We start from the raw sequence: 57,671 nt of genomic DNA, 5'->3' as shown, positions 1-57,671 counted from the left end.
TATAATTCAGTTCATGGCCGTTGCCGCTGAGTACAACCAATGCTTCTGCCGTGGAAGAGTGAGTCCGTCCGCGGTTACTGGGCTCGTAAACCACAAGTTTGGGTTTTTTTTCACCAAGCCCCAGAACATCGTCAATGGCACTGAATACTGCATTGATAGGGCCGTTTTTGCCCATGAAGGCCTCGCCGATCTTTTTTTCACCATCAATGACCAGGACCACCTGGGCCTGGCGGACACTGGAATTGGCAAATTTGTTGAACGCGTAATCCACAAACTCGATATGCGCTTCCCCTGTGTACCTGAAATCATCCCCGATCATCCGCAGCTCCTTGTCCCCATATGTGATGTCCCTGGATTTTATTACGGGCATGATATGTTCCCGGACAAAGGCTTTTTCAAATTCATATCCCAGCTCTTCAAGCCTGGCCGTAACGCCGGTGACGCCGGTCAGCTTGGTGATCTGGTGGGTGTTGCCTGTCCAGCCGATATCTTCGGGTGAGCAGGGCAGGTAAATATTTTCCCCAATGTCCTTGCCCTTTTTGTCTCCGTCGGAATGGACCCCTGATCCGTGGCGCAGGGCATTGGGACCGACTCCCGGCGCATTGTAGGGAATGGGAATGCAGCTTTCCCTTTCAATGAACCTTGCCACGGCATTGGTTTTTTCAAGTTTAAAGGACGTAAAAAATTTCCGGTTGTAGGAAGGTTTCAATGAAAGATTCATGATCACCTGTTCCAGCGGTGTATTGCCTGCTCTTTCTCCGAGGGAATACCAGGTGCCTTCCACCTGCCTGACGCCCTGTTTAATGGCGGCCAGGGTATCTGCGACACTAACGCCGAAATCATTGTGGGCGTGAAAACTAAGCATCACGTCATCCGTGCCTTCCACAAGCATTTTAAAATACTGGATGGCTTCCTGGATTTCAATTTCAATTCCCTTGGCCACGGTATGGGGAATGTTGATCACGTCTGCGCCTGCTTTAATCGCATGACCATAAATTTTAGAAATATACGCCTGCAGAAAACTATGTTCCGGGTTCAGGGACTGGGACAAGGCCAGGATGGTGTTCTGGGCCGAGAATTCCACCCGGCCTTTACCGCCTGTCAACTCCTTTGCATAGGCGACCGCCCGGGAGGCTTTTTCAATTTGTTCATTGGGATCTGCCTTGTATGCCCGGATGGAGGCTTCGTCAATATTAAGGGTGAATACATGGATGGTGGGGTTGGGATTATTTTCCAGGGCCTGCCAGGTCCGCTTGATATTTTCAAGATCCATGGTGGTCAGTCCGCAGATATGGGGCCCTTCCACGGTATCGGCAATCTGTTTGACGGTATCAAATTCCAAGGGGGTTGAACTGGGAAACCCAACCTCTATGGTACTGACCCCCGTATCCGCAAGGAACCGGGCAATTCTAAACTTTGAATCCCCTTTAAAGGTTACCCCGCCCTGTTCACCATCCCGCAGGGTGGTATCAAAAATTTCGACTTCCTGTCTGGCCTCGTCGGGAATTTGCGCCCGGTCCAGTACCCATGTGCCGGTTTCATTTTTTTTGATCGCCATGTTCTTCCTCTTTTTTTATGTTGGATAAAAATAAAAAAAGCCGCTATCTGCCCGGCAGGGGCTGATAACGGCTTTTGTTTTTATTTATGAAGATTATGCCACTAAGCGCCCCATCGCCCGGAGGTGTTAAGAACCACCTCCTCGATAAGAAGAAGGACTATTAGTAGGCTGGTAAAATTTATCATTAATTATTCACTTTAATTAAAGTTAATTTATTATATATAAATTAAAGAAGTCAACAAAAAAATGACGATCTCTCAAAGGCTTGAGCTAACAGCCCTTATCCCATATGCCTGCTTTGATTTTTTTTATAAGAAAGTCAGTGACTTTCCAATTCAAATTTTATTATTATGGCAGATTGGCCGTTCGCGGTCCAGGATTGGATTTTTTATATCTAATTGGGAACGGGTAATTATAATTAAATTTTAGGTGTAAATACGAATGGGTATAGCTGCTGATATTGCAATTATTGTTGTGGCCGGTTTAATTGGCGGGCTTGCGGCCCAGCGATTAAAACAGCCGTTAATTCTGGGATACATTCTGGTCGGTGTCATGGTGGGACCGTTCACGGGGGGCGTCACAATTTCCAATATCCACGATATTGAGTTACTCGCTGAGATTGGTGTTGCGCTGTTACTTTTTGCTCTGGGACTGGAATTTTCACTAAAGGAATTAAAACCTGTGGCCCGGATTGCCTTGATCGGCACCCCGATACAGATGCTGCTGTCAATTCTCCTTGGCTTCGGCATCGGCAAGATGTTTAACTGGTCTTTTACCGATGCGCTTTGGTTTGGGGGACTCATTGCCTTATCCAGTACCATGGTGATTCTTAAAACACTGATGAGCCAGGGAAGAATGGGCACCCTTTCAAGCCGGGTCATGATCGGCATGTTAATTGTTCAGGATCTGGCCGTTGTTCCTTTGATGATTATTCTGCCTAAGTTGAATCAACTGGAAGCAGGGATACCCGCGCTTGGCTGGGCAGCACTCAAGGCGGCGACATTCCTGTTTTTGATGATTTTTATAGGCACACGACTGATTCCGAAATTACTGGCATATATTGCCAGACACAATTCAAGGGAGCTGTTTCTGCTGGCAATCACGGCAATTGGTCTGGGCGTGGGATACGGCACCTATCTATTTGGATTGTCCTTTGCCTTTGGTGCGTTTATTGCCGGCATGGTACTCAGCGAATCTGATTATGGTCACCAGGCACTGAGCGATATTATTCCGTTAAGGGATATTTTTGGGTTGCTTTTCTTTGTATCGGTAGGCATGCTCCTGGATCCGGTCTTTTTGATTAGAAACTGGCAGATAATCCTGATTGTGGTTTTATTCGTATCGTTAGGCAAGGGAATTATTTTCAGTGCATTAAGTCGTATATTCGGATATGGCAACGTCATTCCGCTGGCTTTGGGGTTGGGCATGTTTCAAGTGGGAGAATTTTCATTTGTGCTGGCCCGGGTTGGTATCGCCACCCATTCAATCTCCAATGATCTTTATTGTCTGATACTGGCAACTGCAATTGTCACCATGGTATTGACGCCGCTTGTTTCGGGACTGACCACACCATTGTACAGACTGCGACAGCGTATGTTTAAAAAAGAGCCTGTGCAAACCATTAATTTGCCTGATACGGATTTGCACAACCATGTGATTATTGCCGGCGGCGGGCGGATTGGGTTTTATGTCGGTCAGGTTCTCCAGCGCCTGGATCTGGCCTTTATCATTATTGAAATTGATTATCGGCGCGTGACCCACGTCAAAAGTATGGGGTTTCCCGTGATTTACGGGGATGTCACCCGGGATGTTGTACTGGAGGCCGCCAAGGTCAAAGAGGCCAATCTTGTACTCATCACGACCCCCAGACTTGATGTTACCGGAACGGTTTGTGATCAGGTGCGCCATTCAAATCCGCATGTGAATATTGTGGCAAGGGCCGAAGGGATCGAGCAGATGCAGGCCCTCCATGACCAGGGCATACAGGAAGTGATTCAGCCGGAATTTGAGGCCGGCCTGCAATTCACCCGTCAGGCCCTGCTGTATTTAAATATTCCGGCCACGGATATCCAGGAATATACCGAAGCGTTTCGCAGGGAGCTGTATGCCCCGTTTTTTAATATGCCCCGGGGGGATCAGACCCTGTTTCAACTGCAGAAAGTCTGTGATCTGCTGGAGCTTAACTGGATAAAGCTGATGGCCGACAGCCCTGTGATTGGCCGGACAATCAAAGAGTTGAATCTTCGCACCAAGATCGGGATATCCGTGGTTGGCGTGATGCATGACGGGGAGCTGCATCCCAATCCCAATGCGGATTTTCAATTCAACCCAGGGGATTTAGTTGCTGTTATGGGCAACGCCCGCCAACTGGCGGAGTTCCACACATTGATTTCCCCGCCACAGTAACATATATACTCTTGTCACAACGAAGAAGACGGATGAAAAGGCAAAGCATATGGGAGCGTTTATTTTGATTATTTTGATTATGGGCCTAACGACCGGATCCGCACCTTCCAGAAAAATTCTGCGAAAAACAGGGTGGGAGGCAGGTCTTGGAAAATAAGTTTTATTTTGATATATAAGCATCATTCTTTGAAGTTATTGATTCTACACTTTCAAAGAATTTTTTTATAAGAGCCTGTTTGATAATTAGGGGATCGAAGTGAAATTTCATGAAAATGAGAATCAATTATCAAACAGGCTCTAAGGGGGCAGCATGAATTTTTTTTTTAATACGGACAGACGCCTAATCCTTCCCTTTATCTTTATCATCTTTGTTTTTGTTATCTGCATGTATCTGGTGGTTGATGTCTACCATACCGCACCGGCAGGTTTTGAAAAATTGAAAACAGTTCGGGCGCAGCTGAATCAGATCCAGACACTGTTGACTCCGACGGGTGTAAAAGCAGAAGCGTCATTTCAACTGGCCGAGGCCGGCGGTAAAAACCTGCAGGCCTTTATCAATGCCTATGAAAAACGCAATCGGGCAAACCATACATTTGTTCTGACCGTTATGCTGGTATGCCTGGGTGTTACACTGCTTTGTTTTTTATTTATTTGTTTCAGGCTTCCAAGGGCCACGGCACAAATCATCGGGCAACAAACGGATTCTGCAGGGTTGCGGACATCGCTGGACAGAGAAATCATATCCCGGTTGCACTTGCTGGAAAATAATATTGTTCAGATGCCGGAAAAACTGACGGAAATCCAAAGTATTTCCAGGGAAAATAAGGATCAAGCCAGAAGTATTTTTGATTCGGCCGGGATCGTCCATGGTAATATTAAACGGGTGGCGAATGCCATGAAACAGGCGTCCGGGAATCTCATGCTCATCTCATCGGCTGCAGAAGGCATTACCGGCAGCATCAACGAAATTGTTAAGAACAGTGAAAATGCCAAAGCCGTCACCCAGGAGGCTGTAGCGGAAACCCGGAATACAACCGCAAAAGTGGGGGAACTGAAAAAGGCGGCCAACAGCATCGATTCTGTTTCTAATACGATCAATGAAATTTCGGAACAGACCAACCTGCTGGCGCTGAATGCCAGAATTGAAGCCGCCCGGGCCGGGGAGGCGGGTAAAGGGTTTGCCGTGGTGGCCAACGAAGTCAAGGTACTGGCCCGACAGACAGCTGATGCCACAGAGGACATCCGTCGAAAGGTGGAACATATCAACACCATCACCAAAGAAATGGTGACGCAGATCGAACAGATATCCGATACCATTCACAATAGCAATGAAATGGTAACCTCCATTGCCTTGGCTGTTGAGAATCAGTCGGTCTCAACCCGGGAAATTGCCGATAATGTGGCCCAGGCATCCCAAGGGATATCAGCGGTCAGCGGAAAGGTGAGTGCCAATCTTGAATTCGTATCCGGAATTTTGAATAATATCAAAACAGTGGAGGAACGGTCTGAAACATTATCTGTCGAAGCTGACGGCACCATACAGTCCAGCCGGGAGCAGGTAGCGTTATCAAAGGCACTGGGCCGCTTGATGGCCGATCCGTCAGCAGCCGGTCAGGAAAAAAAAGGGCTGCAGCAGACGCCTTGACGGAAGTACACGATTTAAAATGAGCAAATGGGTTAATTATTTTTAAAATAGGAGGAGACTGTATGAAAAAATCTCTTTTGTCAGCCACCACAATCTTTTTTATTTTCTTTCTCGCCGCCGGGTTGTCTTATGCCCAGGACAAAAAACTCAACTTTGGCACGTTAAACTGGCCGCCCTATTTTGGAGAAACGCTTGAAAACGGCGGGTTTATGACAGAAATATCCACTGAGGCCTTTAAACGGACCGGTTGGGACTATAATCTTAAATTCATGAACTGGAACCGGGCAATGGGGCTTGCCAAAAAAGGCAAACTGACCGGTGTTCAGGGGGCATACTACACTGATGAAAGAGCCAAAATCTTCTTTTACACCAATGAAATCACCGCAGCCAACGTGGTCATCTTCCAGAAAAAGGGGGCCGGCATTTCATACAACAGCCTCAAGGATCTTGAAGGGTATACTTTCGGAATCCTCAGAGGGTTTGGATACCCTGATGAATTTGTCCAGGCGGACTTCCTGAAAAAAGAATTCACTGACAAGCCTGAGGCGAACATTCTCAAACTTTTAAAGGACAGGGTGGATTTAATTGTGGGCAGTAAACTTGTCACCATAGATATCGCCAATTCACACTATCCTGACCAGGCGGGCCAACTTGACGTACTTGACCCTCCCCTGGAAAAAAAGCCGCTTTACAACATTATATCCAAGAAGATCGACAATCATCAGAAAATTCTGGACGACTTCAACAAAGGGCTTGAAATGCTCAAAGAGGACGGCACTTATCAGGCAATAATGAAAAAGCACGGATTCTGACTTTGCGGTGCCTTTTCGTTAACGATTTTCCCCGGAGGATATATGAAGACGCATTTTAACAGTGTGGGGGTTTCAGTTAAGACTGCAATGTTGTGCAGCATAATCGTATTCATACTGCTGTCGGTAAGTAGTTTCATATCCATAAAGTTGGAGTCGAACCTTGTTGAATTTCTGATGGATAGAAGCACCATCCATATTAATAAAATCTTTGAAGAAAATTCAACGCTCCAGAAAAAAGCGCTTACCAGCCGAACTGAAATCAACTCTGAAATCTGCTCTGCCCTCTCATCCTATTATTTATATAATTTTGCTCCCGACCAGTTGAAAAAACTGCTGAAAAGTTTTTTGAAATTTCCAGGTGTTCAGGCCATCAAGGTCAACGATGAAGACGACCTGGCGTTTGCCGCCGTATGGAAAGCAGTTGATGAAACCATCAAAGCCGCAGACCGGATTCCCGAAGATATCCAATTGAATGAGAACCTGTCATTCAAGGCCGATGTCACAAAAGACGAGGAGACCATCGGTCAGGTCCGGATTTACTACACCACCAAATTTTTGGATAAAAAACTTGAGGGCGACAAAGCCGATTTAGAGGGCACCGTTAACCATTTCCGGGAAACGACCACAAATAAAATCAACAATTCAATAAAAACGCTTATCGGCGTGACAATATTTATTATTATTGCCCTGGTTCTCTGCATTCTGCTCAGCCTGAAATTTCTTGTGACCGGGCCGATCAACGCCCTGAAAGAGATGGTGGTCGACCTGACCAAAGGAGATGGGGATTTGACCAAGCGGCTTGAGGTCAAACGACAGGACGAAATCGGGGCCCTAGCCGGATGGTTCAACCAGTTCATCGAACAGATTTATAAAATTATCAAAGATATTATCAGCAGAACCGAACACCTGAACAACTGTTCCACACAAATGTTCAACGTGGCAGCCCAAATGAGCGAGAACACTGATATAACTTTAAGAAAATCCAAAGATGTGGCATCCGTCGCCGAGACCATGGCCTCTAATATCGAAGCCGTAAACACCGCAAGTGACGAATCATCCAACAGCTTGAAAATTGTAGCTGCCGCCACCGAAGAAATGACCTCTACTATCAATGAGATTGCACAGAACACCAATCATACAAATTCAATGACCAATGAAGCTGCCGAAGAAGCTGCCAAGGCCTCAAAACTGGTTGATGAGCTTGGCGAAGCCTCAAAAGATATTGGGAATGTCACAAGCGTCATATCTGATATTTCCGAGCAGACCAGTCTTCTTGCCCTGAACGCTACCATCGAGGCTGCGCGGGCGGGCGAAGCCGGAAAAGGATTTGCTGTTGTGGCCAATGAAATCAAAGAACTTGCCCAGAAAACCGCGCAATCCGCTTCGGAAATAAAGGAAAAAATTAAAAACATGCAGAAAACCACGGACTCTGCAGTTTTCGGTATTAAAAAGATTACAGAAATCAACACCATCGTCAATGAAACCGTTACCGCAATCGCTTCCGCAGTTGAAGAACAGACCGCAACGACCAAGGAAATTTCCTCGAAAATCGAGCATGCCTCTTCAGGCACCAGCGAGATCAGCGAAAGCATCAATAACAGTGCAGAAATGGTTGCACGCATTACCAGTGATATTGGTGAAATTACCACCTCGCTTGATGACGTTGCCACCGGCGGCAGTCGAGTCAATGATGAGGCCCAGGAACTGTCACAGCTTGCGGAAAAAATTAACGAGCTTGTCAGGCAGTTCAAGGTATAAGGCCCATGATCAAAATAAAATCGCCCATTTGCTTGTCTTTTAAGCCGCCTTCGGCGTTACGCCAACGAATACATATGCCAATTGCTTCCTTTGGCGTGCCTTGCCGGCGACTTAAAATCCGGCGCATATGTGGGGCAGATTTAATTCCGATCATGGGTCTTATTTCGTACGCATTCCTATAGAAAAAACCGGGCAGGTTCCTGTTTATATGCAAGACCCAGTTCGATGCGGTCCAGGACCGTCTGTTTTTCATCCGGGAACTGATATCCTTCATACGCATGGTGGAGGACCAGATCCCCCGAGGCTGTGCGCCAGTAATTGCCCATGTGGTCAAAGCAGACCCTGGATGTTACCTCAAGGTTTTGGATCATGCGGCGCAGTTCCAGCAGCTGCTCCCGGGGATCAAGCAGGGAGATCCGCCCCTGGTTGACCTGATCGGACATCGGGGTACCGGGGGCGGGCCGGAAGGGCCGGGACCGGATATAATGGGGATTGACCGCACTGAGTACCCGGGCCGTATTTTCGGCGTGGCGGTCTGTCATTTCCTTGCCGCCAAGGCCGGGCATCCAGTATTCCGATACCTGAAAGCCGGCAGCCATGGCCTTTTTGCCCCCCTCAATATGGCCGTCAGCCGTTACGCCTTTTTTGATCTGCTTGAGCAAGGCATCATCCCCGGTTTCAAGGCCCAGGTGGAGCCGGTTAAGACCGGCTGCCCGTATGGCCTTCAGGTCTTCAAGGGAGCGCTGGGCCAGGGTCCGGGCCCTGGCATAGGTGGTGATCCTTTCAATGGAAGGAAAGGTTTCCCTGAGATGGGTCAATGCTGCAATCAGGTTCCGGGGCGGCATGATCATGGAGTTGCCGTCCTGTATAAATGCGGTTTTTCCGCCCACCGCCATCCATTGAATCAGCATATCCGCACCCGGATGGTGATTTAAGCCGGGCGCTTTTTCAAGCAATGCCAGAATAGCCTCCCGGGTGACCCGGCCGCCGTGCCCCAGGGCTTTTGATTCGGCCTGGAGGTCAACCACAAGGTTTGCCATGGCATTGATGTCGGCTTTAATTTCCGCCAGGGGTCTCAAGCTGAATTTTTTTCCCTTATACATGGAACAGAAGGCGCAGTGGTTCCAGGGACAGTTACGGGTAAAGCGAACCAGCAGAGAGGCGCTGCCCCCTTCACTGGGCGGACGGTATACACCGGTTTCAAACGAGTAGTCTCGGCTCATCATTATATCCTAATTTTGATTGTCGGTTATTATCTGAATTCTTGAACCCGGCCCGGGTTTTATGGTAAAGCTTAAAGGTTTTTAACTTTTAACAGCCATGGGTTGGCCGGGTCTATCAACACCTAGGTTTAACCCATAACAAATAATGAAACTAAAGACACCAACAATGCAAGCTAAAATACGCGCCGCATGCGCTTCACCCTCTTGTATCTTGTCTCTAGTTTCTTGTAAAAGGTACCCCCATGAAAAAAGACCATATCACCACCACCACCAAAGCTGCCGAAACAATTAAAACCGACCTGCTGGTTTATTTTGCCGTGGAGAAAAAGGATAAAATGCCTGCATGCGATGCCGCTGTAAAGCCCCAGGTTGAAAAGGCGTTTGAGCTGAATGATTTTTCCGGCAAGGCTGCAGAACAGATATTGTTTTACCCGCCGGACCCGTCAAACATTTCTGCCGCCCGGATTCTGGTGTTGGGCACAGGCCCTGTGAATAAGGAAAAGGATAAAGGGGCCGCCCTGGATATGCTGCGGGAGGCCGGCGGACAGGTTGCCAAGGTGTGTGCATCGGTCAAGGCTAAGGATGTGGTTATCTGCCTGCCACCCCCAAAGCACCTCTCCCCGGCCCTGGCTGATCCGGACGTGTCTGCGGGGGCTCTGGCCGAAGGGGTCATCCTTGGCGATTACCGGTTTGAAAAATATAAAGAAAGCACCAAGAAGAAAACCGATTACCTGGGGCTTGATGCAATAAAATTTGTATGCAGCGATAATCTTGAAAGCATACGCCAGGGGGTTGAAAAGGCAAAGAACTCAGCCTTTGCCGCCTGTACGGCACGGGATATGGCCAATGAGCCGGGCAATCACTGGACCTCTGCCGATTTTGCGGCATATGCCGAACAGCTTGCCGCAGACACGGGGCTGGGCTACCGGTGTCTGGAAAAAAAGGAGATGGAACAGATGGGCATGGGGGGGATTCTTGCCGTCAACCAGGGTTCCGATGTCCCGGCACGCATGGTGATCCTGGAATATTTGCCGGAAGAGAGATCCGAAACCATCCTCCTGGTGGGCAAGGGGCTGACCTTTGATTCCGGGGGCATCAGCATCAAGCCGTCCGCGGGTATGGCGGATATGAAATATGATATGTGCGGCGGTGCGGCGGTGATGTGCGCCATGCAGGCCGTGGCACTGGAGAAGCCGGATGTGGGGGTTGTGGCCATCGTTCCTGCCACGGATAATATGTCCGGGTCCAAGGCGATTCATCCCGGCGACATTATCCGCCATTACAACGGGGTGACAAGTGAAGTGATCAACACCGATGCCGAAGGCCGCCTGATCCTGGCTGACGCCCTGGCCTGGGGCATTGAATATTTCAAACCCACCTGCGTGCTTGACACGGCCACCCTGACGGGCGCGGTCATCATGGGCCTTGGCCATCACTATACCGGGCTTGTGTCCAACAATGACGCCTTGGTCAAGGCGGTTGAGACTGCCGGGAATCTTGCCGGAGAGCCTGTCTGGCGCCTGCCCCTGAATAAACATTATGAAAAACAGATCGAATCCAAGGTGGCGGATATCAAAAACACCGGGGGAAAACCGGCCGGCACCATCACCGCGGCCGCGTATCTGTTAAAATTTGTGGGTAAAACCCCCTGGGCCCATCTGGATATTGCAGGTACGGCCTGGGATTTTACCGAAAAAGCGTATATCCCCAAGGGGCCTTCGGGAACGGCCACCAGAACATTCATTAATCTGGTGCGAAACTGGAAAAAAGGCAACGTAAAATAGTGCAGACCGTCTTAATGGGCTGGTACCGGGACAATTGCCGGCAACTTCCCTGGCGCAGGGATACCGCTTTGTACCCGGTATGGGTCTCCGAGGTGATGCTCCAGCAGACCCAGGTTAAAACCGTGATCCCCTACTATCTCAAGTTCATGGAAACCTGGCCTGATCTTGAAGACCTTGCCGCCGCAGACCTTGAAACCGTGCTTAAGGCCTGGGAGGGCCTTGGGTATTATGCCAGGGCCAGAAATTTCCACAAGGCTGCCCGTATTGTGGTCCGTAATCTGGGTGGTATCATTCCGGATGATTACAAGGGGTTTAAAAATCTTCCAGGGGTGGGGGACTATATTGCTTCGGCGGTACTCTCCATTGCCGCGGCAAAGCCCCATGCCGTGGTGGACGGCAATGTCAAGCGTGTCCTGTCACGGCTTTTGTGCGTTGAAACGCCTGTGAATCACAGCGCTGCCCATAAAGCATATAAGGCCATTGCCGAAACGTTTTTGTATGAAAAGGACCCGGGCACATACAACCAGGCTCTTATGGAGCTTGGGGCCCTGGTTTGTACCCCGAAACGTCCGGACTGCGCCGCATGCCCCCTGGCCGAGGCGTGTTGCGCCCGTGAAAAACAGGTCACCGATCTTTTTCCCCGGCGTATGGCGAAAAAAAAGGTGCCCACGGTTCATATTGCCGCAGGCATTGTCAGGAAAAACGGAAAAGTGCTGATCACCAGAAGAAAACTTGACGGGCTGTTGGGCGGATTATGGGAATTTCCCGGTGGCAAGGTGGAACCCAAAGAGTCCCCTGAACAGGCCTGCATCCGTGAGATCCGGGAAGAAACCGGCATTAAAACCGGTAATCTGCAATTTTTAACCCGGGTGTTTCATGCGTACACCCATTTTAAAATTGAAATGGATGTGTTCTTCTGTGATTATATTTCCGGCCGGGTGACTCTCAATGGTCCCATTGACCATAAATGGGTCCATGTAGATCAGCTTTACCAGTATCCTTTTCCCCGGGCCAATCTTAAATTTATGGAATTAATTACTATAGTGGTTTGCAAATGAATTGATAAACTTATAAAATTTATGTGGTATAATAGAAGGTTGTCAAAAAAATTGGAGGATGCATGTATCATAATCTATAAGCAAGTCCCTAAGTCATAGGGAAAGCAGCTAGTTGTGCTGGATTCGGGTCACTGATTCTGATGCCTAAGTAACTGCTGGTGTTTTAGGATAGGATTAGCAATGGTAAATCGAGGTATGGCAAGTTAAAGAAAAGGCGAAATCAGATAAAAGCCCCCAATTTTTTATTATAACATGAAAATTTTAGATATTTATCAATTCATTTGCAAACCACTATAAGTAGAAAGGTTTTGAACCCCATGGGTTATAAAATAATACTCCAGGACGCCCCGAAAAATTATACCTTTGACCAGGATAAGATCATCTCTCCTGCCGACACTGTCCGGCGGTTCCGGGAAAAGGCAGCGGCCCTGGACCTTGACATTTTAAGCCGGACCCGGCGCATCGACAACGGCCGCCTGGATATCCCGGTGTTTTACAGTGAGTGTGGTGCGGATGCACGGCGGGTGACCGGCACCAATAAACAGATGGGTAAGGGCGGAACCCCGGAACAGTCCGAGGCCAGTGCGGTCATGGAACTGGTGGAGCGGTTCAGCTTTTTTTCCTTTGCCGAAGATGAAAAAAACTTTATCCATGCCACGCCTGGACAGGTTGGGGAAAAAGCCCTGGATTATGCCCTGATCACCCAGTCTGTCCATGACGATGAGGCTGAGGCACTAAAAGTTAAACCCATATTTGATTCGTTGTCCCTGCAATGGACCAAGGGGTATGATCTGACCCATAAAAAAGAGGTGAATATCCCCTTTAACTGGTTTTATATGATCAACGAATTTAACGGACCCAGTGCGGGCAACTGCACGGAAGAAGCCTTGATCCAGGGCATTTGCGAGCTTGTGGAGCGCCATGTCAGCTCCCGGGTCTCCCGGGAACGATTAAAGGTGCCCGGCATCCGTCCGGACTCATTTAAAGATCCCCTTATCCGGGAACTTCTTGCCAAGTATGAATCCCAGGGCATCAGGGTCCATGCAAGTGATTTCTCCCTTGACACGGGCATTCCCACCATTGCGGTGCTGGCCTGGGACCCGTCTACGTTTCCGGATACAAGCGAGATCGTATGGACCGCCGGCACGGCCCCGTCCCCGGAAAAGGCCATGGGCCGGGCCCTGACCGAAGTGGCCCAGCTTGCCGGGGATTTTAACACCGGGTCCAATTACGCGGCATCCGGTCTGCCCAAATTTACGGATATAGACGCGGCCAGGTATATCACCCACCCTGAAACCATGGTGGATGCCGCTGATTTGCCGGACCTGTCTTCCGACAACATGAAGCTGGAAGTGGAAAGCCTGATCCGGATTCTGGGGGATAAAGGGTTTCATCTGCTCTCCATTTGCACCACCCATCCCGGCCTTGATATCCCGGCCTTTTACACCATCATGCCGGGGGCCCATTTCAGGGAGCGGGCCGATGAGGCCAGTGTGGGCATGTTTGCCGCCCGGCTGATTACGGAAAATACCCATCCCATATTGGCCATTGACCAGCTGGATGACCTGGAAGCGCTCATCCCGGGGAAATACTACACCAGTTTTTACAAAGGATTGATGCTCAACAGCCTGGAAGCGGGAGAAGATGCCATCGCACAGTTCCAGGCCGCCCTTGACCGCGGTCCTGCCAGGCGCAACCTGCCTGATATCTGTTCCCACATGGCAGCGGCCCAGAAAGATTCAGGGCTGTTGGACCCGGCCCTTGAAACATGTCAAACCGGTCTTGATGCCGATCCCCAGCGCCCGGATATTTTGAACACCGCCGGGGCCTGCTGTTTTATGAAAAAGGATTTCAAGACCGCGATTAGCTATTTTGAAAAAGCCCTGGATGTGGACCCAAGCCAGGCCATCAATTATGCCAATATGGGGTCCTGTTACCGGGAACTTAAAGAACCGGTGCTTGCGATTAAATTTTATGAAATGGCTTTAAGCATAGACCCAACCATTGAGTTTGCACGGGATAATATTAAGAAATTAACAAAAACTTGATCATCGTTGCGTCTAGTAAGCCCGAAGCATTGGGAAAGAAGGAGGAAGTAAAGCCAGGAAATTTTGCTATTGTTACCCAATGGGTGAAAGTCCTATCTGAATAAAGCATAACCAGCAGTTCAGCTCACGATAGTTTTCCCGGCGTTTGTCTGAATCCGCTCCAAGGTTCAAATATTCAGGGTGGGGGGTACATAAATCAGAAACATTTTCCAGTGCATTGCTCCGATAGCTCGACCAGCGATAGTCCTCAGGATTTGAAACAATCCCGGCTCGGACAGGGTTAAGTTCAATATACCTGTAAACGTCAAGCAAATACCTGTCGGATTGTATCAGACAGGATTTATAACGCTCCCTTATGGCAAATATATAGACTCTTCGTTTTTTTATTGACAAAGCTTATTTCGTATTCTAAAAATGACTTTATAGAACTGACTCAACTGTTGCGCTCAGATAAAGATTTCCGGAACTCACTTTTCGATATTCGCTTAGAGCTCATCTGAATCACATACCCAATCCGTAAATGACAGTTTGATTAAAGTCGACGATTTATGGGTGTAATCTAGTAAGTTATTGTGACTTTCATATATAAAAAAATATTTCCATGGAGGGGCTTGGGTGACTAAAGCTGTTTTTGCCCAATTTATTTCATCTGCGGTCCTAATGTATGAAGCATGCTTGGTTGGCAGCAGTCAGCCTATCTATTTTCATCCTGGCAGCCGGTACCATCCATGCCGGTCATATCACTTGATACTAATTTTGAGCTTTTTGTCATATCTTTACAATAAGTTAAGGTTTCTTTTCGGTATCAAGTCATATGGCCGGCACTATAACTCTACTTTGTTACATTAGATCATAACACATTGATATTATTGGAAATATATAAAATAGCTTAAAATGTTATTTGTAATAAATTCAATTAGATAGCGTCCCAGCCGCCCAAGGCGGCACCAGACTTCTAAGTAACAAAAACAGTAGGATACCGTTTTAGTTACTTAGAAGACCTAAGGTAACAACGTAGAGATAACTATCCGGCAAAAAATGTGTGGCGGAAAAATACGACCTGTTTCCGGTTACTGTTTGCCTATCACTACAGCGACACTTGTGTTTTTTCACACAAAAAGGAGTGGGAAATTGCCAGTTATGCTACAGAACATCAAATCCATTTTTATGAAGCTGTCCCACAGGATAGGGAGACGGTCCATAATTTTAACCCCATCCAAGGGTCATATGGACGAAACACCCCTGCGGTCTGAGCTGTTCAGTTCTTCCCAGATGAAAGAACACGGTAAAACTCTGGCGGGTTTGCACACATTGACCCAAAAGCATTTTCCGGAACGTTTGCTTGCAAGACTTGCCAATAACGAGAGCGCTCTTCTTGAGGTCCACAACCATTTGATTAAGGATGTCAAGGAGAACAAGGGGATTGTTCCGGCAGGGGAATGGCTGCTCGACAACTTTTATCTTATCCAGGAGCAGATTCAGGCGGCAAAGCAGCTTTTGCCCAAAGGATATGCCAAGGATCTTCCCTTACTTGGAACGACTCCTTCAACAGGACTTCCCCGGGTGTATGACATTGCCCTTGAGACCATTTCCCATGGCGATGGCCGGGTGGATATAAAGAGCCTTGGCAATTTTGTAACCGCCTACCAGTCGATTGCCTTGCTGCAGCTGGGTGAACTGTGGGCGATTCCCATCATGCTGCGCCTGGCCCTGATTGAAAACCTCAGGAGGGTAGGAATCCGTATTGTCGCTGATTCAATTGCCCGGAATCAAGCCGTTTACTGGGCGGACAAGATTACAGAGACAGCGGAAAAGAACCCCGGAAACCTTATTCTCACTGTTGCCGAAATGGCCCGGTCAAATCCGCCCCTGGTCGGCGCCTTTGTAGCGGAGGTGGCCCGCCGCCTTCAGGGTCAGGACGCTACCCGTACATTGCTTTTTAGCTGGATCGAGCAGAAGCTTTCGGAGTCGAGTCTGACCATTGCACAGTTGCTTCATTTGGAAAATCAGAAGCAGGCGGCTGATCAGCTTTCCATAAGCAACAGTCTGGGCAGTCTCCGCTTCCTTGGCGCAGCAGACTGGAATCAATTTGTGGAATCCATGAGCGTTGTTGAACAAACCCTGCAGGGGGACCCTGCCGGAATCTATGGCTTAATGGATTTTGCCACACGGGATCGATACCGTCACACAGTTGAGGATCTGGCAAAAAAAAGCGGGCTTTCCGAAAAAGAAGTGGCCCGGAAAGCCATCGAACTGGCCCGGGAAAACGCAGTTGGACAACAGGAAGACAGCCGGGTAGCCCACGTGGGTTTTTTTCTTCTGGACAAGGGTCTTACCCAGCTCCAGGAACGTGCAGGGGTCAGCAAAAATATTGTTGACAGACTGGGAAAGGCTGGTCGCCGTTTTTCATTATCCTTATATCTTGGAACAATTTTTATCATTACAGCAATTATTTCCTTAGGTATAGTGGCAGCACTTCATCCCCAGGGTAAGCACGGCCTCTTGATATGGATTACATCCGGTCTTGTCCTTGTCTGTGTAAGTCAGCTTTCCATTGCCCTGGTAAATCTGATTTCCACATGGTTTACCAAACCGCATCTTCTGCCACGTATGGATTATTCCAAAGGAATTCCCCCTGAATCTTCAACCCTGGTTGTGGTCCCCACACTGCTTAGGAGCCCTGGCAACATCAAAAAGCTCATGGAAGCCCTGGAAGTCCGGTTCCTGGCTAACCAGGATGTCAATCTGCGATTCGGTCTGCTTAGCGATTTTGAGGATGCCTCTGGGGAGACGCTTGTCACGGACGATTCACTGCTGTACAAGGTCAGGCAGGAAATAGAAGCGTTGAACATCAAATACAAGAAGAACCAGGCACCTTTTTTCCTGTTTCACCGCCCCCGCCTATGGAATGAACGGGAGAAGATCTGGATGGGTTATGAAAGGAAACGAGGAAAGCTCGGGGAACTTAATCAACTTATCCAGGGCGGCTCCGGGAAAGGCTTTTCTCTCATTGTCGGGGATATCAAGGCATTGGAAAAAGTAACCTATGTCGTTACCCTGGACACGGACACAGAGCTGCCCCGGGATTCGGTGCAGCAGCTGGCAGGAGCAATGGCACATCCCCTTAACCGTCCGGTTTATGATCCGATCAAAGGCCGTATTGTATCTGGATACGGTATTCTTCAGCCCCGGGTGGCCATCAGCCTGCCGGGGACGAACCTGTCACGGTATGCCCGCATGTGGGGAAATGACGCCGGAGTTGACCCCTACACCCGTGTCGTATCCGATGTCTACCAGGATCTGTTCGGAGAAGGTTCGTTCATCGGCAAGGGTATTTATGACGTCAAGGCCTTTGAGCTTGTTCTTAAAGATCGTTTTCCGGAAAACCTGATCCTGAGCCATGATCTTATTGAAGGGTGTTACGCACGATCCGGACTCATCAGCGATGTACAGCTTTACGAGGCATATCCATCGGGCTACATTACGGATGTGAGCCGCCGCCGTCGCTGGATCCGAGGAGACTGGCAACTGCTCAGATGGCTCTTTCCCGGTGTACCAGGGGTCAATGTTCGTTTTCAAAAAAATCCGATTTCCATCCTGTCCCGCTGGAAGATTTTGGATAACCTTCGGCGCAGCCTTGTGCCTTTGGCATTAATTCTCCTCCTCCTGCTCGGCTGGACCATGCTGCCGTCTCCCTGGATCTCTACGACGGCAGTCATGGGTATTGCCGTAATTCCTTCCCTGGTCACCGCCCTTATAAGCCTTTTCAGGAAACCCGGCGATGTGCGGATGCGACAGCACCTGTCCGGCTCAGGTAACTCCTTTATGGAAAGCCTTTCACAGGCCATGTTTGTATTCATCTGCCTGCCCCATGAAGCCTGGTTCAGCACTACTGCCATCCTGCGCACCCTGTGGCTCATGCTTATTTCAGGCAAGGGACTTCTTGAATGGAATTGCCAGGATATGACAGGTCATAAGAACGGCTCCGGCCTTGGTGCCACCCTCCGGAGCATGTGGGCTTCACCAGTCATGGCCACAGCCGCAGCAGGCTATCTTGTTTTTGCACGCCCGACGGTCCTGCCAGTTGCAATGCCGGTCCTGATCCTCTGGTTTGCTGCTCCGTTTATTGCCTGGAGGATAAGTTGTCCCCTGAGTCCTCCCAAGACCGGGTTGAGTGAGAATCAGATCCTTTTTTTGAGAAAACTGTCCCGGCGTACCTGGACTTTTTTTGAAACCTTTGTGGGCCCCGAGGATCACTGGCTGCCTCCGGATAATTACCAGGAAGCCCCCCTGGATGTTGTGGCCCACCGTACGTCACCCACCAACATAGGGCTTTCTCTCCTCTCGGATTTATCAGCCTGTGACTTTGGCTACATCTCTGTCCGGGAGTTCATGACCCGCACGGAAAGAACCCTGGGGACTCTGGATAAACTTGATCGCTACCGAGGCCATTTCTACAACTGGTACGACACCCAGTCCCTTAAACCCCTGCTGCCCATGTATATTTCGTCTGTGGACAGCGGAAATCTTGCTGCGAGCCTCCTGACCCTGCGGGCAGGACTGCTTGCGCTCCCCGATGAGAAGTTTTTGGGAAAACGATTGTTTGGCGGCCTGTCTGACACCGCCATGGTTCTGGCGGATGTTGCGGGCCCCCTGCTGTCCGACCTTTTATCCAGGGAACTGGTAGAATTCACACCGGATATGACGGCTCTGAAATCATCACCCATGGACGAATCGCCAAGGGACGTATGGCGTCACCTTGATCGCCTCGCAGCCTCTTCAAAGGAGATGGTCAGCCGCACTGAAGCTTCTCCTGACACGGAAATTTTATGGTGGACACACGCCCTGTCCAGACAGTGTGAGGCCGCCATGGATGAAATGACACTGTTTTCTCCATGGGTTCAATCAATGATCCTGAAGCAATCCCCTGACAGATTTCCCGATCTTGAAACCATACCCAGTCTGCGCCAGTTGGCCAGGTTTGATATAAATCTGCTGCCTGAAATCGCCAAAGAGCGAAAGGCATGCGTGACAGCCGAAAGCAAACATCAGCTTGACGAGCTTAGCAGGCTCGTCATTGCAGCAAGCCTTCACGCCAGGGAAAGGATCATCGCTCTTGAGAACCTGGCACGCCACGTCGGGGAACTTGCCAATGCCATGGAGCATGGGTTCCTGTACGACAGGACGCGCCGCCTTTTGTCCATTGGTTACAATGTCAGTGAAGGTCGGCTGGACAGGAGTTACTATGACCTTTTGGCATCGGAAGCCAGGCTGACCAGCTTTGTTGCCATTGCCCAGGGTCAGATTCCCCAGGAGAGCTGGTTCTCATTGGGACGTCTTCTCACCGTGGCTTCTGGAAAGCCGGTTCTCATTTCCTGGAGCGGCTCCATGTTTGAATATCTCATGCCTCTTCTGGTGATGCCGACCTACGAACAGACCCTCCTTGACCAGACCTGCAGGACAGCTGTGGCAGGCCAGATTAGGTATGGGGGGAAAAACGGTGTTCCCTGGGGGATTTCAGAATCGGGCTATAACATGGTTGACAGTCAATTCAACTACCAGTACAAAGCCTTTGGCGTGCCTGGCCTTGGTCTCAAGCGAGGACTTGAGGAAGATATGGTCGTTGCACCCTACGCCTCGGCACTGGCGCTCATGGTGGCTCCCGAGGAGGCCTGCCGCAACCTTGAAGAATTAACTTCCCAGGGCTTTCAAGGCAGGTACGGTTTTTATGAAGCCATTGACTATACCCCGATCCGTCTGCCACGGGGTCAGTCCCATGCCGTGGTCCATTCGTTCATGGCCCACCATCAGGGAATGAGTTTTCTTTCCCTGGCTAAGCTGCTTTTATCGGGCCCCATGCAGAAACGGTTTGAGTCAGACCCCATGTTCCAGGCAACCATGCTGCTGCTCCACGAGCGGCTGCCCAGGGCCACAGTTTTTTCAAAATCCCCAGGACTCACTGTGAGCTATAAGACACCGTATTCCCTGGAGGAAAAACCGATACGTGTTTACACAACCCCCGATACCCCAGCTCCGGAGGTACAGCTCTTGTCCAACGGGAGATATCATGTCATGGTCACCAACGCAGGCGGCGGTTACAGCCGTTGGAATAACCTGGCTTTGACACGCTGGCGTGAAGATGGAACCTGTGATAACTGGGGAACCTTTTTCTATATTCGTGATATATCCAGCGGCGTGTTCTGGTCAACGGCGTTTCAGCCGGTGCATAAGGAAGCCAAAGAATACGAGGCCATATTCTCCGAAGGCCGGGCCGAGTTCCGGCGCCGGGACGGGGATTTAGAGACCCACACGGAGATCGCTGTTTCACCCGAGGATGATATTGAACTGCGCCGGATCACCATCAACAATCATTCTATAACCCCCAAAACCATCGAAGTGACCACCTATGCGGAAATTGTCCTTGCTCCTCCCAACGATGATATGCAGCACCCTGCATTCAGCAAACTTTTTGTTCAGACCGAAATCCTCCGAGACCAGGGTGCGATCCTTGCAACCCGCCGTCCCAGATCCGATGATGAACTCACGCCGTGGATGTTCCATGCAATGTCGCTACACGGTAATACAAAAGAAGAATTCTCCTACGAGACGGATCGGCAGCAGTTTATCGACAGGGGCAATACCCTTAAAAACCCCCGGGCAATGGAGAGCCTGTCTCCCCTTTCCGGCAGTGAAGGCGCTGTCCTTGATCCCATCGTGGCCATCCGATGTCGAATAACCCTTGATCCGGAAAAAACGGTGACCATCAATGTCGTTACCGGCGCAGGTGAAACCCGTGCCCAATGTGTGGAGCTTGTGGACCGATACAGGGACTGGTATCTTGCCGATCGTGTTTTTGAACTGGCATCGACCCATGGCCAGATGTTCCTGCGGCAGATCAATGCCACTGAAGCCGACGCAATATTGTACCAGAAACTTGCCGGTTCGATTCTCTTTAGCAATTCATCCCTTCGTGCTCCGTCCAGTCTTCTTTTTAAAAATTTCCGGGGCCAGTCCGCTCTCTGGGGGTACAGCATTTCAGGCGATCTGCCCATCGTGCTCCTCTGCATTGAAGACCTGGCAAATATCACCCTTGTGAACCAGCTCATCCAGGCCCACGCCTACTGGCGCCTCAAGGGGCTGGCCGTTGACCTTGTGATCTGGAATGAAAACCATGCCACCTACCGGCAGACCCTGTACGACCAGATTATGGGACTTATTGCCGCCGGTGGCGAGGTCAACCTGACAGATCGACCTGCCGGTATCTTTGTGAGAAACATAGACCAGATATCCGATGAAGACCGCATCCTGTTCCAGGCTGTAGCCAGGGCCATAATCAGCGACAGCCGGGGAACCCTTGCAGAACAGATCAATCGCCGCAGCCCCTCAGGTCCTGTCATCCCGGCTCTGGTACCGACCCGGACCCACCGCCCCCTCCCGGCCACGGTGCCGCCCGCCCCCCGTAAGGATCTGATGTTCTTTAACGGAACTGGAGGATTTACCCCGGACGGCCGTGAGTATATCATTTCAACCGGACAAGAGCAGGTGACGCCTGCGCCATGGGCCAATGTCCTGGCCAATCCTGGATTCGGTTCCATTATTTCGGAAAATGGACCTGTTTACACCTGGAGCGAAAATGCCCATGAATACCGTCTTACACCCTGGCACAATGATCCGGTCAGCGACCCTTCAGGAGAAGCCTTTTACCTTCGTGACGAGGAACGGGGCCATTTCTGGTCACCCATGCCCCACCCTGTCAAGGGTAAAACACCCTACGTCACCCGCCATGGGTTCGGCTACACAGTATTTGAACACACGGAGCGAGGCATTGGTTCAGAGGTATGGGTGTATGTGGATATGAAAGAACCTGTCAAGTTTACCGTCCTGAAGGTGAGGAACCTTTCAGGCCGGTCACGACGGCTTTCCGTGAGCGGTTATGTCGAGTGGGTGCTGGGGGATCTGCGCCACAAAACAGGGATGCATGTTATTACAGAGACCGACCCTGAAAGTGGTGCCATGCTTGCCCGCAACCCTTACAGCTCAGAATTTGGCACTCGTGCTGCCTTTTTTAATGTGGATCACGCCACCAGAACACTGACTGGAGACCGGATTGAATTCCTGGGCCGTAACGCTGCCCTCAACAACCCTGCTGCCATGATGCGCTCACACCTCTCCGGCAGGACAGGGGCCGGACTTGATCCCTGCGGAGCTATTCAGGTGGTCTTTGATCTTGAAAACGGAGAGGAACGGGAAATCGTTTTCACCCTTGGGGCTGGTAAGGACCGGGATCATGCAGCAAAACTTGCGCACCGTTTCCATTATTCAGCTGCGGCAAACAAGGCCCTGGAAGGGGTCTGGGCTTACTGGCAGCACACCCTGGGGACTATCCAGATAGAAACACCAGACCCATCCGTCAATTTCCTTGCAAATGGCTGGCTGATTTACCAGGTACTGGCCAGCCGCCTCTGGGGTCGAAGCGGTTTTTATCAGTCCGGCGGGGCTTTCGGTTTTCGCGACCAGTTACAGGATAGCATGAGTCTTGTTCATGCTGAACCGCGTCTCGTGCGCGAACATTTGCTCCTGTGTGCCGGCCGCCAGTTTCCCGAGGGTGATGTCCAGCACTGGTGGCATCCGCCAACAGGCAGGGGCGTTCGTACCCTGTGTTCAGATGATTTTCTATGGCTCCCCCTGGCAGTAAGCCGTTATGTTCAAAGTACCGGCGATACAGGGGTACTCAGTGAAAAGGTTCATTTCATAACAGGCCGTCCGGTCAATCCAGATGAAGAATCCTACTATGATCTTGCCGGCCGATCCGAAGAAACGGCAAGCCTGTATGATCATTGTGTCCTGGCAATTCGAAAAGGCCTCAAGTTCGGCGTACACGGGCTTCCCCTTATCGGCTCTGGTGACTGGAATGACGGAATGAACATGGTGGGAAAAGACGGCAAAGGTGAGAGCGTGTGGCTAGCGTTCTTTATGTACGAGGTGCTCTCACGGTTTTCCACTGTCGCCCGCCTCATGGATGAGATGGATTTCCATCGTCAATGCGGTCTTGAGGCTGACCGATTACGCCGGAATATCAAAAACCATGGTTGGGATGGAAAGTGGTACCTCAGGGCTTATTTTGATGATGGTACCCCCCTGGGATCGTCAAAATCACAGGAATGCAGGATCGACGCCATCGCCCAAAGCTGGTCCGTTCTTTCGGGTGCGGGGGACAGTGAACGTTCAAAGATGGCAATGGAAGCGGTGGACAGACATCTGGTTCGCCGGGATGATTCCCTTATCCAGCTTCTGGATCCGCCGTTTGACAAATCGAAAGTTAACCCGGGTTATATAAAGGGTTATGTTCCCGGAGTGAGGGAAAACGGTGGACAGTACACCCATGGAGCCGTCTGGACAGCCATGGCCTTTGCAAAACTCGGAGACAGTCGTCGTGCCTGGGAACTTCTTTCTTTAATAAACCCCGTGAACCACGGGAGTTCCGCCACGGCAACTCTGCGGTACAAAGCCGAGCCCTATGTTGTGGCAGCGGATGTCTATGCCGTGCCGCCCCACACGGGTCAAGGCGGGTGGACATGGTACACGGGATCGGCTGCATGGATGTACCGGCTTATTGTAGAGTCCTTGATTGGCCTTACACTGGAGAATAACAGGCTGGTTTTCGCACCCTGTCTTCCGCCTGAATGGGATGGTGTCAAAGTGCATTACCGCTCGGGTAAAGCTATCTATCACATAACCGTTAAACAGAGCCGGACTGAGGAAAGACAACAAACCAGGATAACAACCGATGGCCATGTTCAGGAAGGTCAGGCGCTTGTACTTGTTGATGATGGCCGGGAACATGCGGTGGAGGTGCTGGTGTGAACAAAGCATTAAAACTATAAGTTTTGTTATTATATCGCATTTCGACCAAAATAAAAAAGGAGAAAAATATGTGGAATAATCTTATCAAAATCGGGGGAACTGCAATGATTTTAAATGAATTGGTAAAAAAGGCAAGCCAGATAAAACAGTCACAGGAAAATGCCGTCCGGCGTACCAGGACAAAAAACATAGCGATAGGTGCAGGTATTGGAACCTTTATAGGGGTTGCAGCCGGCATTTTGTTCGCTCCAAAAACCGGTAAGGAAACCCGGCAGCAGATTGTGGAGGAAACCGGTAAGGTCGCAAAGAGCGTGAAAAAGAATATGGATGCGGTAAAAACAAAGATTGCTGACTCAGCTAAAGAAACAGGATCAAAACTGCATGAAGCCGGTGCACAAGGAGTTGATGCTGCAAAAGAGTCTTTGAAGGAAAAGGAGGACAAGCAAATCTAAAAAATAATTATTTTACAGTAAAAAAGGAAAGCTTGCATGCAAACATCTATTACGTTGAGTGCCCTGGGGCATTTTATTGTCTTTGTTTTGATTTTAATGGTGGGCGGATACATTCTGGTGACGTTAAAAAATATAAATGCACTGCTTAGGGAAATCAAACAAATAGTTCAAAAGAATAAAGATCATATCAATCAGATTATTCCAAACATCAATGAGATTTCAAAAAATTCCGTAATAATCAGCAACAGCTTAAAGACAAGTGTCAACGAGGCTGGAGAGTCAATTAAAATGATATCCATGGAAACAGTAGATGCCGTTGTCACGATTAATGAAACGGTCAATCGCTTAACGCAGTACACCAATTCAATGGGCGAAATTGTAAAGGCGATTGTAAATCTTTTTTTATCGGGTAAAAAATAATTGGATTTTGACTTGTGGAGTAATTGGGGTCAGAGTAAAATTAAAACTTTGGCTTCCGCCACCCAACCGGCCGTCCTCTTTTCTTTACCTTAACCCGCCGGCCGGTTAAGGCTTCGATTTCTTCACGGAATCGATCATTGCCGACAATCATGCCCTTGTTGGTTGCCTTGCGGATTTGTTCTAATACAGTGTCGCTGAAATGATGCTTGAACAGTTCACGATAGTTTTCCCGGCGTTTGTCTGAATCCCCTCCAAGGTTCAAATATTCAGGGTGGGGGGGTACATAAATCAGAAACATTTCCCAGTGCATTGATCCGATAGCTCGACCAGCGATAATCCTTAGGATTTGACTGATACCATTTTCTTTGCGGGGCATGCACAGTAAATGAACATGGTTGGTCATCATCACCCATGCATGCACATCAACATGGTATTTTTGTGAATATTCTTTCAACCATTCGGCAAAAGCTGCATGATTGGCATCCGATCCATGGATCATTGCTTAGCATCATTCTTGAGTGAATTCAACGTTTAATTTTACTCTGACCCCAATTATGTGCCAATTATGCTGCCAATTATTTGACCTTGATAAAAGTGAAGACTTGAGTAACAATAGTCCTTTTCAAGGAGTCAATCGTGGGGCCGGATATATTCTCGCGGACATGGCCGCTATCGCCTACTGGTTTAAAACGCAATCTGTTGTCGAATCGCCCATCCATTCGATACGCCTCCACTGCACCGCCGCAAGATAAGGGAAGATGATAATATGACAAAAAAAAAAGACCGGCAAAAGCTGACCGGCAAACATCCAGGGGAAACGAAAACCGGCATGCCGCCGGAGCAGTCCGGAAACGCCATTGACGCCCAGTTGAAGTCCGATCGGGAGGCCGGTGATTTTCCCGTTGTGGGCATCGGGGCATCGGCCGGGGGCCTGGCGGCCTTCGAGGCTTTCTTCTCCGGCATGCCCACGGACGCTGATCCGGGTATGGCCTTTGTCCTTGTTCAGCACCTGGCCCCAGACCACAAGAGCATCCTGACCGATCTCATTCGGCGCTACACTCGTATGGAGGTATTTGAGGTCGAGGACGGCATGGCGGTGAAGCCCAACTGTGCCTACATCATCCCTCCTAATCGCGACATGGCGTTTTTGAACGGCACGCTGCAACTGCTTGATCCTGTGGCCCCGCGCGGCCGGCGTATGCCCATCGACTTTTTCTTCCGGTCCCTGGCCCAGGACCAGCACGAGCGGACCATCGGCGTAGTACTCTCGGGCACCGGCAGCGACGGCACCCTGGGGGTGAAGGCCATCAAGGGCGAGGGCGGTATGGTTATGGCCCAGAACCCGGAGTCCACAGAACACGACGGCATGCCGCGCAGCGCCATCGGCACGGGGCTGGTGGATTTCGAGTTACCCCCGGCCGAGATGCCCGCCCAGATCATCGCTTATGTGACTCATGCCTTCAGCAAGCCGCCTCGCCGCGTCATGCTGGCGCCTAAGGCTGAGAACGCACTCAAGAAAGTCTTACTCCTGCTGCGCGCCCGGACCGGGCACGACTTTTCTCAGTACAAACCCTCCACCATCCAGCGCCGTATTGAGCGGCGCATGGCCGTGCACCAGATCGAAACCATGGAGGGTTACGTCAAATTCATCCACCAGACGTCCGATGAAGTGGACGCCCTGTTCCGTGACATGCTGATCGGCGTGACCAGTTTCTTCCGCGATCCCGAAGCCTTCAAGGCGCTGGAGGAACAGGTCATCCCCAAACTCTTCTCCGGCAAGCCTGCGAATGCCGCCATCCGTATCTGGTCCCCGGGGTGCTCCACCGGAGAGGAGGCCTATTCCCTGGCCATCCTCCTGGCCGAACGCCAGGAGACGATGAAACAGCACTTCAATGTGCAGGTGTTTGCCACGGACATCGACAGCCACGCCATTGCCACGGCCCGCGCCGGCATCTATCCGGCCTCCATCGCCGCCGACTTTACGCCGGAGCGGTTGGCGCGCTTCTTCTCGTCCGAGCCGGATGACAGCGTCTTTCGCATCAAAAAAAACATTCGCGACATGCTGGTTTTCTCCGAGCAGAACGTGATCAAGGATCCGCCCTTCTCCAAGTTGGACTTGATCAGTTGCCGCAACCTGCTGATCTACTTGGGCGGCGATCTGCAGAAAAAGCTCATTCCGTTGTTCCACTACGCCTTGAACCCGAGCGGGTTTCTCTTTCTGGGGACATCCGAAACCGTGGGCGACTATCAGGACCTTTTTACAGTGCTGGACCGCAAGTTGAAGTTGTACCAACGCAAGGAAGACCTCTTGGGCGCCCAGCGGGCGGGACTGGGCCGGTTCCTGCCGTCCATGACGACAGCGGATAGAGTGCCCCCGCGTTCCGACCAAAATACGGCCTCTCCAAGGAAACTGCCACTGCGCGAGTTGACCGAACAGGCCTTGCTGCAACAGCTTGTCCAGGCGGCGGCTTTGGTCAACGCCCAAGGCGATATTCTCTATCTCCACGGCCGCACCGGCATGTACCTGGAGCCTGCCCCCGGTGAGAGTGGTCCCAACAACATCATTAAGATGGCCCGGGAAGGGCTGCACCGCGACCTGACCTCGGCCCTGCACAAAGCCGCAGTAGCCGGTGAGACCGTTCGCTGCCCGGGACTGCGGGTAAAAACCAACGGTGATATCACCACCGTCAATCTGATTGTCCGCCTGGTGACCGCCGCCCCGTCGGCTTCCCTCGACCCGCCCTTGTACCTGGTCGTTCTGGAGCAGGCACAGGTCGAAAGTCAGAAGTCAGAGGACGGAAGTCAGAGGACGGATGATGGACGTCGGAAGTCAGAGGCGGAGGATGCGGTGGAGGCCGAGGCCCGCGTTGTCGCGCTCAAGCAGGAGCTACGAGCCAAGGAGGAGTATCTTCAGACCACCAATGAAGAACTGGAGACATCCAATGAGGAGTTGAAATCCGCCAACGAAGAGATGCAGTCGATCAACGAGGAGCTGCAGTCCACCAACGAGGAGCTGGAGACCTCCAAGGAGGAGCTGCAATCGGTGAACGAGGAACTGTCCACGGTCAACGCCGAGCTGCAGACCAAGGTAGCCGATCTGTCGCGGGCCAACAATGACATGAACAACCTGCTGGCCGGCACCGGCATCGCCACCGTTTTTGTGGACCTCCAGCTACGCATCCTGCGCTTCACCCCCGCCGCCACCAAGATCATCAATCTGATCCAGAGCGACATCGGCCGGCCGGTGGGCCACCTCGTCTCCAACCTGCTCGGGTACGAGCGCCTGACGAAGGACACGCAGGCCGTGCTCGACACCCTGATTCCCAAGGAACTGGACGTCCGGAGCACCGAGGGCCGGTGGTACACCATGCACATTTTGCCCTATCGCACCATGGATAACGTTATCGAAGGCGCGGTGCTTACCTTTGTGGATGTCACGGAGGCGCGTGTCATTCATGAGGACCTGCGGGTGAACGAAGAGCGGCTGCGGCTCGCCCTCAACACCGCTTCCATTTCTGTTTTCAATCAGGACACGAACCTTCGTTACATTTGGATTCAAAACCCTGATCCTGGATTTCAAGCGGAAGAGTTCATCGGCAAGACGGACGCCGACTTGCTGCCGAAAAACGAGGCAGTCGCACTGACGGCCATCAAGCAACAGGTGCTGAAGAGCGGGAAAGGCGTGCGGCAAGCCGTGCAAACCACGATCGCGGGCAGGACCCTTGTGTATGACCTGACAGTTGAACCCTTGCAAAATTCCGCCGGCGTGATCGTCGGCATCACCGGCGCCTCGCAGGATGTCACCGAGACAAGAGGCCGGGAACGGACGGATGCCGCCGCAAACGGGACGTTGCCGTCAAAAAATAGTGGAGATAATTCATGACAAACCCCGACAACCGCCCAAAAGACGCTGCGGATTTACGGCAAAAAGCCGAAACGCTTGCCCGGCAACGGGTCGCCCGGACACCTAACGACAGCGCGGCCCTCTCCCCCGACGACATTCAGGATACACTCCATGAACTGCGGGTGCACCAGATCGAACTGGAGATGCAGAACGAGGAGTTGCGCACGGCCCAGGCGGAGATCGAAGCCGGGCGGGCGCGTTATTTCGATTTATACGACCTGGCCCCGGTGGGCTACTGCACCCTATCCGAAAAGGGAGTGATCGTCGAGGCCAACCTCACCGCCGCCACATTGCTGGGAACGAACCGCAGCGCGCTGATCAAGCAGCCGATTTCCCGCTTCATCCTTAAAGAGGACCAGGACATCTACTACCTGCATCGGAAGCAGCTCTTTGAGGTGGGCGGACCCCAGGAATGCGAGCTACGGCTGGTCAAACCGGATGGGACACACTTCTGGGCGCATCTGACGGTAATCGCTGCGCAAGCGGAAGACGGCGCGACGGTGTGCCGTGTAGTGCTGAGCGACATCACCGAGCGCAGGCGGGCCGAAGAGGAACTTCGCCATCTGCGTAATTACCTGTCCAACATCATTGATTCCATGCCGTCTGTGCTGGTTGGGGTGGATGCCGAAGCAAAGATAACCCTGTGGAACAAGACAGCGGAAAAAAATACGGGGGTGGTTGGTGCCCATGCCCAGGGCTATCTCCTCTCCCACATATTCCCCCGGCTGGCGCCGGAAATGAAAAAAATAACCGAAAGCATCCGGTCCCGGGAAATCATACACCATCGGAAGAGAACTTGTGTCTCTGAAAGGGGGCCACGCTACGAGGATGTGACCATCTATCCGTTGACCGGCGAGAGGGTGGAGGGGGCAGTTATCCGCATTGACGATGTAACCGAGCAGGTGCGGTTGGAAGAGATGATGGTGCAAGCAGAAAAGATGCTTTCGATCGGAGGATTTGCCGCAGGCATGGCCCACGAGATCAACAATCCCCTGGCCGGCATTATGCAGACTGCCAATGTGATGGCGGACCGGTTGACCAATGAAAATATGCCGGCCAACCTCAAAGCTGCCAGGGAAGCCGGCGTTTCAATGGCTGCCATCCGGAACTTCATGGAGGCCCGGGGCATACCGCGCATGCTCAAGACCATCAGGAAATCAGGATTACGGGCGGCGGAGATTGTGTCCAACATGCTCGGTTTTGCCCGGAAGAGCGAGGCCCAGGTCTCATTCCATGATCTTTCCGATCTGATCGATAAAACCCTGGATCTGGCCGCCACCGATTATGATATTATAAAACAATATGATTTCAAGTCGATTGAGATCCGAAGGGAGTTTGAAGATGGTCTTCCCCCTGTTTCCTGTGAGGGGGCAAAAATCCAGCAGGTGCTGCTCAACATCTTCAGAAACGGCGCCGAGGCCATGCAGACGGCCGGAACCGGGAAGCCCATCTTTATTGTACGGACGGAATTTGACAAAGAGCGGAAAATGGTCTGTATGGAGATCGAAGACAACGGCCCGGGCATGGATGAAGCGATTTGTAAACGGGTCTTTGAGCCATTTTATACCACCAAACCTGTGGGAGAGGGGACGGGTCTCGGACTCAGCGTGTCCTATTTTATCATTACTGAAAATTATGGGGGCAAGATTGCTGTGGAATCCCAGCCTGGAAAGGGGACAAAGTTTGTTATCCGCCTGCCCTTGAAATCCACCAACGATGAGCTTTCCACGGTCAACGCCGACCTGCTGCCGAAAAACGAGGCAGCCGCAAACGGGACGTTGCCGTCAAAAAACAGAGGAGATAATCCATGACAAACCCCGACAACCGCCCAAAAGACGCTGCGGATTTACGGCAAAAAGCCGAAACGCTTGCCCGGCAACGGGTCGCCCGGACACCTAAAGACAGCGCGGGTCTCTCCCCCGACGACATTCAGGATACACTCCATGAACTGCGGGTGCACCAGATCGAACTGGAGATGCAGAACGAGGAGTTGCGCGCGGCCCAGGCGGAGATCGAAGCCGGGCGGGCGCGTTATTTCGATTTATACGACCTGGCCCCGGTGGGCTACTGCACCCTGTCCGAAAAGGGACTGATCGCCGAGGCCAACCTCACCGCCGCCACATTGCTGGGAACGAACCGCAGCGCGCTGATCAAGCAGCCGATTTCCCGCTTCATCCTCAAAGAGGATCAGGACATCTACTACCTGCATCGGAAGCAGCTCTTTCAGACGGGCGAACCCCAGGAATGCGAGCTACGGCTGGTCAAACCGGATGGGACACACTTCTGGGCGCATCTGACGGTAATCGCTGCGCAAGCGGAAGACGGCGCGCCGGTGTGTCGTGTAGTGCTGAGCGACATCACCGAGCGCAAGCGGGCCGAAGAGGCGGTTGCCCGACAACAGCGATCCATCAAGCTATCCAGTCGAATCGCCAATGTTTTTCTGATCTCCTCTCGGAACGAGGTCTTTGCTGATGTTCTCGATGTCCTTTTGAAGGATCTGGACAGCCGCTTCGGCTATCTCGGGTACATCGATGAGGCCGGCGACTTGGTCTGTCCCTCCATGACGCGCGACGTTTGGGATCAATGCCAGATAGCTGAAAAGAGCGTCGTTTTTCCCCGTTCCGTCTGGGGAGGGCTGTGGGGCAGGTCCCTGATGAAGAAGCAGACGTTGATCGCCAACGAAAACCTCCGGATTCCCGAAGGACACGTGGCCCTGGAGAACGCCTTGGCGACTCCCATCGTGCACCACGATAACCTGATCGGCCAGTTTGTCGTAGCCAACAAGGCGGAGGGATACGACAAAGACGACCGGGACCTTCTGGAAAGCGTGGCAGCGCAAACGGCGCCGATTCTGTTTGCCATCCAGGAAGAGGCCCGCCAAAAAACAGCGCACGAGAAACTGGAAGAGCAAATGCGCCAAGCCCAGAAAATGGAGTCCGTGGGACGTCTTGCCGGAGGAGTGGCTCACGACTTTAACAACATGCTCAGCGTGATCCTCGGTAATACGGAAATTGCTATGGAAGACTTAGCCCCGGATGATCCGCTCCACAACAACCTTAGTGAAATTTTCTCTGCCGCCAACCGATCTGCCGATATCACCCGGCAGCTGCTGGCCTTTGCCCGTAAACAGACCATTGCACCCAAGGTGCTTGATCTAAACCGGACGATCAAAAGCATGCTCAAGATGCTTCGGCGACTGATCGGCGAGGATATCGATCTTGCCTGGCGGCCTGAAACGACAGTTTGGCCGGTCCGGATGGACCCGTCACAAATCGATCAAATCCTGGCCAATCTTTGTATCAACGCTCGTGATGCAATCGCGGACATAGGAATGATCACCATAGAAACGGGAAAAGCGACGTTTGATTCCACCTATTGTGCGGAGCACCCTGGTTTTGTTGCTGGTGACTTTGTCCTGCTGGCGGTCAGTGACGACGGCTGTGGCATGGAACAGGAGACGCTGGCCAATCTGTTCGAACCGTTTTTCACCACCAAGGACGTGGACAAGGGCACCGGTCTTGGTCTGGCCACGGTGTACGGTATCGTTAAGCAAAATGAGGGTTTTATCAATATCTACAGCGAGCCGGGGCAGGGGAGCATCTTCCGGATCTATCTGCCCCGGTATCTGGCTGCAACCGAAAGTCCCGAGAAAAAAAACTCGGACAAATTCAACCAGGAAGGAGATGAAACCATTCTGCTGGTGGAGGATGAACCTTCCATCTTAAAAATGACCCGGATGATGCTGGAGCGGACCGGTTACAAGGTCCTTGCGGCCGGCACACCGGAAGAAGCCATCGCACTTGCCCGTGAGCACGCCGGCGAGATTGACCTGCTCATGACCGATGTGGTCATGCCCGAGATGAACGGCCGGGACCTGGCTAAAAACTTGCGATTGCTTTACCCGAATCTTAATCTATTGTTCATGTCCGGCTATACAGCGAATGTGATCGCCCATCATGGCGTATTGGACGAAGGCGTACAGTTTATTCAGAAACCGTTCGCAAAGCAGGATCTGGTAATCAAGGTGCGCGAGGTGTTGGACGAAGCGAAAGAGCTCAACCGTTAAATTGATAATGTCCAGTTTTGCTATAAAAACGGGCTCATCGCGGATTAGTGTGAAAGACCGAATAGCTATCTCATCCAAATCTATGATTTCAATAGGTTAAAATGGCCTGATTATAACGGATTTGGGGGTCAATGCTTAACTATTTGAATTTATTGCAACACTTTTTATATCCTATCCTCAAATTATGACCAAAAACAGGACATAGAATTCATGTTCAATTGGGCGTAGAAATTCTTCAAGAAGAACATCTCCAGGGGTGATAGGAGACATGTGATCCAAATATAAATCCATCACGAATGCACCTCCTGCAAAAGCTGCATGATATCGGCACTCACCTCAGCCAGATCAGCATCAATCTCGGCCAGATCCCGGGGGGGCTGGTACACATAAAAATGGCGGTTAAAGGGAATCTCATACCCAACAATGCCGATCTCGCCGTCCTGGCCATCCTTCTTGCCGCCATCAATCCACGCCTCCGGCACATGGGGCAGCACTTCCCTGGCAAAATATTCCTCATTCACCTCATTGACAGGTCGTGATGGGGCCAGCGGCACATTCTCATGATCCCGGAGGTCTCCGTCGGTCTGGTACTCGACCAGCTTGCCGTCCACATTGAAGATACCGTATATCGGGTTGGCAGACCCTTTTTTATGCACCTTCTTGATCATCTTCTCGGCATCGGAATTTTTCCAGCTCACTGCTGCCGTGATCTGCTTCTTTTCCCTGGCATCGAGCTTGACTCCGGCAGCTTTCACGGCAGCATCATAGCCGTTCATATCGTCATGGTACTCTGTGCCGATTTTCTGCTGCAGGCGCCTGGCTTTTTCAAGTATCGCCTTCTGCTGCAGCCAGGTTTTTCTATTCAAAAGATCCTTGATCTGCTTTTCCTTCAGGGCGCTTAACTCTTTCTTGATATGGATGCGGATATCCTTTCCCCAGGCTTTCAAATCACCGTACTCCTCGTCGGTCCAGCCTTGACCGTATTCATCATAGAGCCACTTCATCGGGGCACCCAAGGGTTTGGGAGCAAAGCGCAGTTCCTCGATCCGCTCATCGCTGAACTGGTACGACATCCGCAGCGGCCGCTCAATGGTGATCCGCCGGTATCCGAATTCATGGCTCTTGAAAATCTTGCTGCTGAACGTCCTGAGCCCCCCATTACCGTTGCCGTTTTCGGATTGTCGGCCCCGGTTGCGCTTCACCTCGGCCGGTTTATCCAGTTCCAGGTTATCGACGACCTCAAAGGCACCATAGGTGCGGGTGATAAGTGCAATATCCGCCGCCCCCATCTCCTTGCGTTTTGACCCCAGAGACTTGCGCATCTTGGCAAAAAGATTGACCCCATTGATCAGCTGAACCTTGCCTTTGCGGTGGGCTGCTTTCTTATTGGAAAGCACCCAGACATAGGTGGCAATCCCGGTATTATAGAACATGTCTGTGGGCAGGGCGACGATGGCCTCCAGCAGATCCGCTTCCAGGATATACCGGCGTATCTCGGACTCACCGGATCCGGCACCGCCGGTGAAAAGCGGTGAGCCGTTGAGGATGATACCGATACGCCCACCGCCGTCGGATGCATCGCGCATCTTGCTGATCAGGTGCATCAAAAAAAGCAGGGAACCATCCGACACCCGGGGCAGCCCGGGACCGAACCGGCCATCAAAGCCCTTCAGATGATGCTCATCCCTGATCTCCTTCTCGATCTTTTTCCAGTCCACACCAAAGGGCGGATTGGAGAGCATATAATCGAACTTGTCAGCATAGAGCTGGTCTCCCGACAGGGTGTTGCCGAACTTGATATTGTTGATCTCCTGCCCCTTGATCAACATATCCGCTTTACAGATGGCATAGCTCTCCGGATTCAATTCCTGGCCATATGCCCGCATAACCGCCTGGGGATTCATCTCGGTCACGTATTCCATGCCCGAGGAGAGAAAGCCGCCTGTCCCGGCCGTAGGATCATAGATCGTTCTGATGATCCCCGGCTTTTGCAACGCCTCGTCGTCCTCCATAAACACCAGAGCGGTCGTCAGCCGAACGATGTCGCGGGGGATAAAATGCTCACCGGCCGTCTCGTTGGAACTCTCGGCAAAACGCCGGATCAGCTCCTCAAAGACCAGCCCCATCTCGTAGTTGGAGATGGCCTGGGGGGGATAGATCGGTTGCCCGGACCTTCTGCACGATTTTATACAGCAGATTGTTGTCATTGAGCCGGCCGATGAACTCAGTGAACTTGAAATATTCAAAGATCTCCCGGGCACTCCGGGAGAACCCATTGATATACGATTCCAGGTTGTCTTTGATACCGGCTTCACCCAGCTTGCCCAGATCCATCTTTGACATATTGAAAAAAGAGAGATCTCCGGTGGCCCGCAGCAGCAGCTTTTCCTGGGCCGCTTCCGGCAGGTTCATCTTCTTTACATTCTCATAAGCGGCCAGCACGGCAGGCTTGCTGTCCTGCAATACACCTTCCAGCCGCCTGAGCAGGGTAAAGGGCAGAATCACCCGTCCATACTGACTTTGCTTGAAATCTCCACGAAGCAGGTCGGCCAGGGACCATATATATGCTGCGAGGTTGTTGGTTGATTGTGACATTATTTCCTTTGTCCTGTTGTACCTGCTTATGTTGAAGCTGCGAGCCGCAGCCTTGCACGGTTCCTATTGTTGAGCCTCACATAGTAATGTTTCGCATGATTGGTGTCAAACTGTGGTTGCCCTCGTTAGGGCAGGCACAGTGGCCTGCCCCTACAGCAGCCTTGGTCATATTTTAGGCCATATGGATTTTCGGTAGGTTGGGTTGAGGAACGAAACCCAACAACTTATCGGTGTTGGGTTTCACTTCGTTCAACCCAACCTACGTTGTGGCCGATATTATGACCAAGCCCAAAACAGGTTTTAATCTCTGCTCTATATATAAGTCATATTATAACTTAAATAAACTCTAACAGATAAAATAATATATTGATTTTAAAATGTATATATCATAAATTGGCGCTGCATTTTGTTAGTCATTATATAAGCCAAAAAACGAGTGTGAGTTCGCCGATGAAGCCGTCAATCAACGCCTATCTGAAACGGGGCCCTTCAACATCCAGAGAGATCCAGGCGGCAACCGCCCTGAGTCAGAGTTCTGTTGCACGCAGACTCAGGGAACTGGGCGACAATATTGTACAGATTCAAGATGGAAGATCAATCAGGTATGCAGCAACCTGCAATGCATTGGGTGTGAATAATAAAATACCATTAGGCCTGGTGGATCACCTCGGTAACATCAGTGTGATGGCATACCTTCGCCCATTAAGCCACGGTGGGTATTTTCTGCAGCCCGTAACAACTATTTCTCCGCTGCTGCTGGGTGAGCGTGGGAATGGATTGTACGACGGCCTGCCATATTTTCTTTACGATTTAAGGCCCCAGGGCTTTTTAGGCAGACAAATCTCACGTAACATGGCAACACGGCTCGAAGCGTTCCCCTCTGATCCAAGGCAGTGGACAAATACCCATATCGGAAAATACCTGATATCCAACGGCGATGATCTGCCCGGGAATTTTATCCTTGGAGAACAGTCCATCCTGCGTTTGGCCCGCCGCCCCTATGGGGTAACAGAGAAATTATATCCCAGGATGGCGGAAGATGTCCTGAAAGGTGAAGTTCCGGGGTCATCCGCCGGGGGAGAACAGCCGAAGTTTACCGCGTTCAGCAGCCGGTACGAGTCCCATGTTATTGTTAAATTTTCCCCCAGGGGTGATACTGAGATTGCCAAGAGATGGCGTGATATTTTGATAACTGAATATCATGCAGCGCAAATCATCAATGAGAATATATGCCCTGCTGCCCGGACCGGATTCCTCGAAGCAGAAGGACGCCTGTTCCTCGAAACACATAGATTTGACCGTCCGGGGGTATCCGGCAGATGCTCAATGATTTCATTACAGGCCATTGATAACGAATTTACCGGCCTTGGTCATAACTGGGTCCGTGTGATGGAGGCATTGAAAGCGCAGGGGCTGGTAAGCCGTCAGGATGCCCATGTTGCCGGGCAGCTATTGTATTTCGGGCAACTGATTCACAATACCGACATGCATCTGGGTAACCTCAGCTTATGCATAGACGGGGAAATGTTCAGACTGTTACCCTGTTATGATATGTGTTCCATGGGCTTTGCGCCACAAAGTGCCGGCGAGGTCGGGCCATTCTTTTTTGATGCCTCAAAAATTCCTGATCCGGAACTCAATAAAGACGAGATCACCCGTCTACGGCAATTGGCATATGACTTCTGGGAAAACGTATTAGAAGATGAACACATCTCAGATGAGTTCAGGACGTTTTTGAGCAGACGCAATCCGGTGGCGTCTCTTCCGGCAGATTAAAGTCCTGTTGTTTCCAAGGTGAGGAATGTTAGGCCCATGGTCAGAATTAAATCTGCCACAGATGCGCCGGATTTTAAGTCGCCATCAAGGCACGCCAAGGGCGGCTTAAAAGACAAGTAGATGGGCGATTTTATTTTGATCATAGGCCTTATCACGGAGATAACCGTTTAACGTTTTGTTTAAAAAAATGATCGCACCCCAAATTAAAGCGCTAAAAATTAAAAATTATCTGAGGATATAAACATCCGGGTAGTCCATCAGTTTGAGTGTTGCTGCAATAACGCCTGCGACAGCTTGATTATCATGAATGATGATTAAACTGTTGCTTTTGTTCAATTCCTCCATCATGGGTTTGGAGAACATGTCAGCATAGTCAACATGGTTGGCCCCTTTGATATGAGCTCGGTCATAGACAGCTTTATCCCTGAAATCAACAAAAGTGCAGTTTTTTAATTTTCTGGCATCTTTTTCATAGATGCAAAGTGCTTTAAAATCATTTTTATTCAAATCAACGAGGTTATTAAGAAGCTTGACATCCCCTACAACCGGGTATCCTGCTGATTTCCAGCCGTTGATTCCATCTCTCATCCAATAGACATTTTCATAACCGTTTTTAACCGCCAACCTGGCGGCGTGATAGGATTTCCATCAAGAGCTTGATGCGCAATATGTCATAATCGGCGTGCGTTTATCCGCCGGCAATTGCGCAATGTCAAAGTCTACTTGGTTTAAAGGCATATCGATTCTTTTATGATCTTTGGGGACCAAGCAGGTTATGTGAATCGTACCTTCCGGGTGTCCTTTCATAAAATCGGTGGTGTGGCTATGACACGCAACAACAGTAACGCCTTCGTCAAAAAGTTGTTTGGCCTGATCCAATGTAACAGCAGTAAAACCGTCTCCTCCTTTTGCCGGTGCCGGCACTTTGGCTGCGAAGCCAAGCCCTGCAAGCCCGACAACCAAATGTAAGGAGACAATTAGAATGAAAAGCTTTTTGTGCATAAGATACATTCTCCCTGTTTTCTTTTTTTATAGAGCGCCAATTTAAATTTATGGTGCGATCAATTCGTGGTACCATTATAGATCGTGGTACCATTATAGAAAATCTGAATAAGCCTTGGGGCAAAACATAGACCAAGATTATTTCAAAATCAAGATTTATCTATATATAATTATTTTTGCTGGTGAAATTTAGATTAAGGAAAAATCCATGACATTTAAACCATCCATAGCGTTTAGAGCCAAGGCCAAGGCCGGGGAAACGATGGTGGAGACCTTTTTTAAAAAAAACGGCATGCAGTTGGGAGCGAACCTCCATACCCACCAGGGACCGCCGTTTATGGAATGGGCCAAAATCGGAGCGGAGCGAAAAGAGACCCTGGTCCTGATTCATGGCTTCGGTGAAAGAAAAGAAAGCTTTTATTTGATTTCAAGATTTTTAAAAAAGGAGCTAAATCTTGTCATACCGGATTTGCCGGGATTTGGAAAGTCCGGTATGGACCCGGACCTTGTTTATAATTTGGACAATTATGTTAATTGGCTGGGCCGGTTTATTGAACAAATCGGCCTGGATTCTTTTCACCTTGCCGGCTGTTCCATGGGGGGCGCCATTGCCGCAAAGTTTGCGGCCCGATTCCCTTCAAAAGTTAATTCCTTGTCTTTGGTGGGACCGGCCGGTTTCTATCTGCCCGGTAAGCAGTCCATTTATGATGAGGCCCTGGCCGGGTCCAATATTTTTTATATAAGTTCTCCCGGTGATTTTGAAACGTTACAATCCAGGATTTTCAGGAAAAGCCCGACGCTTCCAACTTGTGTCAAGGAATATATGATTTTAAAGGCCATAGGGGACCGGGAAGGGCTTGCCAAAATATTTGATGAACTGCTGGACATGGAGTCAATAAAATCCGGCAAAGTATCTTTGGAACAAGCCTCTTTAAATCATGTTTGCAAAGAGATTACCATGCCCGTTATGTTGTTTTGGGGGCGCCATGATACGCTTTTACCCTGGAAGACCGCACCGTTTGTAGAAGAGTTATTTCCCCGTGCTCGGGTTCATATTTTTGAGGAATATGGTCACGTTCCCCATCTGGAAGGGCCACAGAAATTAGCCGGGCACATGCTGAACTTTATCTGTGACGCCCAATTTTAATGTATTATGGCTCGCAACCTATACTTGCCAAGGATGAAAAAATATGAAACTCACACCTGACAGCGGCCCCAAAGAATATCCTGTCCGCCCCGCCCTTGCCGTGGGCGCGGTTGTATTTAAAGACAACAGGGTGTTGCTGGTCAAACGGGGCAATCCCCCGGCCAGGGGCGTCTGGGCAATCCCGGGCGGCAGTGTGGAGTTGGGCGAAACCCTTCAAGAGGCGGCTGAAAGGGAGATTTTCGAGGAAACGGGAATTGTTATCAAGGCCGGGGAACCCATATGTTCATTTGAATCCATTCACAGGGATGACAAGGGGCGGGTCAGGTTTCATTATTATATTGTGGATCTTGCGGCAAGCTATATCCGTGGCGCCCCCACGCCCGGCGATGATGCCCTGGATGTGGGATGGTTTTCCAGAGAAGCGCTTGGTCGTCTTAACGTCAGCCCTTCCACCCGTAAGCTTCTCGACCAAACCTTAACCTTCGGATAAAAAGAGACTCGGAAAAAAATAAATCCCACATTTTGCTTGCCTTTTTATCCGTATTCTTCGTTGCGACTTAAGGGCACATATTCCAATATGCTCCCTAAGCCGCGCCTTGAATACGAATAAAAATTCGGCGCAAAATTTGTAGCATTTATTTTTTCCGAGCCCCTAAAAAGATGAAAACGGGAAACCGGAGGAGCGGTGTGCGGCTTTCCGGTTTCCCAAACAGTTTTATGTTTCCCAGAGGGACAGCAATTCAGGTAAAAATTCACCGCCGGGCCCGTCAAGGGCAATCCCCCGGTCGTGCCGGGCGGCAAACTGCCTGAAGGGATTGTCGCTGGGGTTGATGTCCACAATGACGGCTTCAGGATTTCGGGCCACCATCCCGCCGATCTGCATGGGCAAGTTCGTGGCCCCGGCGGTGCCCACCACCAGGAGAAGGTCGGTGGACATAGCCCAGGCCATGGCGGACTCGGCCTTGTACCAGGTTTCGTTGTAGCATTCGTCAAACCAGAGGACATGGGGCCGGGCAATGCTGCCGCACCTGGGACAGGTCAGCAGCTTTTTTTCTTCCTCGGTGACCGGCTGGTCTTTTTCCTTGTCTGCGATCTCCTTTGGGAAATCAAACAGCTTGGGCGTGCATTCTCCGGAACACCGGATATAATTGATATTCCCGTGGATTTGAAAGGTCTGTTCAAGGCTGTTGCCGGCCCGCAAATGAAGACCGTCCACATTCTGGGTGACCAGACGGAATCTGTCTTTGAAAATTTCTTCCATTTGGACAATGGCCCGGTGCCCTGAATTGGGTTCAGCATTCTTACACACGGTATGCCGGTAAAGGTACCAGGCCCAGGATTCCCAGGGGTTTTGGGTAAACATGCTGTGGGTGGCCATCTGTTCGGGCCGGTACTCTCTTGACCCCACAGTCCAATATCCTTCAGGCCCCCGGAATGTCGGGATTCCGCTCTCGGCTGAGATCCCGGCCCCGGTTAACACGGTGATCCGTTTGCTGTTGTCTTTAAACGGCTCAAGCAGTCCGGCTGTGTCCATTTTCCTGCCTCCTTGATTGTGTTTACTGATAAGCGTGATGCAATGACGGTTTTATAAAAAGTCTATCCATCGTTTGCACAAACATCTGCCTTTGTTGCTATTGTTCGCAGTAAAGATAGCGTATCCTGCATGCGGGTTGCAACTTATTTCCACTCGCATCGCCACCGGGCATAGTGCATATCCGTTGTCACTTCAATGGTGTAAGTGCCCGGACCCAGTGCCAGTGTGGCTGACAGACCTACCCGGGTTTGTGCCGCCGGCTCCCCGTCGGCAAAAAAGACCCGGACAAAATAGCGCTGCTTTCCTTTTTTGTATGGGTCCTCGAATTTTAAGACCACCCCTTGGGTTGCCGCAAGTTCCCATTTACAGGGTTGCCCGGGCTTCAGTGATCCATGGGCAAGCCCCCACTGACAACCCATGCTGCCGGAGATTTTTTTGGCCCGGTTGATCTTGGGAATATCCGGTGCCTGGCCCGGAAGATCCATACCATAACCCGAGCAGGCTGTGTAAGTTTGGCCATCCATGACAAAAAAGTCCTTGAGCCGGATGGCCTTGTCAATTCCGCCCCACTCATTGGTCCGGGTCAGCCGGTTTGCATCTTGCCGCTGCCAGGTTTCGACAGCCCCGTCGGGCCAGTGAATGGTGACCTGGTCCCCCCGGCACGCCCAATGAAACCGGCGTTGCTTTTTTCCGTAGAAATGGTTGGGCATCAGGTGTATCCGGGTGTCCCGGGGGGAAAATTTCCACAAACCGTAGTAGCTGCAACACACCCCTGAGCCGGATTCATGCCCGCCGCCGGCAGCAGCACCGGAGATGTCGTTTCCGGCGTGGTGGGGCGGCGGTTTTGGTGCATATGCCCCTGAAAAACGAAGGCTGGTGATGCTGGTATATATGGTCTCCCGGTACCGGGCGGCCTTGTTTTCGGCGTACACCCCGAAAACCGCAAAGGCCCGGCCCCTGTCATAGGTATACAAGGCAGCGGCGTTCAGCAACATACCGTTATAATGCCCGGAATACTCCCGAATGATGCCAGGATTCCCGTCCACATGGAGAGACGTTGATGATATTCGGTTCTGAACAAACGCCTTTCCCCGGCTGCGCATGGTCTGCTCCATGCTGTCGGCAATGGCCTGGACCCCGATTGTGCCGCTTCGGACGACATAGACTTCAATAAAGGCTTCGTTGCCGGGCGCCATGACCTGCTGTTTCAGATCATTGTCCGGATGGTCGGTTCTGTTGTGCCAATCGGGCGGGATTTGAATCTGAAAAAACGCCTCCCGGGCCGCGGCCTGGCCGGTGAAAAGAAAGAAACAGCAGATGATGGCCGCCGTATAAACAGGGCCTATGCTGTAATGAATACTGAACGGTTTCATAATAATCCCCAAATTTAACCTATATCAAATTTTTCCCAGCTGGCCGCATCCGGCACTGACGGACCTGCCCTTGCTCCATCGCTTGATCACAAAGATTCCTTTGTCGGTGAGCGTCTGGGCAAAGTCATGCATCTGTTCATCACTGGGACTTTGATGGTCAAAGCCGGTTACGGGATTGTAGGGAATCAGATTCAGACGCACCGGCAACGGATGGATGAACCGGGCCAGTGCCCGGGCATGGTCCATTGCGTCGTTTACCCCTTTGATCAAAATATATTCAAAAAGAAATACGCCCCTTGGGGGCAGGGGATATGCGTCAAGACTTTTTTTCAGCGCCGCCAGCGGCCAGTGCCGGTTTACCGGCATCAGGGCTGAGCGGGTATCATCGTCCGGTCCGTTTATGGAAATCGCCAGGCGGATATTGGGCAGATTCATCTGTGCCAGGCGCTCAATCCCCGGCACCACACCGCAGGTGGAGATGGTCATGTGGCGCAGGGCAATATCGCACCCTTTCTGGCTGTTGAGTACGTTGACCGCGGTCATTACCGCATCAAAATTGTCAAACGGTTCCCCCATGCCCATAAATACAATGTTTTTTATATCATGGCCAAGGGTATGCCGGGCATTAAATACTTGACCCACAATTTCAGAGGTTGACAGACTGCGCTTGAATCCCATGCGGGCGGTCTGGCAGAACCTGCACCCCATTTTGCACCCCACCTGGCTTGAGACGCAAAGGGTGTTGTGCCGGGTCATGGGAATGATCACGGATTCAATTTTCAGACCATCGCGAAGCCGGGTGATGAACTTGACCAGTTCACCTGCCTTGAATGTCTCTTCCACCTTTCCGGATACCGGCACAAGCGCTTTTTCAAGTTCAGTCCAGAATTTTAAAGAGCTCTTGAATTCCGGGGCATTGCCAATATTTTTTCCGCCGTTTTTAAACATTTCCCGGTAGAGCGCTTCGGCATGAAACAGTCCTTTGCCGTAGTCATTTCGCAAGGTCCGGGTCAACTGATCCAGAGTCAGGCCAAAGATATCAATTATACGTTCCATGACGAATATATATCACAGGCCCGGGAATTTGCCTATGACTGAGAGTACCGTGCGGGAAAACGGGATCAGGGCCAGGCTAAAATCGTTGAAAAATAATCAAACGGTTGGCACCCGGGCATAATTCTGATATTTAATAATAGTCCGGGGGGCTAAATTCCACATTGCCGAAAATTCGATATTGATCTAATCTATAGCAAAAATTTGAAATGCCCCTCTTCACAATGTTTTTGCTGTTATAATTTACTTAGCGCCCTTCGGGCGGGTTTTTAGGTGCTGGGTGCTGGGTACTGGGTACTGGGAAATGGAAATTCCTATACTATTAAATTGCTGCCGGTCCGGTCGTGACGTAATACCGGTAACCACATACAAGGAGAAAGCCATGAATGTTGGGGAAGTGTGTAATCGCGAAGTGATTATTATCGACAGGGACGGGTCCATCCGTGACGCAGCCGGACTCATGCGAAAATACCACGTTGGTAATGTCGTCGTTGTCGAAGAGAAAAACGGAGACCGTTTTCCGGTGGGCATTCTGACCGACAGAGACATCGTGCTTGAATTGATCGCCCTTGATGTCGACATAAACGCCGTCACGGTTGGCGATGCCATGAGTTTTGAATTAATAACCGCCAGGGAAGAAGACAACGTTATGGAGACCATCAAGCGAATGCGGCACAAAGGCGTCCGTCGTATACCGGTTGTGAACGATCGCGGCGTTCTGGAAGGCATACTCGCGGTGGATGACCTGATAGATTCCCTCTCCGAACAATTGACGGACCTTGCAAGACTGGTCATGGGGGGACAGCAGCGGGAAACTGAAAAACGCCTGTGATACTCAGATAATTTTCATCAAAAAGGGGATATCATGCCGACCGAATCTTTACCGGAATCCCAGGAGACCTTTCATGATATCGGCTTTGAAGAGATCGAACACACAGCTGATTGCGCACTTCGCATTTTCGGGAAAAATTTTTTAACACTGCTTACAAACGCTGCGATCGGCATGACCGGCCTGATGGCCTTTGAGCCGTCCGCCATCCCTGATGATACCACGCGGCATGTTGAATTGGCGGCCATGGATGCCGAGAGCTTACTGGTAGACTGGTTGAGTGAACTGGCCTATTGGGCTGAAACGGAGATGCTCTTATTTCACCGGTTTGAACTTTACAACGTGACACCGAACCATTTGCAGGCCGTTATACACGGTGGTCATGTATCCCGGTTTAAAAATCATATAAAAGCCGTCACCTATCATAACCTGGAAGTTATCCAAACGGAAAAAGGCCTGGAGGCCACGGTGGTATTTGATGTATGATCATTGAGTACAAGGAAGGTTTAAAATAAGATGATCAGCGACCATGATTTTAAGCAAATCGACAAATACCTGTACGAAATTCCCAAGACATTTCGTGCCGACATGCGCGTTCCGGCCCGCTTTTACGCCGACCCGGAGCTCCTGAAGGCCATACAGGGCGATAGAAGTCTGGAACAATTGGTCAATACAGCGACCCTTCCGGGAATTGTCAAATACGCACTGGCCATGCCCGATATTCACCAGGGCTATGGGTTTCCCATCGGAGGGGTGGTGGCCACCCAATTGCCGGACGGGATTATCTCCCCCGGCGGTGTCGGTTACGATATCAACTGCGGCGTGCGGTTGCTGGCAACTCAAATAGAAAAAGAGGAAATAACCCCTTACCTGGATGATCTGGCCTCGGCGCTATACACCAACTGTCCCGGTGGTGTCGGCAAAGCAGGCCATATAAAACTTCGGCCGGGAGAACTGGATGTTCTGGTGGAAAAAGGAGCAAACTGGGCATTGACGCGTGGGTATGCCACCGCGTCCGACCTGGAACGCACTGAAGAGAATGGCTGCCTGGCGGGTGCTGACGCCGGCAAGATCAGTGACAGGGCCAAAACACGAGGTAAAGATCAAGTCGGCACCCTGGGGTCAGGCAATCATTTTATTGAGGTCGATGCGGTAGACCGGATCTACGACGAACCGGCCGCCCGGCAGATGGGCCTTTTCCCCAGCCGGATAACCGTCCAGATCCATTGCGGCTCACGGGGGCTTGGACATCAGATTTGCAGTGATTATGTCAAACGCCTTCAAAAAGCGGTACATCAATACGGCCTTATTTTGCCGGACCGGGAACTGGTTTGCGCACCGCTCAGCAGTCCCGAAGGACAAGATTACCTGGCCGCCATGAAAGGGGCCGCCAACTATGCGTTTGTCAACCGCCAGGTCCTGACCTGGCATATCCGTCGCAGCTTTGAACAGGTGCTGGCCGGTAAGATAAAAAATCACCATGTTTACCAAATTTACGACATTGCCCACAACATGGCCAAAGTTGAAGAACATGAGGTGGACGGCCGCCGGATCAAGGTATGCGTTCACCGCAAGGGCGCAACACGCGCCTTTGGCCCCGGCTCCCCGGTGCTGCCCGGAATTTACCGTAACATCGGCCAGCCCGTGCTGGTGCCCGGCACCATGGGAACCGCCAGTTGGGTGCTGGTAGGCACAAAAGAATCAATGACCCAAACCTTCGGGTCCATCTGCCACGGTGCCGGCAGGGTAATGAGCCGCAGCAAAGCAAAAAAAAACATACGGGGCACCAGGCTGCGGGAAGAATTAGAGAAAAAAGGCATCCGCGTACGGGCCGGCAGCATGTCGGGCCTGGCCGAAGAAGCCCCCATGGCCTATAAAGACGTGGACCGGGTGATCCAGGTGGTTCACGGTTCAGGCATTGCCAAAAAAGTGGCCCGCTTGATTCCGCTGGCCGTCATCAAAGGATAGGAGGAAAATATCATGAGTGTCATCATCAGTTTGTCTATTTTTCCCATAGACAAGGGTGAAAGCGTATGTTCATACGTAGCCAGGGCAATCAAGATTATCAAAGAAAGCGGACTTGAGTATGATTTCGGCCCCATGAGTACAAGTATGGAAGGGGAATGGGATGACGTCATGGCGGTTGTCAACCGCTGCTTTGAAGACTTGAAAAAAGACTGCGACCGTATCTATTTAAATATCAGTGCCGACTACAGAAAAGGCGCTCCGGGACGAATAAAGCGCAAGGTGGTGTCTGTTCAAAAAAAAATAGAACCGCAATAACCGCTGATAAAATTATGTAAACGATCAGACTCAATCATAAATCTTGGATTTCAGGGTGGTAAACAATGCAATCAAATTTTAAAATTCTGGTGGTGGATGATGACCCACAAATCCTATACGGCACAGTACGGCTGCTAAAACAAGACGGCTATGACGTCATTGAAGCCCCAACTGGTCATCAGGCAATTAAAACTGCAAAACAGCATATTCCAGACTTGATATTGCTTGACAATGTGCTTCCGGATATAGACGGTCTTGAGGTTTGTCGCAGACTGAAAGCCGAAAAAAAAACATGTGACATATTTGTATGCATGATCTCTGGGATAAAGATATTATCAGAGGACCAAGCTGAAGGCATAGAGACTGGCGCGGATGACTATATTGTTCGGCCTGTTGGAAACCGTGAATTGCTTGCTCGTGTTGCAATGATGCGGAGACTTATCAATTCTGAAAAAAAACTTAAAAAACACCTTGAGCAATTGGAGGAACTTGTTGAACAGCGCACCACGGCGCTGCGTGCAAGTGAAGAGAAATACCGTTTGATCGTCAAAAACCAGACGGATTTAGTTGTTAAAGTGGATCTGGAAGGCAAGTTTCTTTTCGCCAGCCCGTCTTACTGCAAGCTTTTTGGAAAAACAGAAGATGATTTGATAGGCAATACATTTATGCCTCTGGTACATGAGGATGATCAAGAGATTACAGCCAAGGCTATGAAAAATTTGTATCGACCGCCCTACAAAGCCTATATAGAACAAAGAGCCATGACCAAAGATGGCTGGAGGTGGATCGGTTGGATGGATACGTCTATCCTCGACCAAAACGGGAACGTAACTGAAATAATCGGCGTCGGCCGTGATATTGACGAACGAAAAAAAGCTGAACTTGAGAAGGATAAACTTCAAGCGCAATTGAACCAATCCCAGAGACTTGAGTCACTCGGCAACATGGCAGGCGGCATTGTTCATGAATTTAACAATATATTAAGCATTATTATTGGAAATAACGAGCTTGTCATGGAAGATTTACCGGAATGGAGCCCTTCAAGAGAAAGTTGCGAAGAAATCCATTTGGCGGGTCTTCGTGCAATAAATACGGTAAAACAGCTCTTGACATTCAGCAAACAGGATGATTCGGTAAAAAAGCCCATTGAAATCAGATCTGTTGTTAAAGAATCCTTGGAACTGATTCGATCCACTACGCCGACAAATATAGAAATTCGGGCCACACTCTCCCCGGATTGTCTTCCCATTTTGGGTGATGCGACCCAAATCAATCAGATACTGATTAATTTGTGCAGTAATGCTATGGATGCACTTCCAATATCAGGTGGAATAATTGATATTGAACTTCGCAACTTTGAAATTGATCATTGCAATGGTGTTTCAGCTCATAAATCGGCCCCGGGCAAGTACATCAAATTAATGGTAAGAGACAACGGAAGTGGTATATCCCAAGAAATTCTTGATAGAATATTCGAACCCTATTTCACAACCAAAGATGTTGGGAAAGGAAGTGGTATCGGACTGGCTGTTGTCCATGGTATTGTTGAAAATCACGGTGGGTCTATTGTCTGTGAAAGTACAAAGGATAAAGGAACTCTTTTTACCATTCTGATACCAGCCCATGAGGGGACTGTTGAAGAAGAATCGCATAAAACGGATATGCTTTTTGGAAATGGCGAGAGAATCCTTTACGTAGATGATGAACCCGCGATCGCAAAACTGGGTAAATGTCATCTGGAGGCGTTAGGATATGATGCTTTTTCAACAACAGACCCTAAAGATGCTTTGGAAATGATAAAAGCCGAACCGGATCAATTTGATCTCATTATTTCTGACATGGCAATGCCAAATATTCCGGGCGATCAATTGATTGCACAGATACGGTCAATAAATCCTGAAATGCCGACAATGATATGCAGTGGTTACAGTTCCCGGATGTCTGAAACAAAAGCATCTAAAATGGGTATACGCGCATTTGTGATGAAACCTTTGAAAAAAGCTGAACTGGCTAAAAAAATAAGAGCGGTTTTGGATAATGGCAAGCAATTATCCAGTAATTCATGAGCGAGAGCTCTGTCTGATTGTTGGCCCACAACCTTACTTTTTTCGCATAAATCATCGAGTAAAGACTTGATAGTCGAGTCATACACTATTCACCCCCCCCCTTTTTTTTTATTCATGCGTCAGCACGGTTTGTTATTTTTTTGTTGTGTTTTCAAAAACACAATCTATTGTATCCGGGGTAATCTCAGAAAGCTTGGGCATTGATACCAGAAGTCAACATTTTGCAAGTTAATGATATTTTTTGCATTACATAATGACTTGTTGTATTAAAAAAATCTGTTCTTTAATTGGCGAGTGAAAATATTTTTATATTATAATAGCGAGTTGTTGATTTAATGAAAAAAAATGGAACAATTAGCCTAAAAACGATTTTAATTGTACCGTTCATTGCACTGATTGTCATAATAACGGGAATTATTGGATATTTATCTTTTCTAAATGGCCAAAAAGCAGTCAATAACGTTGCGGGGCAATTCCAAAACGAAATCTCAAAACGAATTGAGGACCATCTATCTGCATTTTTAAGTTTGCCTCAACAGATTAATCATATCAATGCCATCAGCATACAAAAAAATGAGTTAGATGCCGAAAACATTACGTCACTGGAACACCATTTCTGGAATCAGGTTAAAGTTTTTAAGTCTGTTTCAAGTATTTATTTTGGTAATAATCAGGGTGGCCTTGTGAACAGCGGCAGGGATAAAAATTCTGACTCACAATATATCATTGTTACTGATCATTTTAAAAGCGGGCCTTTTAAAAAATTTAATACGGATTCACTGGGGAAACGAACCGATTTGCTGTTAACGGTTCCAAATTTTGATGCAAGAAAGCGACAGTGGTATAAAGGTGCAATTGAAAGCGGAAATCAATTTTGGAGTCCTGTGTATATCCTTTTTACCGGCCAGGATTTAGCAATCGCAGCCAGCCGTCCTGTATATGATGATAACGGTCGTTTACTTGGGGTTGTATCCATTGATCTTTTTCTTTCACATATTAATTCCTTTTTGGAAAGTCTTTCCATTGGCAAAACAGGTCATGCATTTATTATGGAAGATTCCGGTTTACTGATTGCTTCGTCAACCGGAACGAAGCTTTTTACTGAATCAAAAGAGGATAAAACGAGAAAACGCCTGAAATCAATTGAAAGCGAAAGCCCACTCATTCGTCACGCATCCGCATCCTTGAAAAGTAAATTTAAGGATTTCAACAGCATCACGACTGAACAACAAATTATTTTTACATTGGATCATCAACGCTATTTTTTACAAGTAACGCCAATTGAAAGAAACGGGCTTAAATGGCTGATTTCTGTAATTATTCCAGAGAATGATTTCATGGGCAAAATTAAAGCGGGTAATCGCCTGACCGCAACTTTTATATTAGTGGCTTTAATAGTTGTTTTATTCGCCTGTATTCTATTGGCAAAAAAAATAGCAAGTCCGATTTTTTCCTTAATCAATGATGCGCAACGCTTAGCTAAGGGGAAATGGAAATCAAAGATCACTAAAAACAGTCGGATATTTGAGATCAATATACTTACCCATTCTTTTAATCAAATGGCTGATCAACTGCAAAAAGGTCTCAATGACTTGCATATTGAAATTAACGAACGCAAACAAACAGAAGAAAAATTAAAAAAACGTGAAGCTTACCTGCGAACAGTCATAGAAACCATTCCAGACCTTGTATGGCTGAAAGACCCTGACGGTGTATATCTTTCATGTAATAAAAGATTTGAACGTTTTTTTGGTGCAAAGGAAGAGGAGATTGTCGGGAAAACAGACTATGACTTCGTAGAAAAAAAATTGGCGGACTTTTTCCGGGAAAAAGATAAAATCGCCATGGAAGCTGGAAAACCAAGTGTTAATGAAGAAGATATTGTTTATGCCGACGACGGTCATCGCGAGTTGCTTGAAACCATAAAAACGCCTATGTATGATCCCAAAGAAAATATTGTGGGGATACTTGGGATTGCACGGGATATTACACAAAGAAAGAAAGCTGAAGAGACGATTCGGTTAAGTGAGGAACGACTGAACAGTATCCTTCAAACCAACCCAAACCCGGTCGTTGTGTATGATACGAAAGGTTTCCCTCTATTTATAAACCCAAGTTTTACAGAGGTGTTTGGATGGACACTATCCGAAATTAAAGGCAGGAATATACCGTTTGTCCCTGACGATGAAAAAAACATTACTCTTTCCAAAATAAAAGAGATTTACAACACTGGTAAGCCGGTACAATTTTTTACAAAAAGACTTACAAAATCTAATGAAGTTCTGGATATTAATATCAATGCCGCCATCTATAAAGACATCCAAGGGGAAAAAACAGGTTTAGTTGTTAATCTCACTGATATTACTGAACAAATTAAGATTCAAGAGCAACTCAGGCATGCCCAGAAAATGGAATCAGTTGGGCGACTTGCAGGTGGTGTGGCGCATGATTTTAACAATATGCTAAGTGTCATACTGGGTAATGCAGAAATCCTGGCCGAGGATCTTAAACTGTCAGAGACTTCTATATTGAATCTTCAAGAGATCCAGAAGGCGGCAGAAAGATCAACGAATCTTACACGGCAATTGCTGGCCTTTGCACGAAAGCAGACCATTTCTCCTGAAATCGTTGACCTCAACGATATCATTCATGGCGTACTGAAAATGCTTGAACGATTGATCGGAGAAGATATTGAACTTTTGTGGCAGCCTAAAATCGGTTTATGGCCTGTCAAAGTAGATCCATCTCAAATTGATCAGATTCTTGCCAACCTTTGTGTAAATGCGAGGGATTCGATAGAAGGTATTGGGAAGATTGTTATAGAAACCGATAATGTTCAGTTCAACGATGCGTATTGCCGAAACCATCCCGGCTTTATTCCGGGAGATTATGCGCAGATACTTGTCAGTGACACGGGGCATGGCATGGAAAAGGACGTGCTTGACAATTTATTTGAGCCTTTTTTTACAACCAAGGGAATTGGTGAGGGAACCGGTCTTGGCTTGGCAACCGTATATGGTATTGTCAAACAGAACAACGGGTTTATCAATGTCGACAGCGAACTGAACCTGGGAACAACTTTCAAAATATATCTGCCGAGATTTGCTGAAAAAGAAGAAATCGGCGTTCAAGAAATTGTTCAAGCAAAACCCCAAAAAGGGAATGAAACCATTCTTCTGGTTGAAGATGAAGAAGCCATTTTAAAGATGACACAAATGATGCTTGAACGATTGGGTTATACTGTGTTGGCAACAAATAATCCAGATGAAGCGATACGGCTCAGCCATGCGGCAAAAACAGAAATCCATATATTAATTACGGATGTTGTCATGCCCTTCATGAACGGTCGTGAGCTTGCTGAAAAAATATTAAAGACTTTTCCGAAAATGAAATGTCTTTATATGTCAGGCTATACGGCTAATATAATTGCTGATAATGGTATATTAGATGAGGGGCTGAATTTCATAAATAAACCATTTTCCAAGCTGGAATTGTCGGCTAAGTTAAGAGAGTTGCTCAATGAATTCCGGCCTTGATCATATTTTAGGCCATACGGATTTCCGGTAGGTTGGCTTGAGGAACGAAACCCAACGCCGATAAGTTGTTGGGTTTCACTTCGTTCAACCCAACCTACGCTGTGGCCGATGTTATGACCAAGCCCGAAATTCCTATACTTTTAAATTATTCCCATCGGAGGTCAAGAAATTAAGTGGCCTGCTTCCTATCTGCTCGTGCGGTTGATACATTGAATTTTTGCATCATACCTGATAAATATAATGGCTTAAATTTTTAAGGGGATACTCAATGCACTACGAAGGTATGGTTATCAGGCCGCCCAGTGAGGCGAACAGCATACTGCTCCAGGTTACGCTGGGCTGTTCCCATAATAAATGTACCTTTTGCGGGACCTATCGGGGAAAACGGTTCAACATCAAAAAAGATGATGTGATCTTTGAAGACATTGAATTTGCAAAAAAGCACTGCCGTCGCCAGAACCGCTTGTTTCTGTGTGACGGGGATGCCCTGGTGATTCCCATGCGCCGCCTGGTGCCCATCCTTGAAAGAATCCGGGACCGGTTGCCCTGGGTGGAGCGGGTGGGTGTGTATGCCAACACCAAAAGTATCCAGATGAAGACCGATGAAGAGCTGGCCCAGCTTCGCAAACTGGGCCTCAAGATTGCCTATATGGGCCTTGAATCCGGTGACAACAAGGTGCTTGAGGCCATCCGCAAGGGGGCCGACGCAGATAAAATGATCACCATGGGAAAAAAGTTAAAAAAGGCCGGCATCAAGGTCTCGGTGACGGTGCTGCTTGGGCTTGGCGGCCGCAGGGGGTCTTTGGACCATGCCCGGGAAACCGGCAGGGTGCTTACGGCCATGGACCCTGATTTTGTCGGTGCTTTAAGTCTGATGCTTATCCCCGGCACAGAACTGCATGACCAGTATGTCAAAGGAGACTTTCAACTAATCGGCCCAGAGGAGATGCTCTCCGAACTTGGGGCCATGATTGCTTCCACCACCCTGACGGACGGCCTTTTTCACGCCAATCATGCATCCAATTATTTACCCATACGGGCGCATCTGCCCCGGGATAAAGAAAAAACCCTTGAACTTATATCCCAGGCCCTGGACGGCAAAGTTCCGTTGAAACCCGAATATATGAGAGCGTTATAATTTTTAAACCTTTTACAGGAGAAATATTCATGGCTGATGCCGAAAACAACAACCAAGACCAGCTGACCATCAATACCATCCGCGCGCTGTGTATGGACATGGTCCAGAAAGCCAACTCAGGACATCCCGGTGCCCCCATGGGCCTGGCACCTGCCGCCTATGTGGTTTTCAAACACTTTTTAAAACAGAATCCAGCCAATCCCTCCTGGGTGGACCGGGACCGTTTTGTTCTGTCCGGCGGGCATGCCTCCTCTTTGTTGTACGCTCTTTTATATCTGTTTGGCTACGGGTTGACCCTGGACGACTTAAAAAACTTCAGACAATGGGGTTCCAAAACCCCGGGACATCCCGAGTATGGTGATACTCCGGGCGTGGAAACCACCACCGGCCCCCTTGGACAGGGCGTGGCCAATGCCGTGGGCATGGCCATTGCCGAACGCCATATGGCGGATCGGTTCAACAAGGAAGACCAGTCTCTGATTGATCATTACACCTATGCCGTCTGCGGCGACGGGGATCTCATGGAAGGGGTGGCTATGGAGGCCGTTTCCATGGCAGGGCATCTGGGACTTGGGCGTTTGATTCTCATTTATGATGACAATGAAATCACCATCGAAGGCAAAACCGGCATTACATTCACCGAAAACATCCGGGCCAAATTCGACGCCATGAACTGGCATGTGGTTGAGGTGGCGGACGGCAACGACCTTGGTGCCATTGAAAAAGCGATTCACTCAGCCAAGGATGCCGTTTCCAGGCCTTCGTTGATAAAAATCAGTACGCATATTGCCTATGGCAGCCCCAATAAACAGGATTCACCGGATGCCCACGGTTCTCCCCTGGGCGAAGAAGAGATCAAGGTGGTGAAAAAATTCTACGGATTGCCCGAAGATAAGGATTTTTATGTGCCTGATGACGTTCTGGAAAATACGCGCAAGGCACTTGCATATGGGGAACAGTATGAGAAAACCTGGCAGGAGGCGTTTGCAGAATTTAAGCGCCTGTACCCCGAAGAAGCCAATTTGTTTGTGGATGCCATCACAGGATTTTTAACCAAAGGATGGGACAAGGATATTCCTGTGTTTAACCCCGAGGACGGGCCTGTGGCCACACGGGCGGCCTCCGGCAAGGTACTCAACGCCATTGCGCCCAACCTGCCGGCTCTGGTGGGCGGATCTGCCGACCTTGCGCCTTCCAATAAAACTTACATGACCTGTGCCGAGGAATTCCAGAAAGAAGCGTGGGGCGGCAGAAACTTTCGTTTCGGCGTCCGGGAACATGCCATGGGCGCCATCATAAACGGCATGTACCTGCATAGCGGGGTCCGGCCTTTTGGTGGTACCTTCCTGGTATTTGCCGACTACATGCGGCCGGCCATCCGGCTGGCATCCCTGATGCGTCTGCCCATCATCTATGTGTTTACCCATGACTCCGTGGCGGTGGGCGAAGACGGTCCTACCCATCAGCCGGTGGAGCATGTGGCGTCGCTGCGGGCGATTCCCGGCCTTAACGTAATCCGTCCGGCAGATGCCAATGAAACGGCCCTTGCCTGGAAAAAGGCCCTGGGCACATTGAACAGTCCCACGGCATTGATTCTTTCCCGGCAGAAACTGCCCACCCTGGATCTGTCCAATTCAGACGGAGATATGGTATGGGGCGGGTACACGGTAAGAAGTGCGGGCAAGACCCCGGATATGCTGATCATTGCCACGGGCTCCGAGGTTCATATCAGCGTGGCCGCCGCAGAAATTTTGGAAAAAGAGCACAACATCAAGGCGTCTGTGGTCTCCCTGCTCTCCTGGGAACTGTTTGAGCAAGCACCGGACGCATATAAAGAAAGAATGCTCCCTGCCGCTGTCACCAAACGGCTGACCGTTGAAGCCGGTATTTCCATGGGGTGGGAAAAGTATGCCGGCAGCCAGGGCAGGAGTATCAGCATAGACCGGTTCGGCGCATCAGCCCCCGGCGGTACGGTACTCAAAGAGTTTGGTTTTTCCGTGGAGAACATCGTAAAAACCGCCCTGGACATGTAGGGCTGAATTCTATTTTCGGCCATTTTTCCTAGGGGCAATCCCCCTGTGGTTGCCCGCGTTAGGGCAGGCACGGTGGCCTGCCCCTGCAGCGGCCGACGTTAGAACCAAGCCCAAAATTTTAATTTAAGAGTATAGGAATTTCCAGTACCCAGTACCCAGCACCCAGCACCTAACAGCCCGCCCAAAGGGCGCTAATTTAAGAAAGGTCAAAAGGGAGAGGTCAACAGATGCAGTTTTCAGTTAAAACCGAGGCCAGGACCCAGATGGTAGACATTACTGATCAGGTTCGGGACATTGTCCGGCAGTCCGGCACGCGCAACGGACTTGTGCATGTCTTTTCCATGCACACCACAGGGGCTGTGACTATTAATGAAAATGCGGATCCGGCAGTACCGGTGGATATCTTATCCTGCATCAACAAGGTGATCCCCTTTGATGACAATTTTCAACACATGGAAGGCAATTCAGCGGCCCACATAAAGGTCAGCCTGTTCGGGCCGTCTGAAACCGTTGCCCTTGAAAATGGGAAACTGGTTCTGGGAACCTGGCAAAGTCTTTTTTTCTGCGAGTTTGACGGACCCAGAACCCGAAAAATCAACGTGACTATTATCGGCGCATAACCAATCAGGCGTAATATTTCATGAACTGAACCCGTTCCAGTATCGCAGGGTTCTCTGCCTCGACATGGCTGAGTTTCCCTCTGAAATCGGAAAGGGCTCCATACCCTTTGTCCCCCATCCAGCCGCTTAACCTGTCAAGCATGGCCGGTATGGTTCCCGTGCGGTTTTTATACAGGGCAGAGACCACTTGTACGGCTTGGGCCCCGGCAAGAATCTGTTTAATGACTGCCTCCCCGTCGTGTACACCTGTGGAGGCTGCCAGATCGCAGTTCACCCGCTGGTACATCAATGCAATCCAGCGCAGGGGCATGGCAATGTCCGAAGGCGCGCTGAATACGAAAGAGGGTTTGATTTCCTGCCTTTCAATATCAATATCCGGGTTGAAGAACCGGTTAAACAGGACCATGCCTGATACCCCTGTATCGGATATTGTTTTGATCATCTGCCCCAGGCTCGAAAAATGATAACTGATTTTCACGGATACCGGGATGCTGACCCTGGCCGTCAGGGCATTGATAACCTTAAGATACCGTTCCTCCATTTCCCGGCTTGTCCGGGTCATATCCGAAGGTAGAAAAAACATGTTAAGCTCGATGGCATCTGCCCCGGCATCCTGGATCTTATCGGCAAAGGCCGTCCATTCATGGGAATAGACACAATTGACACTGGCAATGACAGGGATGGATACAGCCTTTTTTGCTTCCTCAATCAGTGCGAGGTAGGCATCCAGCTTCTTTTTTTTGAGTACAAAATCATAGTAATCAAACTGCTCCATGTTGTATCCGGTATTTTTTACCTCCTTTAACACTTCCTCGTATTCAAAGATAATCTCTTCTTCAAACAGGGATTTGAGAATCACTGCACCGGCATCGTTTTTCTCCCATTCCTTTATTTTTTCAGGGGCATCCGTCAGTCCTGAACTGCCGACGATTACGGGATTTTTTAAAGGTAAGCCCAAATAAGTCGTGGATAAATCCATTTTGCTCTCCTTATAAATTGTACGGTTTCAGGGATAAAATCAGATGAAGCTAACTTAAAAGATACTTATAGAAAATTAACACTCATGTTTTTTATTGTCAACGTTCATGTATAGGACATGGGGGGGCTACTATTTTTGCGTGGCGGTTTTCAGGGTATCAAGACCTTTTTCCGGTCCAAGCAGAATCAGGAGATCTTCCCGGTTCAAAATGTCATCAGCTTTGGGGGAGAACGGTGTATGCCCAACCCCCATGCCTTTTATCGCAACGACCTGAACACCATATTTGTTGGTCAAGTCAATTTGTTTTAGCGTTTTGCCCACAAATTTTTCAGGCACTGCAAGCTCGATAATGCCGTACCCTTCCATAAGCGGCAGATAATCTATGAGACTGGGATTGTCCAGTTTCCTTGCCATGGACAGGGCCGTATCTTTTTCCGGGAAAAGGATGTTTTTAACACCTATTTTTTCCAAAACTTTTTTGTGGGGATCACTGATGGCTTTGGCCACAATGTGCGCGATACCAATTTCCTGAAGGTTAAGCACCGTAAGGATGGAATCCCCGAGTACGGAGCCAATACCCACTACGGCGGTGTCTACATTTGTGACGCCAAGGGCTTTAAAGGTGTCCGCATCCGTGGCATCCGCAACCACTGCCTGGGTGACATGGTCTTTAATGGATTGTACAAGATCAGGGTTTTTGTCGATGGCC

The 57,671-nt window shown here is 49.8% G+C and carries 37 protein-coding genes (2 of these 37 cut by a window edge); 25 read left to right on the top strand and 12 right to left on the bottom strand.

The features are described 5' to 3' along the window. On the bottom strand, positions 1-1,558 hold the 5' portion of the coding sequence (locus tag HXW94_RS02125; protein ID WP_178365244.1) for an alpha-isopropylmalate synthase regulatory domain-containing protein. The gene continues 116 nt to the left of window position 1, outside the view; only the first 1,558 of its 1,674 coding nucleotides appear in the window; it begins with the start codon at positions 1,556-1,558; the stop codon falls past the left edge of the window. Between the two features lie 441 nt (positions 1,559-1,999). Between HXW94_RS02125 and HXW94_RS02120 the strand changes: the two genes are divergently transcribed. From HXW94_RS02120 to HXW94_RS02105, 4 genes are all read left to right on the top strand, one after another. Continuing rightward, positions 2,000-3,964 (top strand): monovalent cation:proton antiporter family protein, encoded by a 1,965-nt coding sequence (locus HXW94_RS02120; RefSeq protein WP_178365243.1) that lies wholly within the window; start codon positions 2,000-2,002, stop codon positions 3,962-3,964. Positions 3,965-4,274: 310 nt separating this feature from the next. Further along, positions 4,275-5,609 carry a methyl-accepting chemotaxis protein gene (locus HXW94_RS02115; protein WP_178365242.1) on the top strand — a complete coding sequence of 445 codons (1,335 nt, stop codon included), beginning with the start codon at positions 4,275-4,277 and terminating at the stop codon, positions 5,607-5,609. A gap of 62 nt (positions 5,610-5,671) precedes the next feature. Next, positions 5,672-6,421, top strand: a complete 750-nt coding sequence (locus tag HXW94_RS02110) for a substrate-binding periplasmic protein (RefSeq protein ID WP_178365241.1) — start codon at positions 5,672-5,674, stop codon at positions 6,419-6,421. Positions 6,422-6,463: 42 nt separating this feature from the next. Then, positions 6,464-8,179, top strand: coding sequence for a methyl-accepting chemotaxis protein (locus HXW94_RS02105; RefSeq protein WP_218576531.1), 1,716 nt, complete (start codon positions 6,464-6,466; stop codon positions 8,177-8,179). 176 nt (positions 8,180-8,355) lie between these two features. Here the strand turns inward: HXW94_RS02105 and HXW94_RS02095 are convergent, their stop codons facing one another. After that, on the bottom strand, positions 8,356-9,405 hold the full coding sequence (locus HXW94_RS02095; protein WP_246293696.1) for a radical SAM protein: 1,050 nt from the start codon (positions 9,403-9,405) through the stop codon (positions 8,356-8,358). A gap of 239 nt (positions 9,406-9,644) precedes the next feature. Here HXW94_RS02095 and HXW94_RS02090 point away from each other — a divergent pair, with 239 nt between their 5' ends. The 6 genes from HXW94_RS02090 (at position 9,645) to HXW94_RS02065 (ending at position 25,028) form a co-directional block, all read left to right on the top strand. Next, complete coding sequence (locus tag HXW94_RS02090; protein WP_178365238.1) at positions 9,645-11,186, top strand: leucyl aminopeptidase; 1,542 nt, start codon at positions 9,645-9,647, stop codon at positions 11,184-11,186. Then, entirely contained in the window at positions 11,186-12,244 is a 1,059-nt protein-coding gene (gene mutY, locus HXW94_RS02085; RefSeq protein WP_343054538.1) for an A/G-specific adenine glycosylase, read from the top strand. The genes HXW94_RS02090 and mutY overlap by 1 nt, the downstream gene beginning before the upstream one ends. A 317-nt stretch (positions 12,245-12,561) precedes the next feature. After that, positions 12,562-14,292: a YcaO-like family protein gene (locus tag HXW94_RS02080; RefSeq protein ID WP_178365237.1), complete on the top strand. Its 1,731-nt coding sequence runs from the start codon at positions 12,562-12,564 to the stop codon at positions 14,290-14,292. Between the two features lie 1,227 nt (positions 14,293-15,519). Next, entirely contained in the window at positions 15,520-24,156 is an 8,637-nt protein-coding gene (locus HXW94_RS02075) for a glycoside hydrolase family 94 protein (protein WP_246293695.1), read from the top strand. A 68-nt stretch (positions 24,157-24,224) separates the two neighbouring features. Beyond that, on the top strand, positions 24,225-24,608 hold the full coding sequence (locus HXW94_RS02070) for a YtxH domain-containing protein (protein ID WP_178365236.1): 384 nt from the start codon (positions 24,225-24,227) through the stop codon (positions 24,606-24,608). Between the two features lie 36 nt (positions 24,609-24,644). Next, positions 24,645-25,028, top strand: coding sequence for a hypothetical protein (locus HXW94_RS02065; RefSeq protein WP_178365235.1), 384 nt, complete (start codon positions 24,645-24,647; stop codon positions 25,026-25,028). 40 nt (positions 25,029-25,068) lie between these two features. Here the strand turns inward: HXW94_RS02065 and HXW94_RS02060 are convergent, their stop codons facing one another. Beyond that, the gene (locus HXW94_RS02060; RefSeq protein WP_178365234.1) at positions 25,069-25,527 is read right to left on the bottom strand and encodes a transposase; all 459 of its coding nucleotides are present in this window, start codon (positions 25,525-25,527) and stop codon (positions 25,069-25,071) included. A 267-nt stretch (positions 25,528-25,794) separates the two neighbouring features. Between HXW94_RS02060 and HXW94_RS02055 the strand changes: the two genes are divergently transcribed. From HXW94_RS02055 to HXW94_RS02045, 3 genes are read left to right on the top strand one after another with little or no spacing between them, the layout of a single operon-like run. Further along, a complete protein-coding gene (locus HXW94_RS02055) occupies positions 25,795-28,911 on the top strand; it encodes a chemotaxis protein CheB (protein WP_218576530.1) in 3,117 nt (1,038 codons plus the stop codon). Beyond that, positions 28,908-30,743: a PAS domain-containing sensor histidine kinase gene (locus HXW94_RS02050; RefSeq protein ID WP_246293694.1), complete on the top strand. Its 1,836-nt coding sequence runs from the start codon at positions 28,908-28,910 to the stop codon at positions 30,741-30,743. The genes HXW94_RS02055 and HXW94_RS02050 overlap by 4 nt, the downstream gene beginning before the upstream one ends. After that, complete coding sequence (locus HXW94_RS02045) at positions 30,740-32,998, top strand: response regulator (RefSeq protein ID WP_178365233.1); 2,259 nt, start codon at positions 30,740-30,742, stop codon at positions 32,996-32,998. The genes HXW94_RS02050 and HXW94_RS02045 overlap by 4 nt, the downstream gene beginning before the upstream one ends. A gap of 290 nt (positions 32,999-33,288) precedes the next feature. Here HXW94_RS02045 and HXW94_RS02040 read toward each other — a convergent pair whose 3' ends face one another. Together HXW94_RS02040 and HXW94_RS19170 are read right to left on the bottom strand one after the other, a co-directional pair. Then, positions 33,289-35,205: an HsdM family class I SAM-dependent methyltransferase gene (locus HXW94_RS02040; RefSeq protein ID WP_218576529.1), complete on the bottom strand. Its 1,917-nt coding sequence runs from the start codon at positions 35,203-35,205 to the stop codon at positions 33,289-33,291. Then, on the bottom strand, positions 35,108-35,593 hold the full coding sequence (locus HXW94_RS19170; protein ID WP_218576528.1) for a type I restriction-modification system subunit M N-terminal domain-containing protein: 486 nt from the start codon (positions 35,591-35,593) through the stop codon (positions 35,108-35,110). The genes HXW94_RS02040 and HXW94_RS19170 overlap by 98 nt, the downstream gene beginning before the upstream one ends. A 450-nt stretch (positions 35,594-36,043) precedes the next feature. Here HXW94_RS19170 and yjjJ point away from each other — a divergent pair, with 450 nt between their 5' ends. After that, positions 36,044-37,369: a type II toxin-antitoxin system HipA family toxin YjjJ gene (gene yjjJ, locus HXW94_RS02035; protein ID WP_178365232.1), complete on the top strand. Its 1,326-nt coding sequence runs from the start codon at positions 36,044-36,046 to the stop codon at positions 37,367-37,369. Between the two features lie 225 nt (positions 37,370-37,594). On the opposite strand, the gene HXW94_RS02030 is transcribed toward yjjJ, so the two are convergent. Beyond that, complete coding sequence (locus HXW94_RS02030) at positions 37,595-37,957, bottom strand: rhodanese-like domain-containing protein (RefSeq protein WP_178365231.1); 363 nt, start codon at positions 37,955-37,957, stop codon at positions 37,595-37,597. Between the two features lie 60 nt (positions 37,958-38,017). Beyond that, positions 38,018-38,371, bottom strand: a complete 354-nt coding sequence (locus HXW94_RS02025; RefSeq protein WP_178365230.1) for a hypothetical protein — start codon at positions 38,369-38,371, stop codon at positions 38,018-38,020. Positions 38,372-38,579: 208 nt separating this feature from the next. Here HXW94_RS02025 and HXW94_RS02020 point away from each other — a divergent pair, with 208 nt between their 5' ends. Then, positions 38,580-39,518 (top strand): alpha/beta fold hydrolase, encoded by a 939-nt coding sequence (locus HXW94_RS02020; RefSeq protein ID WP_178365229.1) that lies wholly within the window; start codon positions 38,580-38,582, stop codon positions 39,516-39,518. A 43-nt stretch (positions 39,519-39,561) separates the two neighbouring features. Beyond that, on the top strand, positions 39,562-40,008 hold the full coding sequence (locus HXW94_RS02015; protein WP_178365228.1) for an NUDIX hydrolase: 447 nt from the start codon (positions 39,562-39,564) through the stop codon (positions 40,006-40,008). A 225-nt stretch (positions 40,009-40,233) separates the two neighbouring features. Here HXW94_RS02015 and HXW94_RS02010 read toward each other — a convergent pair whose 3' ends face one another. The 3 genes from HXW94_RS02010 to rlmN all read right to left on the bottom strand — a co-directional run bounded on the left by HXW94_RS02010 (position 40,234) and on the right by rlmN (position 43,481). Then, positions 40,234-41,052 carry an SIR2 family NAD-dependent protein deacylase gene (locus tag HXW94_RS02010; protein ID WP_178365227.1) on the bottom strand — a complete coding sequence of 273 codons (819 nt, stop codon included), beginning with the start codon at positions 41,050-41,052 and terminating at the stop codon, positions 40,234-40,236. Positions 41,053-41,195: 143 nt separating this feature from the next. Then, complete coding sequence (locus HXW94_RS02005) at positions 41,196-42,425, bottom strand: hypothetical protein (RefSeq protein ID WP_178365226.1); 1,230 nt, start codon at positions 42,423-42,425, stop codon at positions 41,196-41,198. Positions 42,426-42,449: 24 nt separating this feature from the next. Further along, on the bottom strand, positions 42,450-43,481 hold the full coding sequence (rlmN, locus tag HXW94_RS02000) for a dual-specificity RNA methyltransferase RlmN (protein WP_178365225.1): 1,032 nt from the start codon (positions 43,479-43,481) through the stop codon (positions 42,450-42,452). A gap of 379 nt (positions 43,482-43,860) precedes the next feature. Here rlmN and HXW94_RS01995 point away from each other — a divergent pair, with 379 nt between their 5' ends. The 9 genes from HXW94_RS01995 (at position 43,861) to HXW94_RS01955 (ending at position 55,983) form a co-directional block, all read left to right on the top strand. Continuing rightward, positions 43,861-44,310 carry a CBS domain-containing protein gene (locus HXW94_RS01995; protein WP_178365224.1) on the top strand — a complete coding sequence of 150 codons (450 nt, stop codon included), beginning with the start codon at positions 43,861-43,863 and terminating at the stop codon, positions 44,308-44,310. Positions 44,311-44,343: 33 nt separating this feature from the next. Further along, positions 44,344-44,793 (top strand): archease, encoded by a 450-nt coding sequence (locus tag HXW94_RS01990; protein WP_178365223.1) that lies wholly within the window; start codon positions 44,344-44,346, stop codon positions 44,791-44,793. A gap of 30 nt (positions 44,794-44,823) precedes the next feature. Then, positions 44,824-46,275, top strand: a complete 1,452-nt coding sequence (locus tag HXW94_RS01985) for an RtcB family protein (protein ID WP_178365222.1) — start codon at positions 44,824-44,826, stop codon at positions 46,273-46,275. Between the two features lie 12 nt (positions 46,276-46,287). Further along, a complete protein-coding gene (locus tag HXW94_RS01980; protein ID WP_178365221.1) occupies positions 46,288-46,590 on the top strand; it encodes an MTH1187 family thiamine-binding protein in 303 nt (100 codons plus the stop codon). Positions 46,591-46,655: 65 nt separating this feature from the next. Beyond that, the gene (locus HXW94_RS01975) at positions 46,656-48,656 is read left to right on the top strand and encodes an ATP-binding response regulator (RefSeq protein ID WP_178365220.1); all 2,001 of its coding nucleotides are present in this window, start codon (positions 46,656-46,658) and stop codon (positions 48,654-48,656) included. Positions 48,657-48,991: 335 nt separating this feature from the next. Next, the gene (locus HXW94_RS01970; RefSeq protein ID WP_178365219.1) at positions 48,992-52,192 is read left to right on the top strand and encodes a PAS domain S-box protein; all 3,201 of its coding nucleotides are present in this window, start codon (positions 48,992-48,994) and stop codon (positions 52,190-52,192) included. Positions 52,193-52,460: 268 nt separating this feature from the next. After that, complete coding sequence (locus tag HXW94_RS01965) at positions 52,461-53,330, top strand: radical SAM protein (protein WP_178365218.1); 870 nt, start codon at positions 52,461-52,463, stop codon at positions 53,328-53,330. 29 nt (positions 53,331-53,359) lie between these two features. After that, on the top strand, positions 53,360-55,363 hold the full coding sequence (tkt, locus tag HXW94_RS01960) for a transketolase (RefSeq protein WP_178365217.1): 2,004 nt from the start codon (positions 53,360-53,362) through the stop codon (positions 55,361-55,363). A 227-nt stretch (positions 55,364-55,590) separates the two neighbouring features. Next, complete coding sequence (locus HXW94_RS01955) at positions 55,591-55,983, top strand: secondary thiamine-phosphate synthase enzyme YjbQ (protein WP_178365216.1); 393 nt, start codon at positions 55,591-55,593, stop codon at positions 55,981-55,983. Between the two features lie 4 nt (positions 55,984-55,987). Here the strand turns inward: HXW94_RS01955 and HXW94_RS01950 are convergent, their stop codons facing one another. Continuing rightward, on the bottom strand, positions 55,988-56,962 hold the full coding sequence (locus HXW94_RS01950; RefSeq protein ID WP_178365215.1) for a dihydroorotate dehydrogenase-like protein: 975 nt from the start codon (positions 56,960-56,962) through the stop codon (positions 55,988-55,990). A gap of 129 nt (positions 56,963-57,091) precedes the next feature. Further along, positions 57,092-57,671, bottom strand: the 3' portion of a protein-coding gene (locus HXW94_RS01945; protein WP_178365214.1) for a potassium channel family protein. Its footprint extends 83 nt past the window's final position; only the last 580 of its 663 coding nucleotides appear in the window; its start codon lies off the right edge, out of view; its stop codon occupies positions 57,092-57,094.

It is taken from the genome of Desulfobacter latus (assembly GCF_013389365.1).
In the GTDB taxonomy this organism is placed as follows: Bacteria; Desulfobacterota; Desulfobacteria; order Desulfobacterales; family Desulfobacteraceae; genus Desulfobacter; species Desulfobacter latus.
The sequence above is the reverse complement of the archived record's forward strand: the minus strand, read 5'-3'. Positions and strand labels throughout refer to the sequence as shown.

Coding starts and splice junctions, on each gene's coding strand:
- HXW94_RS02025 (WP_178365230.1), bottom strand. CDS start 38,371: ATGCACAAAAAGCTTTTCATTCTAATTGTCTCCTTACATTTGGTTGTC.
- HXW94_RS02070 (WP_178365236.1), top strand. CDS start 24,225: ATGTGGAATAATCTTATCAAAATCGGGGGAACTGCAATGATTTTAAAT.
- HXW94_RS02095 (WP_246293696.1), bottom strand. CDS start 9,405: ATGATGAGCCGAGACTACTCGTTTGAAACCGGTGTATACCGTCCGCCC.
- HXW94_RS02045 (WP_178365233.1), top strand. CDS start 30,740: ATGACAAACCCCGACAACCGCCCAAAAGACGCTGCGGATTTACGGCAA.
- HXW94_RS02060 (WP_178365234.1), bottom strand. CDS start 25,527: ATGATCCATGGATCGGATGCCAATCATGCAGCTTTTGCCGAATGGTTG.
- HXW94_RS02080 (WP_178365237.1), top strand. CDS start 12,562: ATGGGTTATAAAATAATACTCCAGGACGCCCCGAAAAATTATACCTTT.
- HXW94_RS02015 (WP_178365228.1), top strand. CDS start 39,562: ATGAAACTCACACCTGACAGCGGCCCCAAAGAATATCCTGTCCGCCCC.
- tkt (WP_178365217.1), top strand. CDS start 53,360: ATGGCTGATGCCGAAAACAACAACCAAGACCAGCTGACCATCAATACC.
- yjjJ (WP_178365232.1), top strand. CDS start 36,044: ATGAAGCCGTCAATCAACGCCTATCTGAAACGGGGCCCTTCAACATCC.
- HXW94_RS02110 (WP_178365241.1), top strand. CDS start 5,672: ATGAAAAAATCTCTTTTGTCAGCCACCACAATCTTTTTTATTTTCTTT.
- HXW94_RS02090 (WP_178365238.1), top strand. CDS start 9,645: ATGAAAAAAGACCATATCACCACCACCACCAAAGCTGCCGAAACAATT.
- HXW94_RS19170 (WP_218576528.1), bottom strand. CDS start 35,593: ATGTCACAATCAACCAACAACCTCGCAGCATATATATGGTCCCTGGCC.
- HXW94_RS02105 (WP_218576531.1), top strand. CDS start 6,464: ATGAAGACGCATTTTAACAGTGTGGGGGTTTCAGTTAAGACTGCAATG.
- HXW94_RS02030 (WP_178365231.1), bottom strand. CDS start 37,957: ATGAGAGATGGAATCAACGGCTGGAAATCAGCAGGATACCCGGTTGTA.
- rlmN (WP_178365225.1), bottom strand. CDS start 43,481: ATGGAACGTATAATTGATATCTTTGGCCTGACTCTGGATCAGTTGACC.
- HXW94_RS02050 (WP_246293694.1), top strand. CDS start 28,908: ATGACAAACCCCGACAACCGCCCAAAAGACGCTGCGGATTTACGGCAA.
- HXW94_RS01995 (WP_178365224.1), top strand. CDS start 43,861: ATGAATGTTGGGGAAGTGTGTAATCGCGAAGTGATTATTATCGACAGG.
- HXW94_RS01990 (WP_178365223.1), top strand. CDS start 44,344: ATGCCGACCGAATCTTTACCGGAATCCCAGGAGACCTTTCATGATATC.
- HXW94_RS02040 (WP_218576529.1), bottom strand. CDS start 35,205: ATGACAACAATCTGCTGTATAAAATCGTGCAGAAGGTCCGGGCAACCG.
- HXW94_RS01950 (WP_178365215.1), bottom strand. CDS start 56,962: ATGGATTTATCCACGACTTATTTGGGCTTACCTTTAAAAAATCCCGTA.
- HXW94_RS02075 (WP_246293695.1), top strand. CDS start 15,520: ATGGACGAAACACCCCTGCGGTCTGAGCTGTTCAGTTCTTCCCAGATG.
- HXW94_RS01985 (WP_178365222.1), top strand. CDS start 44,824: ATGATCAGCGACCATGATTTTAAGCAAATCGACAAATACCTGTACGAA.
- HXW94_RS01975 (WP_178365220.1), top strand. CDS start 46,656: ATGCAATCAAATTTTAAAATTCTGGTGGTGGATGATGACCCACAAATC.
- HXW94_RS01955 (WP_178365216.1), top strand. CDS start 55,591: ATGCAGTTTTCAGTTAAAACCGAGGCCAGGACCCAGATGGTAGACATT.
- HXW94_RS01965 (WP_178365218.1), top strand. CDS start 52,461: ATGCACTACGAAGGTATGGTTATCAGGCCGCCCAGTGAGGCGAACAGC.
- HXW94_RS01970 (WP_178365219.1), top strand. CDS start 48,992: ATGAAAAAAAATGGAACAATTAGCCTAAAAACGATTTTAATTGTACCG.
- HXW94_RS02065 (WP_178365235.1), top strand. CDS start 24,645: ATGCAAACATCTATTACGTTGAGTGCCCTGGGGCATTTTATTGTCTTT.
- HXW94_RS02115 (WP_178365242.1), top strand. CDS start 4,275: ATGAATTTTTTTTTTAATACGGACAGACGCCTAATCCTTCCCTTTATC.
- HXW94_RS02010 (WP_178365227.1), bottom strand. CDS start 41,052: ATGGACACAGCCGGACTGCTTGAGCCGTTTAAAGACAACAGCAAACGG.
- HXW94_RS02120 (WP_178365243.1), top strand. CDS start 2,000: ATGGGTATAGCTGCTGATATTGCAATTATTGTTGTGGCCGGTTTAATT.
- HXW94_RS02005 (WP_178365226.1), bottom strand. CDS start 42,425: ATGAAACCGTTCAGTATTCATTACAGCATAGGCCCTGTTTATACGGCG.
- HXW94_RS02055 (WP_218576530.1), top strand. CDS start 25,795: ATGACAAAAAAAAAAGACCGGCAAAAGCTGACCGGCAAACATCCAGGG.
- HXW94_RS02020 (WP_178365229.1), top strand. CDS start 38,580: ATGACATTTAAACCATCCATAGCGTTTAGAGCCAAGGCCAAGGCCGGG.
- HXW94_RS01980 (WP_178365221.1), top strand. CDS start 46,288: ATGAGTGTCATCATCAGTTTGTCTATTTTTCCCATAGACAAGGGTGAA.